Raw genomic sequence first — 57671 nt, 5'->3', positions numbered from 1 at the left:
TCGACACCTTCGCCGGGCGCCTGTCGTTCTTCTGGGCTGTCGGCATGAACTTCTACCTCGAGATTGCCAAGATGCGCGCGGCGCGTCTGTTGTGGTGGCGGATCATGAAGCAGTTCAATCCGAAGAACCCCAAGTCGATGATGCTGCGCACCCACAGCCAGACTTCGGGCTGGTCGCTCACCGAGCAGGATCCGTACAACAACGTGGTGCGCACGACCATCGAGGCCATGGCCGCCGTGTTCGGCGGAACCCAGTCGCTGCACACCAATGCGCTCGACGAAGCAATCGCGCTGCCGACCGAATTCTCGGCCCGCATCGCCCGTAACACCCAGATCATCATCCAGGAAGAGACGCATATCTGTAACGTCGTCGATCCCTGGGCGGGCTCCTACATGATGGAATCGCTCACCCAGGAGATGGCCGACAAGGCCTGGGCGCTGATCGAAGAGATCGAGGGCATGGGCGGCATGACCAAGGCGGTCGAGTCCGGCTGGGCCAAGATGAAGGTTGAGGAATGCGCTGCCGACAAGCAGGCGCGCATCGACTCGGGCAAGGACGTGATCGTCGGGGTGAACAAGTACAAGCTCGCAAAGGAAGACCCGATCGAGATCCTCGATATCGACAACCACGCGGTACGCGAGTCCCAGATCGCACGGCTCAAGCAGATTCGCGAGACTCGTGACGGTGCCGCGGTCCAGGCTGCACTCGATGCGCTGACCAAGTGTGCCGAGACCGGTGAAGGCAACCTGCTGGACCTGGCCGTCAAGGCCTGCCGCCTGCGCGCCACGGTCGGCGAGATCTCCGATGCACTCGAAAAAGTGTGGGGGCGCTATCGGGCCAATCCGCAGTCTGTCTCTGGAGTGTATGGTGCCGTGGTGGAAGAGATGGACGACTGGAAAGCCCTGAAGGCCGATATCGAAGCGTTCGTTGCCGAAGAAGGTCGCCGCCCGCGAATCATGGTCGCCAAGCTTGGGCAGGATGGGCACGATCGCGGTGCCAAGGTGGTCGCTTCGGCTTTTGCCGATCTCGGCTTCGATATCGATGTGGGCCCGTTGTTCCAGACGCCCGAGGAAGCTGCCCGCCACGCCGTCGAGAACGATGTGCACGCTGTCGGCTGTTCGAGCCTGGCTGCCGGCCATAAGACTCTGGTGCCTGCAATCATCAACAGCCTCAAGGCGCAAGGAGCCGATGATATCGTCGTCTTTGTCGGTGGCGTCATACCGGCTCAGGATTACGATGCGCTCTATGCCGCCGGCGCCAAAGGGATCTTCGGTCCCGGCACGCCGATCCAGACGTCGGCGCGCGAAGTGCTCAAGCAGATTCGCGCGGCGCGCGGCAAGTAATCAACCCATTCGTCAGCGGCGGCCTCCGGGGTCGCCGGCTCTTGTACGGTGATGAACGCATTGCACTTCCCTCTTTCCCCCGAAGATCAGGCCCTTGTCGACGGCGTGCTTGCCGGGCAGCTGCGCGCGCTTGCGAAGAGCATTACCCTGGTAGAGTCCCGCCGTGCCGAGCACAAGCAGCGGGCGGGCGCACTGTTGGAAGCCTTGCTGCCGCATTCGGGGCGGGCCATGCGGGTCGGAATCTCTGGGGTGCCCGGCGTAGGGAAGTCGACCTTCATCGAGGCCTTGGGCCTGTATCTGATCGACCAGGGATTGAAGGTTGCGGTGCTTGCGGTCGATCCAAGCTCTTCGTTAACGGGTGGATCCATCCTTGGCGACAAGACGCGCATGGAGCGCCTGTCGCAGTCGACCTCGGCCTTCATCCGGCCGAGCCCCTCTTCCGGAAGCCTCGGTGGGGTGGCCGAAAAAACGCGCGAAGCGATGCTGATCTGTGAGGCCTATGGCTTTGATGTCGTCATCGTCGAAACGGTGGGGGTTGGACAGTCCGAGACCGCCGTTGCGGGCATGACGGATATATTTTGCCTGCTGCAGTTGCCCAATGCGGGTGACGATCTTCAGGCGATCAAGAAGGGCATCATGGAGATTGCCGACCTGATCGTGGTGAACAAGGCGGATATTGATCCGCGCGCGGCGCAGATGGCCAAGGCGCAGATGAAGAGCGCCCTGCACATGCTGCGCCCTGCCAGTCCCAACTGGACGGTGCCGGTGCTGACCCTCTCGGCACTCAGGAATGACGGGGTCGCCGAATTCTGGGCCGAGATCGAGCGCTATCGCGCAACGATGCTGGCAAGCGGCGAGTTCGAGAGCAAGCGGCGTCACCAGGCGCTGGCGTGGATGTGGGAAATGATAGACAGCGGGTTGCGCGCACGATTTCGCGACCACCCCGAAGTGAAGAAGAGTTTGCCGACGCTTTGCATGGCAGTGGAGGAAGGGCAGAGTACGCCTTCCGCCGCAGCCAGGCGTTTGCTCGGCTACCTGGGCTGACAAAAGAAACCGGGGCCGGGAAGGCTTCCGAAATCGACATGAAGAGGACGATCATGCATGAAATCATTCGCCAGCTGGAGGAAAAGCGCCAGAAGGCTCATCTTGGTGGTGGGCAGAAGCGTATCGATTCACAGCACGCAAAGGGCAAGCTGACTGCGCGTGAGCGCATCGAACTGTTCCTCGACGATGGCAGCTTCGAAGAGTGGGACATGTTCAAGGAGCATCGTTGTACCGATTTCGGCATGGATGCCGAACATGTTCCGGGCGACGGTGTCGTGACCGGTTACGGTACCGTCAATGGGCGTCTCGTATTCGTCTTCTCGCAGGATTTCACGGTCTTTGGCGGCTCATTGTCGGAAACCCAGGCTGAGAAGATCTGCAAGGTCATGGACCATGCGATGAAGGTCGGTGCCCCGGTGATCGGTCTGAATGACTCCGGCGGCGCCCGGATTCAGGAGGGCGTGGCATCGCTGGGCGGGTATGCCGACGTGTTTCAGCGCAACGTGATGGCCTCCGGCGTGATCCCGCAGATCTCCCTGATCATGGGCCCTTGCGCGGGCGGTGCGGTGTACAGCCCGGCGATGACCGACTTCATCTTCATGGTCAAGGACTCCTCCTACATGTTCGTCACCGGCCCGGAAGTCGTGAAAACGGTGACCCATGAGGAAGTCACTGCCGAGCAGCTGGGTGGGGCGGTGACGCACAACACCAAATCGGGCGTCGCCGACCTCGCGTTCGAAAACGATGTCGAAGCCTTGATGATGACCCGGCGGCTGGTCGGTTTCCTGCCCGGCAGCAATCGCAGCGAGGTGCCGGTGGTGCCGTGCGACGACCCGGCCGACCGTGTCGATTACTCGCTCGATACGCTTGTCCCGAGTAGTGCCAACCAGTCGTACGACATGAAGGAGCTGATCTTCAAGATGGTCGACGATGGAGACTTCTTCGAACTTCAGCCTGACTACGCCAAGAACATCATCATCGGATTGGCGCGCATGGAAGGTTCCACGGTCGGAATCGTCGCCAACCAGCCCTTGGTGCTTGCGGGTTGTCTCGACATCAAGAGCTCGATCAAGGCCGCTCGGTTCGTGCGCTTCTGCGATGCGTTCAACATTCCGGTTGTCACGCTGGTCGATGTGCCCGGATTCATGCCGGGAACCAGCCAGGAATACGGCGGCATCATCAAACACGGTGCCAAGCTGCTCTATGCCTACGCCGAGTGCACCGTGCCGAAGGTCACCCTGATCACCCGCAAGGCCTATGGCGGTGCGTATGACGTGATGAGCTCCAAGCACCTGCGCGGCGATGTGAACTTTGCGTGGCCATCGGCCGAGATTGCCGTCATGGGGCCGAAGGGTGCGGTGGAGATCATCTTCCGCGAGGAAAAGGGGGACCCAGCAAAACTGGCCGAACGCGAAGCCGAGTACAAGGCCAAGTTCGCAAACCCGTTCGTGGCGGGTGCGCGCGGCTTCATCGACGATGTGGTCATGCCGCATGAAACGCGCAAGCGCATCTGCCGCTCGCTGGCGATGCTCAAGGACAAGCAGGTCGATAACCCGTGGCGCAAGCACGGCAACATCCCCCTCTGAGGGCTGGAGTGCTGCATACCTGCATGCTGGAATGGAACGAATGTGGATTTGACCGAGTAAGTACCGGGGCCATGGGCCAGAGAGCCCGCCTCGCTCTTCGCTCCTCACTGGGAACATGAGATGTTCAAGAAAATTCTGATTGCCAACCGCGGTGACCAGCCGCAACGCGGCGCAGCGACGAAGTCAAATGGCATTGCACGCGAAGCGTGTGCATGCGATTTCCCCGCGGAGACCCGATATGTTTAAGAAAATCCTGATTGCCAACCGCGGTGAAATCGCATGCCGCGTCATCAAGACTGCCCGCAAGATGGGCATCGCCACCGTGGCGGTCTACTCCGAGGCCGACAAGGATGCCCTGCACGTGGATCTCGCCGATGAAGGTGTATGCATCGGCCCGGCGCCTTCCAAGGATTCGTACCTGGTGATCGACAAGATCATTGCCGCCTGCAAGCAGACTGGTGCGGAAGCGGTGCACCCGGGCTATGGTTTCCTGTCGGAGAACGCGGAGTTCTCGCGCCGTCTTGAAGAGGAAGGCATCAAGTTCATCGGGCCGAAGCACTATTCGGTTGCAAAGATGGGCGACAAGATCGAATCCAAGAAGCTTGCGCTGGAAGCAAAGGTCAATACGATCCCTGGCTACAACGAAGCGATCTCGGGCCCGGAACAAGCTGTAGAGATTGCCAAGGGTATCGGCTATCCGGTGATGATCAAGGCTTCAGCAGGCGGTGGTGGCAAGGGCTTGCGCGTCGCCTTCAACGACAAGGAAGCGTACGACGGCTTTGCCTCCTGCGTGAATGAGGCGAAGAACGCCTTTGGCGATGACCGGGTCTTCATCGAAAAATACGTGCTTGAGCCGCGGCACATCGAGATCCAGGTGCTCGGCGACTCGCACGGCAACTATGTATATCTGAACGAGCGGGATTGCTCGATCCAGCGCCGTCACCAGAAGGTCATCGAAGAGGCACCCTCGCCGTTCGTCGATCCGGAGATGCGCAAGGCGATGGGCGAGCAGGCCGTGGCGCTCGCACGTGCGGTGCAATACGAGTCTGCCGGAACCGTTGAATTCGTCGTAGGCGCCGACAAGAGCTTCTATTTCCTAGAAATGAATACCCGGCTGCAGGTGGAGCATCCGGTTACCGAACTGATCACCGGCCTCGATCTGGTCGAACTCATGATCCGCGTGGCGGCCGGCGAAAAGCTGCCGATGACCCAGAACGATGTTCGTCTCGACGGTTGGTCGATGGAGTGCCGGATCAACGCGGAAGATCCGTTTCGCGGATTCCTGCCTTCGACCGGTCGTTTGGTCAAGTTCCAGCCACCGGAAGAGGGCAACGGGGTACGGGTTGATACCGGTGTGTTCGAAGGGGGCGAGATCTCGATGTTCTACGATTCGATGATCGCTAAGCTGATCGTTCATGGGAAGGACCGCGACGATGCGATTCGCCTGATGCGCGATGCGCTCAACGCCTTCCTGATCCGTGGTATCGGTTCGAACATTCCGTTCCAGGCTGCGCTGCTTCAGCACCCGCGCTTTTGTTCAGGCAACTTCAATACGGGCTTTATTGCCGAAGAGTATCCGCAAGGTTTCGACGCATCGATGGTGCCTCACGATGATCCGGAACTTCTTGCGGCGGTCGCTACGTTCGCGCGTCTGCGCTATATCGAGCGGGCGGTACAGACCACTGGCCAGCTTCAGGGGCATGGACGACGAGTGACCACGGACTGGGTCGCCTTGATGGGAGGAAAGAATTACCAGCTCCACGTAGAGCCGATCGAAGGCGGGAAGGCGATCACCTGTGGTGGAAAGCGCTACGAAATCGTGTCGAACTGGACTTTCCGGGACATGATTTTCGAGGCCTGCGTGAATGGGCTGCCGATCTGTCTGCAGATCGAGCGTCGTGGTCTGCGCTACCGAATTTCCCATTTCGGCCTGCAAGTGGAGCCGATGGTGATGACGCCCCGCGCTGCGCGCCTGCTTGCCTTGATGCCGGAAAAACTGCCGCCAGACATGTCGCGATTCCTGTTGTCCCCGATGCCCGGCCTGCTCCGTGAGATCGCGGTGCATGTAGGGCAGGAAGTCAAGGCCGGCGAGAAACTCGCGGTGATCGAGGCAATGAAGATGGAGAACGTGCTCAAGGCCGAGCAGGACGGAAAGGTCAAGAACATTCTGGCTGCGGCGGGCGCAAGTCTGGCCGTGGACGAGATGATCATCGAGTTCGAATAGAACCCGCGGGTCGGGCGCGTTACCGGAGTTTTCCAAGGGGCGCCCGTACCCGGCTGTTTTTTCGTTCGATGGGAGGGAGGCCGACTGCCCACGGTGGTCGGTGCCTGTCGAGGGAGTCGGGCCCGCGAAAGCGGGCCCTTTTTTTCGTGCCGGCGAACTTCTTCCGGCACGACACGGTCTTTCTACATAATTGATTTGCGCAAATATGTTTGGCGCAATATACTTCGCCATCACCGATGGCCTGCGTCGCCCTCAGGCGCGGCCATGACAGCAGCCATAAAGCGCGTTCTGCGCACAGTCTGACCTGCGCTGCTGCTTCCTAATAAAGAAAGCGCACAAACCATCTCCGGCAAGCGAATCGTGGCCGGCGAATCACGGCAAGCGCGGGGCACGTTAGCCCGATGTCAGCAAAGGAGAAGCAAGATGAGCCATCAATCTCAGGGTTTGAACAGGAAATGGACAGCCTTGCAACCGGTCGACGAAGACAGGAGATCAATGCCGTTCAAGGTCTACACGCAGCGAGATCTGGACAAAATCGAGCCGCTCGCGCGTCTGCCCGAGGCGATGCGCTTTGAAATGCGTGTGGTTTCGACCGTTCTGCCCTTCCGGGTGAATAAGTACGTGATTGACGAATTGATCGACTGGAACAATGTCCCTGCCGATCCGATCTTCCAGCTGACCTTCCCGCAACGGGGCATGTTGCTGACACGTCATTACGACCGAATCGCCGCACTGCTTTCGCAGGGTGCCGACAAGGCGGTGATCGAGGCCGCTGCAAACGAGGTCCGGAACGAACTGAATCCGCATCCGGCGGATCAGATGGAAATGAACATGCCGCGTGACGAAGCGGGCAATCGGCTTGACGGCATCCAGCACAAGTATCGGGAGACGGTACTGTTCTTTCCCAGTCAGGGGCAGACCTGCCACAGTTACTGCACGTTCTGTTTCCGTTGGGCTCAGTTCATTGGCGACAAGGATCTGAAGATCGCGAGTTCTGAGGCCGAAACCTTGCACCGATACCTGCGCAGCCATACCGAAGTGACGGATCTGCTATTTACTGGCGGCGATCCGATGGTGATGAAGAGCCGCCATCTTGCAGCGTATCTGGAACCATTGCTGCATCCTGATTTCGATCACGTGCAGACCATCCGGATCGGGACCAAAGCACTGAGCTTCTGGCCTTACCGGTTCCATAGCGCGGATGACTCCGACGACCTCATTCATCTGCTGGAACGCATGGTGATGGCCGGCAAGCACGTCGCAATCATGGCTCACTACAACCATTGGAAGGAACTCGATACGCCCGCTGCGCGGGCTGCCATTCGCCGGGTGCGCAGCACTGGCGCGGTCATTCGAGCGCAGGGCCCGCTGATCCGGCACATCAATGATGACGCGGATGTCTGGGCGAAGATGTGGAAGATGCAGGTGAAGCTCGGCATCATTCCGTACTACATGTTTGTCGAGCGGGACACCGGTGCACGGAACTATTTCGAGGTCCCGTTGGTAAAGGCGTGGGAAATCTATCGGGATGCCATGCAGCAGGTATCGGGACTTGCCCGTACCGCACGTGGCCCGTCAATGTCGGCCAGCCCGGGGAAGGTCGAGATTCAGGGTGTGACAGAGATCGGCGGGCAGAAGGTACTGGCTCTGCGTTTCATTCAGGGGCGCAACCCCGATTGGGTGCAGCGGCCGTTCTTCGCCCGTTACGATGACAAGGCAACGTGGCTGAACCATCTCGAGCCTGCTTTCGGAGAAAAATCGTTCTTCTACGAGGATGAGTACGGGCAGATTCGCGACGAGAAGCTCGCTGTCGTACCGGGATCGAAGTAATCGTTGTTTCCGGTTGAATCGCAAAAGCGAACGCCCGCATCGCGGGCGTTCGCTTTTGCGCTCCTTTTGAAACGTCAAATCATGCGTCATCCCGTCCGTTACGCCAAAGGATCTGCTTAGCCTGCACGCGGGCGTGTGCCAGAATGGACGAAAACGCCGAGGAGGGCAGGATGCGGTTCGATAACGGTCGTGAAAGCCAGAATGTCGAGGATCGTCGAGGATCGGGTGGCGGACGTGGGGTGCGTGTCGGCGGCAAGGGGATCGGGCTCGGTACCATCGTGCTGGCGTTGGTCGCCATGTATTTCGGTGTGGACCCGAGCATTGTTCTCAATCAGGCATCGGTGGGTTCAGAACCCTCTGCACATGTCTCGCCGGCCGAGCGGCCCGCGGCTGAAAACGAGCAGGCGCGATTCATTTCGATGGTCCTGGCCGATACCGAACAAACATGGGGTGAAATTTTCAGGGCCGGGGGCGAGCGTTATGTTGAGCCGAAGCTGGTGTTGTTTACCGGCGCAACACGGACGGCCTGTGGTGTGGGTCAGGCAGCCATGGGCCCCTTCTATTGTCCGGGCGATCAGAAGGTCTATATCGATCTTTCCTTCTACGACGAACTCCGCACTCGCTTTCACGCTCCCGGCGATTTTGCTCAGGCATACGTGATTGCCCACGAGATCGGCCATCATGTACAGAACCTTCTCGGTATTTCCGACAAGGTTCAGGCTGCGCGTCAGCGCGCAAGTGAAGCCGAGGGCAATCAGCTTTCGGTACGGCTCGAGTTACAGGCAGATTGTCTTGCGGGCGTGTGGGCAAACCACGCCGATCGCGCGCGCAATGTACTTGAGTCCGGTGATCTGGAAGAGGCGCTGAACGCTGCTTCTGCAATTGGTGACGATCAATTGCAGAAGCAGGCGCAGGGCTATGCCGTGCCGGACAGTTTCACTCATGGCACATCTGCCCAACGTGTCCGCTGGTTCAGGCAGGGGATGGAGAGCGGCAGTCTGAAGAGCTGCGACACCTTTTCTGCCCGGCAACTCTGAACGCCCCGGATCAAGGCGCCCGCGATGGCCGGGGGTACTGCTCAACCGCGATTTGCCGTCTTTAACCGGTCATGCGGGCAAACGCATCGATGACCTCCTGGGGCGCCTGTACCATCTCGATGAGGACACCTTCTCCCCCAATCGGGAACTCGTCGTTGCCCTTGGGGTGCATGAATGTGATGTCGTAGCCCGCCGCGCCCTTGCGGATACCTCCCGGGGCAAAGCGTACGCCGTTAGCCGAAAGCCATTCGACGGCCTTGGGCAGGTCATCGACCCAGAGGCCCACGTGATTCAGCGGCGTTGTGTGTACTGCCGGCTTCTTGTCTGCGTCGAGCGGTTGCATGAGATCGACCTCGACCTTGAACGGGCCGCTGCCGATCGCGCAGATGTCTTCATCGACGTTCTCCCGCTCGGAGACGAAGTTACCGGTCACATCGAGCCCCAGCATGTCTACCCAGAGCGTCTTGAGGCGATCCTTGCTCGGGCCACCGATGGCAATCTGCTGGATTCCTAGGATCTTGAAAGGGCGCTGTGACATGGTCGGCTCCGTATGCCTTGGATTAAGAATTCATAATTATAGGTGACTTGCGTCACGAGGTGGATACCTCACTCCCACGTCACCGAGGCTGTCAACATATAGCCCGCTCCGTAGATGGTCTTGATGATCCGCGGGCTCTGCGGATCCTCCTCGAGCTTTCGCCTGAGGCGAGAGATACGGACATCGATGCTGCGGTCGAAAGGGTCGACATCGCGATCGCCCAGCAGCTGCTCGCGATTCAGGATCTTGTTCGGGCTCTTCAGCAGACTTTGCAGCAGCGCGGCTTCGGCGGCTGAAAGATGGACCTCCCGTCCGTCCGGTGCGTTCAGCAACAGGCGTTGGACGTCCAGTTGCCAACCTGCAAACCGGGCCATCCGCGGGCCGTCGTTACGCAGGCCGTCGGTCGGCGCTTTCAGATAGCGACGCAGGATCGAGCGGACCCGGGCAACCAGTTCTCTTGGTTCGAAGGGCTTGACCAGGTAATCGTCGGCGCCGAGTTCGAGGCCCAGTACCCGATCGGTCACACCGTTCCGGCCTGTGAGGATCAGCACGGCACACGGAAGCTTCTCCTGCAGCTCGCGCACGACCTGCATGCCGTCCATGTCCGGAAGGCCGAGATCAATGATGCACAGGTCCGGATTCGTCAGGCGGCTGCGGGCAAGGAACTGTCGGCCGCTGCCGCTGAGCTCGCAGCGGAATCCGTACTCGGAAAGCGTGCTGCAGATCAGGCGACCGATCTCCGGTTCGTCCTCCAGCACCTGGATGAGCGCCGAGCCCTGATCCTGGGGTTTCATCATGTGTCGTTCTCCAACTTCGATTCGAGGTGCTCCAAGGCTGCACTCAGTGTCTGCCTGTCGAACGGCTTCCTCAGCACGGGGATGTCCAGCCGGGTCTTGTCGCCGGTGACCGTCGCGCTCGCGTAGCCGGTCATGAGCAGAACAGGCAGATCGGGTCGCAGCTGTGCCGCGATCTCGGCGAGTTCACTGCCGCCGATACCGCCAGGCATGACCATGTCGGAGATGAGCAGGGTGATATCCCCGACCTGTTCGAGCATCTGTCGCGCTTCGATGCCGCTTGCTACTTCGAGGACCGGATAGCCGAGTTCGGCCAGCTGGAGGCGGACCACACGTCGGACTTCTGGCTCGTCTTCGGCCAGCAAGACCAGTTTCCCCTTGCCCGAGCGTTCATCGCTGGCGGGGTGTCCCGACGTGGCCGCCGGTTTTGGGGCTTCACAACGAGGCAGCACGAAGCGCACGTTGGTTCCTTTCCCCTGCGTGCTGAGGATGCGGATGTTACCGCCCGACTGGCGGATGAATCCATAGACCATCGAAAGCCCCAGGCCGCTGCCCGCGCCGAAGGGCTTGGTCGTGAAGAAAGGCTCGAACACGCGCGGCAGCAAAGCGGGATCGATGCCGCTGCCCGTATCGGTCACATCGAACTGGACATAGGTTCCAGGAGGCACCTCGACAAGCCGCGCAATCGCCGGGCTGATCCTTCGCTCGGAGACTCGTATGCTCAGCGCGCCGCCTCCCGGCATCGCATCGCGTGCGTTGATCGCAAGATTGACCAGCGCGTTCTCGAGCTGATGGGGGTCCACCATCGCGTAAAGCGCCGTCTCGGGAAGCTCGGTCGTGACGCTGACCGACTCGGCGATCGAACGGGAAAGCAGTTGCACCATGTTGCCCACGACGGCGCCGACGTCCACCGCGCTCGGCTCAAGCGTCTGTCGTCGCGAGAAGGTGAGCAGACGGCGGATCAGTTCGGCACCCCGGCGGGCGGCGTGCAAGGCCGGATCAAGATACTCGTTAGCGCTGCCCGCTTGTTTTTCCTTGAGGGCGGCGAGGTTGCCGATGATGATGGTGAGCAGATTGTTGAAATCATGTGCGAGCCCGCCGGTCAATTGGCCGACGGCCTCCATCTTCTGGGCCTGAATCAGTGCCGCCTGGCTCGCCTTCTGTTCGGTGATGTCGACTGACAGCACGAAATAACCCTGGAAGCCGCCTTCCAGCGATACGTCGGGCACGACAACGCTGCGGGCGTGCACCGTGCGCCCCTCGGCGTTGCATCGTGCGTATTCGTAGCTTACCCGCTCGCCTTTCAATGCCTCGTGCAGGTGCGGGCGCACCACCGAATAGGCTTCCGGGCCGAATACTTCGGCAACGCTGCGACCGACGATTTCTTCCTTCGTGAGACCGAACCAGCTCGCGTATCCGCGATTGGCATAGCGATAGCGCTCGCCGGCGTCGACGTGGGCCACCAACGCGGGAATGGAATCGAGGATCAAGCGCAGGCGCTCTTCGCTCTTGCGCAGTGCGCCCGCGATCTGATCGATCTCGGCGTTGGCCTCGGCCAGGCTCGCGTTGCTTTGTTCGAGTTCGGCGGTACGCGCCCGCACGCGTGCTTCGAGGGCCGCGTTCTGTTCCTCGATCACCCGCTCGTAGTGGCGTTGTTCGGTGACATCGGTCCACAGCGAGACGAAGCCGAGATTGGGAATCGGCACGCCGCGGATCGAGAGGACCTTGCCGTTGGGGCGAGTACGTTCGGCATGGTGGGGCTCGAAAGCCCTGACCGAGGCCATCCGCTCGGCAACGAGTTTCTCCATGTCGCCGGTACCGTATTCGCCCCGTTCGGCGTTGAAGCGCACGAAGTCCTCGAAAGGCGCGCCGACCCGTACCAGCGATTCGGGAAAGTCGAGCAGTCGTAGCATCGCCTTGTTCCAGGCCACCAGCTTCGGTGCGGCATCGAAAACGGCAACTGCCTCGTTGAGCAGGTCCAGCCCGGCGACGAGCAGGTCGTAACGGCGCAACTCCTCCGAGGCGACGCCGTTCTGCGGGGCCATGGTCGGGCTGTTCTCGCGATTGGTCTTGCGCAGCATCCCTTCGCTTCGTCTCCTGATGCGCTCCGTCATCGTGCGGTGCGTCCAGTCGGCATTCTAGCCGGAGGATCGCGACCCGCGGTCGCCTGGCGTATTGGTGATCGTGGCGCCGGCCGGGCGCAGGCGCCGACGGAATTGTTCTGGCGAAAGGCCGGTCCAGCCCACGAAGGCGCGATAAAAGGCCGAGGTGTCGGCGTAGCCGAGGTCGCTTGCCAGGGTAGCGATCGGCTGATTCGTCTTGGTCAGGCGCGAGAGCGCAATATCGCGACGGATGGCGTCCTTGATCGCGCGAAATCCCGACCCTTCGTCCTCAAGGCGCCGATGAAGCGTTCGCGGCGACATGTGCAGGCGTTCGGCGATCTCTTCAAGCGAAAGGCTTTGCGGAAGCGCATCTCGCAGCAGATCGCGGACCCGGAACACGGCTTCGCGGTCGCGGCGATAGAGCATGCTGATCTTGCCAGGAGCCCCGTCCAGGAAGGCCGTCAGTGCGGTCTCGTCGCGGCGCAGCGGCAGATCGAGCAGATTTGCCCGGAACTGGGCGAATAGCACCTCACCACCGAACGCGGAATGCTCGGTATACACCAGCGCGTAATCGTCGGCGTGGGCGGGGCGCTCATAGGGGAAGCGCACCGCGTCGAGTGCAAGCCCGCGCCCGACCAGCCAGCAGGAAAGACCGTGAAGCAGGCGAAGCAGCCATTCAAAGGCAAAAACCCGCGCAGGGTCGTCGCGGCCGAGGCCGAGGGGGCGAGTCTCGAGGATGCGCAACTCCGCGCGTTGTTCGAATCTTGCGATCGTTACCGCAAGGTCGGGCAGGACCATTGCAAGGAAACGAACGGCGCGTTGCAAGGCCTCAGCGAGGTCCGCCGCTCCAAGCATTGCGCGGCAGAGAAACTCGAAGGCTCCCGGGCGCATCGGTTCGGAGAACAGGCCGAAGCCTTCGTCCTCAAGCGCCTTGATCACGAAGTTGTAGAGCAGCGCATAGCGATCCACCGGGACGCGCGTGGCAGAGTCTGCAAGCTCTATGCCGGCCGCCGTGAGCAGCGGCGTCGGATCACGGCCATGTCTCGCCATCCCCGAAAGCATGCCGGTCACGAATCCGGCCGCTACTGTCGCGGAATTCCGCCCGGTTTTGAGAGGCTTGCCGCGCTGGGCCGGATATCCGGAAGCGATATCGGGTTCAACTGTGTGCGGCACAAATGACCTCGCCCGTGTTTTTGGAAACTTGGCGGATTTTGCACGATTGACGTCTCGAAGGGCAATGGCGAATCATGGCGTGGCCTTCTACCATTGAGAAAAATCACCGTACATATCGGGGGAGACCGAAATGACCAACCTCAGCGACGCCAAGAAACTGGTGGCCTACAAACCGAAGCACAAGGTCAGATTCGTGACCGCGGCAGCCCTCTTCGACGGCCACGATGCCTCGATCAACATCATGCGCCGGATCATCCAGTCGACCGGCTGTGAGGTAATCCACCTTGGTCACAACCGCTCGGTCGGCGAAATCGTCAAGGCGGCGTTACAGGAGGACGTCCAGGGCATTGCCATCACCTCGTACCAGGGGGGGCATGTCGAGTTCTTCAAGTACATGATCGATCTGCTCAAGGCCAACGGCGGTGAGAACATCAAGGTATTCGGCGGCGGCGGCGGGGTGATCGTGCCGTCCGAGATCAAGGAACTCCACGATTACGGCGTCACGCGCCTGTATTCGCCCGAAGACGGCGCCACGCTCGGCCTGCAGGGCATGATCAACGATCTGGTTTCGCACTCTGACTTTGACCTCGGTAATGCCGCTCCGGCCAAGGCCGATGAGGTGCTCAAGCAGCTCGCCTCGGGGGACCGCCGCGCGCTGGCGCGCGTCATCACCGCACTCGAGAATGGCAACTACGGCGACGATGTCCGCGCCGCGATCAAGGAAGCCGCGGCAAAGGTCAAGACCCCGACGCTCGGCATCACCGGCACCGGCGGTGCCGGCAAGAGTTCGCTCACCGACGAAATCGTGCGCCGTTTCCGCCTCGACCAGGAAGACAGGCTCAGACTCGGCATCGTCTCCATCGATCCGTCGCGCAAGCGCACCGGCGGCGCGCTGCTGGGCGACCGCATCCGCATGAACGCGATCGAGCACGAGAACATCTTCATGCGCTCGCTGGCCACCCGCGACACCGGCTCGGAAGTCTCCGCCGCGCTGCCCGAGGTGATTGCCGCCTGCAAGCTCTCGGGTTTCGACCTGGTGATCGTCGAGACTTCGGGGATTGGCCAGGGCAACGCCGCGATCGTGCCCTATGTCGACAAGTCGCTCTACGTGATGACGCCGGAGTTCGGCGCGGCCAGCCAGCTCGAGAAGATCGACATGCTCGACTTCGCGGATTTCGTGGCGATCAACAAGTTCGATCGCAAGGGCGCCGACGATGCGCTGCGCGACGTGCGCAAGCAGTACCAGCGCAACCGCGAACTGTTCGGCACGCCGACCGAGGAAATGCCGGTGTTCGGCACCATGGCGGCGCGCTTCAACGACGATGGCGTGACCGCGCTCTACCAGGCGGTGTTCCCGGCGCTGCAGGCGCTCGGCCTCAAGGCCAGGCCGGGCAAGCTGCCGAAGGTGGCGGTCAAGGCCTCGTCGGCCGGTCGTGCGATCGTGCCGCCGGAGCGGATTCGCTACCTCGCCGAGATCGCCGACTCGGTTCGCGACTATCACAAGCACACCGCCCAGCAGGCGCGGGTTGCCCGCGAGCGCCAGTCGCTGCGTGTCGCCAAGTCCTTGTTCGAGGAATGCGGCAAGCCCGGCGATCACTTCGACGAGCTGATCAACTGGAAGGACGGCGAGCTCACCCCCGCGGCGAAAAAGCTGCTCGAGCAGTGGCCGACCACCAAGGCCCTGTATGCGGCCGACGAATACGTGGTCAAGATCCGCGACAAGGAGATCCGTACCAAGCTCACCAGTGAGTCGCTGTCCGGCAGCAAGATCCGCAAGGTGGCGCTGCCCGACTTCGAGGATGACGGAGAGAGCCTCAGGTTCCTGATGAAGGAGAACGTGCCCGGCTCCTTCCCCTTCACCGCCGGCGTGTTCGCCTTCAAGCGCGAGGGCGAGGATCCGACCCGCATGTTCGCCGGCGAGGGCGATGCCTTCCGTACCAACCGCCGCTTCAAGCGCGTCTCCGAGGGCATGCCCGCACACCGCCTGTCGACCGCCTTCGACTCGGTCACGCTGTATGGCTGTGACCCCGACCTGCGCCCCGACATCTACGGCAAGATCGGCAACTCGGGCGTCTCGATCGCGACGCTCGACGACATGAAGGTGCTCTACGACGGCTTCGACCTGTGCGCGCCGACCACCTCGGTGTCGATGACCATCAACGGCCCGGCGCCGATCATCCTGGCCTTTTTCTTCAACACCGCGATCGACCAGCAGGTGACCAAGTTCAAGGCCGACAACGGCCGCGAGCCGACCGAGGACGAATACCAGAAGATCAAGGAATGGACGCTGGCGAGCGTGCGCGGCACGGTGCAGGCCGACATCCTCAAGGAGGACCAGGGACAGAACACCTGCATCTTCTCGACCGAGTTCGCGCTCAAGATGATGGGCGATATCCAGGAATACTTCGTGCACCACAAGGTGCAGAACTTCTACTCGGTGTCGATCTCTGGCTATCACATCGCCGAGGCCGGCGCCAACCCGATCAGCCAGCTCGCCTTCACGCTCTCGAACGGTTTCACCTATGTCGAGAGCTATCTGGCGCGTGGCATGCACATCGATGACTTCGCGCCCAACCTATCCTTCTTCTTTAGCAACGGCATGGACCCGGAATACTCGGTGATCGGCCGCGTCGCCCGCCGCATCTGGGCGGTGGCGATGAAGAACAGGTACGGCGCCAACGAGCGCAGCCAGAAGCTCAAGTATCACGTACAGACCTCGGGCCGTTCGCTGCACGCGCAGGAGATGGATTTCAACGATATCCGCACCACCCTGCAGGCGCTGATCGCGATCTACGACAACTGCAACTCGCTGCACACCAACGCCTACGACGAGGCCATCACCACCCCGACCGAGGAGTCGGTGCGCCGCGCCATGGCGATCCAGCTGGTGATCAACCGCGAGTGGGGCCTGGCCAAGAACGAGAACCCCAACCAGGGCGCTTTCATCATCGACGAGCTCACCGACCTGGTCGAGGAGGCGGTGCTCAAGGAGTTCGAGGCGATTGCCAGCCGCGGCGGCGTGCTCGGCGCAATGGAAACCGGCTACCAGCGCGGCAAGATCCAGGAAGAGTCGATGTACTACGAGCACAAGAAGCACGACGGCTCCTACCCGATCATCGGCGTGAACACCTTCCTCAATCCCAAGGGCAGCGGCGTGCAGCAGGAGATCGAGCTGGCCCGCTCCACCGAGGAGGAGAAACAGTCGCAGCTCCAGCGCCTCGCGGACTTCCAGGGCCGCAACGCGGGCGAGTCGGCCAAGTGGCTGGCGAAGCTGCGCCAGGCCGTGATCGAGAACGGTAACGTCTTCGACGTGCTGGTCGACGCGGTGCGGTACTGTTCGCTGGGGCAGATCACCAACACGCTCTACGAAGTCGGCGGCCAGTACCGTCGCAGCATGTAAGACGGGTTCCCATACTTTCTTTCCCTCCCTCTCCCAAGAGGAATTCACGGCGCCTGCGGGCGCCGTCTTTTTTGTGCGGGTACGTCGGGTTGGTGCGGGGAGAAAATCGGTGCGAAGGGCTTGCCGCCCGCCTGCCCTGAGTGCCGAAGGCGGTGCGTCCGTGTGAGCTCATGCACCAGCAACGAGCCGGCGCTTCAATCCGGTGCGGGCTGTGCGCTCCAGGTCACTCAGAATTCCATCTCGAGCTCTTCGATGTCATCGGATTCGAGCCTCGCGGCGGCCACCCATTCCTGCATCGCCGGCATCGCCATGATGGTCTTGCAGTACTCGGTACAGGCTTCGTCCAGGGCGATGTCGTAGGTCAGGAAGCGGGTCACGACCGGTGCGTACATGGCATCAGCGAGGGTTGGTTCGCTCCCGAAGAGGTAGGGGCCGCCGTGGCGCGACAGGCAGTCCTGCCAGATTTCCAGGATGCGGTCGATGTCTCCCCGGGCGCGTGACCACACCGTGAAGTTTGGGAAACGTGCCTTGATATTCATCGGCAGGGCAGACCGAAGCGCACTGAAGCCGGAATGCATCTCGCCGCAGATCGAGCGGCAGTGCGCCCGTGCGGCCGGGTCGGCAGGCAGCAGGCCGGCCTTCGGCTTGATCTCGTTCAGGTACTCGCCGATCGCCAGGGTGTCCCAGACTTCGATCTTGCCGTGGCTGAGTCGGGGAACGCGGACCGAAGGCGCCAGCAGAAGAAGCTCCGCCCGCGTCCCCGGCGTATCGAGTTCGACGAGTTCTTCCTTGAAGTCCAGCCCGGCCATCCGGGTGATCAGCCAGCCGCGAAGCGACCAGGATGAATAGTTCTTGCTGCTGATGCTGAGCGTTGCGGATGGCATCGTTTCGGTCTCCACGCGGGATGGGCTGGTCGGCGCTTGTCCGATCTTGAAAAGCAATACATGTGCCAGACGTCGGCAAGCCATCGGCATGCAAGTTGCTTCGCTCAGGATCCCCGCGTACCGAGTCAGCCGACATGCTTCCCTTCAGTACCGCACTTCATTACCAGGCCTACCAGGCGGTGGCCGACCTGAATTCGCCCGCGCGCACCGTGGCGCGCCACCTCGCACCTTGGCTGCACTATGGCCTTTCCTGGTTTCCGGAGAGCCGCTCCCTGCGCCGTGCTGCGGCTGCATGCGAAGTGGTCGCGCTGTCGGGGCTGACCCACGAGCGGCCACCGTTCGGTATCGAACGGGTCGAGACCGACGAGGGGGGCTGCGCGGTGCTCGAAGAGCCGGTTTTTTCGACCCCGTTCTGCACATTGCAACGATTTCGCAAGAACCCCACGGTCGACGGGGAGCCGAAGGTTCTGCTCGTCGCTCCGGTTTCGGGGCATTTTGCGACCCTGCTGCGCGGTACGGTCCAGACCCTGCTGCGCGATCACGATGTCTACGTGACCGACTGGCACAACATTCGCGACGTGCCGGTGACCGCCGGGCGTTTCGATCTCGACAGCTTCATCGAGCACATCATCCACTTTGTCGACCATCTCGGTCCGCATACCCACCTGGTGGCGGTATGCCAGCCGACCGTACCGACCCTGGCGGCCGTCGCGGTCATGGCCGAGGAGCGACATCCCCATCAGCCGCGCAGCATGACCCTGATGGCCGGACCGATTGATTGTCGCGTCAATCCGACCGAGGTCAACCGTCTCGCCACCGGCAAGCCGATCGCGTGGTTCGAGAAGAACCTGATCGGTACCGTGCCGCTGCGCTACCGAGGGGCCATGCGGAGGGTCTATCCGGGCTTCCTGCAGATCTCGGCCTTCATGAGCATGAACAAGGAGCGCCACTCCGATGCATTCAGGAAGATGTACCGGCACTATTCCGACGGTGAGGCGCAGCGGGCCAACGAGATCAAGATCTTCTATGACGAATACCTCGCAATGATGGACCTGCCTGCCGAGTTCTATCTGCAGACGGTGCGCTCGGTCTTCCAGGACTACGATCTTCCGCTCGGCCGGCTGACCTATCGGGGGCGTCCAGTGCGTCCCGAGACAATCCGTCGCACCGCGCTGTTCACGGTTGAAGGCGAGCGCGACGATATCTGTTCGATCGGTCAGACGCTGGCCGCGCATGATCTCTGCAGCAAGCTGGCGCCGTATCGCAAGCAGCACCACCTCCAGTCCGCGGTTGGGCACTATGGGGTGTTCAACGGCAAGCGCTGGGAGCGGCAGATCTATCCACGCATCCGCGATTTCATCCACTCGTTCGACGAGTAGGCACCGGCCGGTTGTCAGGCGGCCGGCCTCGTGCGTCGTTTCATGGGCAGGGCTGCGCGCAGCGTGGCAGTGAGCTGGGTTTCATTGCGGCTCCACCAGATGCCGAGGTAGATGATTGTGAGCCCAATCGCTGACAGCGCGATCGGGAACAGCCATGAATCGCGGAAGTAGTGGTAGGAAAGATCACCGAGCACGAGTGCCACGCCGAGGGCGCCAAACACCGTGAAGCTGCGCCGTCCGATCAGCGCGCCGGCAAGGATCAGCCCGACGTTGATGAGCAGATAAACGAGTTTGCCGCTCAGCGAGCCCGAATCGAGGGCGGTGAGGCCGCCCCAGAAGGCCAGCAGGCCGAACAGGTACAGCCAGAAGGCGTAGTCGCGCGGCGAACGGCTGCGGATTTCCACGAGTGCCGCGAGCATGATCATCACCGCGCCGAAGCTCACCGAGAACCACTTGCGGAAGGTCCACGCCGCGTCGCTCCACTGAGCTGTCGTATCCGGCGCGATGACGAGCATGGCCAGATCCATGCTCATGTACCACAGCGTGACGGCGATCGGCATCACCAGGAAGGGCGCGCGCCAGCGCCACAGCATCAGGGCGCCGGCCACGAGGGTGACCAGCTCGAGCGTGGTCCAGCGCCAGTCGATGAAGCTGTGGTACTGACGATAATGTTCGGCATGCGGGACGTCGGCCCACAGGCCCAGACTGTGCTGCAGGCCCCATGCCGCGAGCGGCACGAGCACTAGCGCGAAGGTTGCCATGATGCCGCTGGGAAGGGGCTCGCCCTGTCGTTCGAAACGTGCGGCGAGCTTCCAGCCGATGGCGAAGTAGAGCAGGGCGATGAAGAACACACCGGCACCGCCGAATTGCTCCCAGCCAAGGGTCATGAAGATCGACATGGCGCCGATCGCAAGCATGCCGCCGAGGTAGTGGAGCGCGCTGGTGAGCGAGAAACCGCCCTGTGCAGCAGGCCTTGCCGCTGCGCGTTCGAGCAGGAAGGACCAGAGGGCGTGTGCCTGGTCGATGCTGATCAGACCGGTGCGGGCGGCTTCGTCCAGGTCGTGTCTTTGAATGAGCGGCATCGTCGTGCCCCTTGCAGGAATGCAGTGGGAGACATCCTCCGCCTGATCGGGCGCCGGGTCACGCGGCGCGCGCGCGGTACGACGGTATCGGCCGGCGGGTAGCCTCGCCCGATACCGTCAGCGACGAAGCAGGCGCCTGAGCCAGGTGGTGGAGCGGGAGGGGGCGCGTGAGGCCGGCTCGTCGGTGGCGCCGCCGGGAGGCGGCTGCAGCAGCGCCGGAGCGGTCGGGTCGATCGACTCGGTCGAGGCCGGGGCAGGTGCAGGCATCGGTCGAGCAGGGCGGGCGAGGACGCGCTCCAGCCGGTTGAGCTGGAAGGTGAGCTCGGCACCATAGAGCATGATCAGCGAGACGTAGTAGACCCAGATCAGGATCATCGCCAGCGAGCCCGCCGCGCCGTAGGTACTGGCGATACTACTGCGGCCCAGGTAGACGCCCAGCGCCCATTTGCCGAACTCGAACAACACCGCAGTGGTCACCGCGCCGAACATCAACGCCCGGCGGCTCAAGGGCGTTGGCACCAGAACCTTGTAGATGATCGCGATCATGCTGCTCTGCAGGAACAGCGTGATCCCGACCTGCAGCAGCGATGCCAGCCACAACAGGGCTTCCACACCGCGCGTGGCATATTGGCTGAAGGCGAGTATGGCTGCGCTGGCGACCAGCGAAATCATCAACAGGAAGCCCACGCCGATCACCACGGTGAGGCCGCGCAAGCGACCCACCAGCTGCGTCATCCAGGCGCTGCGCCCGCGGCTCGGGCGGCCGAAAATGGCCTCGAAGGCATGGCCCAGCTGCATGAACAGGCCGGTCGCGCCGAGCAGCATGGCAGCGGTGCCGACCAATGTCGCGACAACCCCTTCGCCCGACGCGTAGCTGGCCGAGATCATGCGTTCGATCAGGCTTGCGCCATCGTTGCCGATGAGCGCCGCGAGTTCACCGACGATACGGCCGTTGGCCGCTTCGCGACCAAAGATCAGGCCAGCTACCGAGACTGCGATGACCAGCACCGGGGCCAGCGAGAAGGCGGAGTAATAGGCCAGCGCCGCGGCGAAGGTGGTGCAGCGGTCGTCCGCCCATTTGCGGGCCGCACGGTAGGGAACGAGCAGGTAGCGGAGGACGGTCTTGAGTGAGGTCACGGCGTCTGCTTGTGGCGTGTGGTAGGAGTGTGATGCTCCGGTGCGACGGAGCAGGCCTTACTTTAACCGATGTGGCCTGCATGATTCGCCTGCAGTCCCATCACCATTGCAACAATTGGGTACATTTGGAAAACAGTTGCGCAAACATGCACTGCGACACTCGCTACCCTAGAACAAGCGGCCGCTGCGCCCGGCGCCGGACCCACAGGGTAAGCCCGGGATGACCTGCCGGCCGGCGTCCGGCGCATGCCGGATGGCCGGAAAAGAAACAGACAGGATCAAACGAGGAGGAATCGGTAATGGCTGACTCACGTGCGCCGGCTGCGTCCGGCGCAGGGCTCGACACCTTTCCGAGATTGCTGATGCAGCATGCCCGGGTTCGCCCGACGCGGCCGGCAATGCGCGAGAAGGAGTACGGAATCTGGCAGACGTACTCCTGGGCAGAGGTTGCCGGCAACGTCCGGGCGATCGCCTGCGGCCTCGCCGAACTCGGCTTCAAGCGTGGCGATCGTCTCGCCATCATCGGTGACAACCGTCCCCGGCTGTACTGGTCGGTGGCTGCCTGTCAGTGCCTCGGTGGCATCCCCGTGATGCTTTACCAGGACGCGGTCGCGCAGGAGATGGCCTACGTCCTGCAGGATGCCGAGATCCGCTTCGCGGTGGTCGAAGACCAGGAGCAGGTCGACAAGATGATCGAGATCCGGGGCGAGGTGCCCTTTCTCGAGCATGTGATCTACGACGATGCACGCGGCATGCGGCACTACACCGAGACCTTCATCAAGGGCCTCGACGAGGTGCAGGAGATGGGGCGCATCCACGATCGCAACCACGGCGACTTCCTTGACGCCGAGATCGCCAAGGGCGCCGGCGACGACATCTCGGTGATGTTGTATACCTCTGGTACTACCGGCAAACCCAAGGGCGTGTGCCAGACGCACACTGCCTTCATCTCAGCCGCGCGCGGCGGCGTGGAGTTCGACCGCCTGACCGATCAGGAAGACATCCTTTCCTACCTGCCGATGGCGTGGGTGGGCGATCACCTGTTTTCGTTCGCGCAGGCGATGGTCGCGGGTTTCACGATCAATTGCCCGGAGTCGGGCGAGACGGTGATGAACGATTTGCGGGAGATCGGCCCGACCTATTACTTCGCGCCTCCGCGAGTGTTCGAGAACCTGCTCACCCAGGTGATGATCCGCATGGAGGACGCGGGCTGGCTCAAGCGCACCCTCTTTCACAAGTACCTCGAAGTGGCGCGGCGCTGCGGCGCGGACATTCTCGACGGCAAGTCCGTGTCGGCTGGCGATCGCCTGCAGTACTGGCTTGGCAACCTGCTGGTGTACGGGCCGCTCAAGAACGTGCTCGGCATGAGCCGCATCCGTGTGGCCTATACCGCGGGTGCCGCGATCGGTCCGGACCTCTTCAAGTTCTATCGCTCGATCGGGGTGAACCTCAAGCAGCTCTATGGCCAGACCGAGACCTGCGCCTATGTGTGCCTGCAGCCGGATGGCCAGATCAAGCTCGATTCGGTCGGCGTGCCGGCCCCCTACGTCGAGGTCAAGCTAGCAGACAACGGCGAGATCCTAGTCAAGGGCCCGATGTTGCTCAAGGCCTATTACAAGCGTCCCGACGCCACCGCCGAGTCGCTCAACGCCGACGGCTACTTCATGACCGGCGACGCGGGGTTCTTCGACGACGACGGCCATCTGCTGATCATCGATCGTGCCAAGGACGTGGGCAAGCTCACCGACGAGTCAATGTTCGCGCCCAACTATATCGAGAACAAGATCAAGTTCTTCCAGCACATCAAGGAAGCGGTGGTGTTCGGCAATGGTAGGGATTTCGTCACCGCCTTCATCAACATCGACCTCGAGGCCGTCGGCAACTGGGCCGAGCGCAAGGGCATGTCGTATTCGGGCTATACCGATCTCGCCTGCCAGGATGCGGTGTATGAGCTGATTCGGGAGTGTCTCGAGAAGGTCAATGCGGATCTCGCCGCCGATGCCCGCATGAGCGGTTCGCAGATCAAGCGCTTCCTCGTCCTGCACAAGGAACTCGACGCCGACGACGGTGAGCTGACCCGTACCCGCAAGGTGCGGCGCAATTTCATCGCCGAACGTTATGGCGTGCTGATCGACGCGATGTACGCGGGCAAGTCGAACTGCCACATCGAAACCCAGGTGAAGTATGAGGACGGGCGGGAAGGCCGGATCGCCGCCGATCTGCGCATCGCGGACGTCAAGACCTTTGCGCCGCAAGCCGCGCAAAAGGCGGCCTGAGGAGAATGGAAATGATCGTGAATGAATTGGCCGTGGGGGCGCAAGGGCAGAGCCCCGCAGGGGGCCGCCCGATCGGGGAGGTGATCCTCGACCTGCAGAACATCTCGCTGTCATTCGGCGGGGTGAAGGCGCTCACCGACATCAGCTTCAACGTTCGCAAGGGCGAGATCCGCTCCATCATCGGCCCGAACGGAGCGGGCAAGAGTTCGATGCTGAACGTGATCAACGGTGTCTACCATCCGCAGCAGGGCTCCGTGATCTTCCACGGCGAGAAGCGCCGCGACATGGACCCCCACAAGGCGGCAGCCCAGGGCATCGCCCGCACCTTCCAGAACATCGCTTTGTTCAAGGGGATGAGCGTGCTCGACAACATCATGACCGGGCGCATCCTCAAGATGAAGACCAACCTGCTGCAGCACGCGCTGTTCTGGGGGGCCGCGCAGCGCGAGGAGATCGAGCACCGCAAGAAGGTGGAGGAAGTGATCGACTTCCTCGAGATCCAGAGCATCCGCAAGACCCCGGTCGGGCGTCTTCCGTATGGCTTGCAGAAGCGCGTGGAACTCGGACGGGCACTGGCCGCGGAGCCGTCCATGCTGCTGCTCGACGAGCCGATGGCCGGCATGAACGTCGAGGAAAAGCAGGATATGAGCCGCTTCATCCTCGACGTCAATGACCAGTTCGGCACCACCATCGTGCTCATCGAGCACGACATGGGCGTGGTGATGGACATCTCGGACCGCGTGGTGGTGCTCGACTACGGCAAGAAGATCGGTGACGGCACGCCCGAAGAAGTCATGGCCAACCCAGACGTGATTGCCGCCTATCTCGGCACCAGCCACTGAGCCGGTCGACAAGGACAAGAGGAGACAACAATGCATTTCTTTCTCGAAGTGCTGATCGGCGGGCTGCTCTCCGGGGTGCTGTATGCCCTGGTTGCGCTGGGTTTCGTGCTGATCTTCAAGGCATCGGGTGTGTTCAACTTTGCGCAGGGGGCGATGGTGTTCTTCGCCGCGCTGACCTTCGTTGGTTTCCAGGAAGTGCTGCCCGGCTGGACCGGTCTGGAAGAGGGCGGTAGCGCAGTGTTCTGGCTGGCTTTCGCGCTGGCGCTGATATCGATGATCGTGCTCGGCGTTCTCACCGAAAAGATCGTGCTGCGTCCGCTGGTGAACCAGCCGCATATCACCCTGTTCATGGCCACCATCGGCCTGTCCTACCTCATCGAGGGCATTGCCCAGGGGGTCTGGGGGGCAAACGTTCGCGGCCTCGATCTGGGTATCGAGGACGTACCGGTCGAGTGGTTGATGGAAAGCAGCAACATCCTGGTGTCGAAGTTCGACGTAGTCGCTGCCGGAATCGCCGGGGTGTTGGTGGCGTCGCTGGCCCTGCTGTTCCAGTACACCAAGATCGGGCGGGCGCTGCGCGCAGTGGCGGACGATCACCAGGCGGCCCTCTCGATCGGCATTCCGCTGCGGCACATCTGGGTCATCGTGTGGGGTGTGGCGGGTTTCGTCGCGCTGATCGCCGGCATGATCTGGGGCGCGCGCAATGGCGTGCAGTTCGCGCTGACCTATACCGCGCTCAAGGCCTTGCCCGTGCTGATCCTCGGCGGCTTCACCTCGGTACCCGGGGCGATCGTCGGCGGCCTGATCATCGGCGCCTCCGAAAAGCTTGCGGAGGTCTATATCGGCCCCTTCGTCGGCGGCGGCATCGAGTCGTGGTTCCCGTATGTGCTCGCGCTGGTCTTCCTGCTGGTGCGCCCGGAAGGGCTCTTCGGAGAGAAGCACATTGACCGCGTGTAACGCAGTCACCCCATCCCTTACCCCTCACGCCTCATCGGGCGACGAAGGAGCGACTGATGTTTTATCGTGAAGCCGGCCAGTTCAAGGCCAGTTACCAGGCGGACCAGCAGATCTTCCCGATCCGCCAGGACAAGATCGCGGTCTGGGCCCTGGTCCTGTTCTTTGCCGCCGTGGTCCCGGTCATCGCAGACCAGTACTGGCTCAAGGCCATCCTCATCCCGGTCCTGATCTTCTCGCTGGCGGCGCTGGGCCTCAACATCCTCACCGGTTATGCCGGCCAGCTGTCCCTGGGGTCCGCGGCCTTCATGGCGGTGGGAGCCTTCGGTGCGTACAACTTCATGCTTCGCATCGACGGCATGCCCTTCCTTGTCGCGATCGTCCTGGGCGGGCTGTGTGCGGCTGCGGTGGGGGTCCTGTTCGGGCTGCCAAGCCTGCGAATAAAGGGCTTCTACCTGGCGGTTGCGACGCTGGCCGCACAGTTCTTCATCGTCTGGGCGCTGGTCAAGTTTCCGTGGTTCTCGAACTATTCGTCCTCGGGCGTGATTTCGACCCAGGAGATCAACATCCTCGGTTTCGCGTTCGATGGCCCGACCTCGAAATACATGCTCACGCTGGCGGTGGTGGTGATCCTTGCCCTCGCCGCGAAGAACATGGTGCGCAGCAGTACCGGCCGCGCCTGGATGGCGGTGCGCGATATGGACGTGGCCGCCGAAGTGATCGGCATTCGTCCGATGCGTACCAAGCTGATCGCCTTCGCGGTGTCGTCGTTCTATTGCGGTGTGGCCGGCGCGCTCTACGCCTATACCTACCTCGGGACGGTCGAGCCGGAGGGCTTCAACCTCGATCTGTCGTTCAAGATCCTGTTCATGATCATCATCGGCGGCACCGGGTCGATCATGGGCTCCTTTCTCGGCGCGGCCTTCATCGTGCTGTTGCCGATCCTGCTCGACAACTTCGTGCCGTCGCTGCTCGGCGACCTGGTGTCGGCGAGCTTCGTTTCGAACTTCCAGCTCATCGTCTTCGGCGCAATGATCATCTTCTTCCTGATCGTCGAGCCACACGGTCTGGCACGGCTGTGGCAGATCGGCAAGGAAAAGCTGCGTCTGTGGCCTTTCCCGCACTAGCATGAAGTCCGCTGCCCCCTGCCGCAGGGCCGGTCGGGCAGCGAGCGACATAAGAAGCAGCACCACACACAAGAGGAGGCTTTACATGAAACTCAAGAAAACCGTTCTTCTGGGCGCCACCATCGCAGGGCTGCTGGCAGGCAGCTACGCGAGCGCCGCCGAGCAGTTCATCGGCCTGCCGAGCTATCGCGTCGGCCCCTACGCCGCGGGCGGTTCCGCCCTGTTCGGCGCGTGGATCGACTACATGCAGATGATCAACGAGCGTGACGGCGGCGTAGGCGGCGTGAAGCTCGTGTGGGAAGAATGCGAGACCGAGTACAACAATGCCCGAGGCGTGGAATGCTACGAGCGCCTCAAGAACAAGGGCGAGACCGGTAACTCGGTGTTCCAGCCGATCTCCACCGGCATCACCTATTCGGTGCTCGAGAAGGTCGCGCAGGACAAGATCCCGATGGTCACCATCGGCTATGGCCGCACCGATGCGGCCGACGGCCGGGTCTTCCCGTGGGTCTTCCCGATGGTCACCACCTACTGGTCGCAGGCGTCCGGCATCGTGAACTACATCGGCATGAAAGAAGGCGGGATGGACAAGCTCAAGGGCAAGAAGATCGGCTTGCTCTATCACGATTCGGCCTACGGCAAGGAGTCGCACGCGATCATGGACAAGCTGGCTGCGAAGCACGGCTTCGAAGTGATCAAGATCCCGGTCGCCCACCCGGGTAACGAGCAGCAGTCGCAGTGGCTGCAGATCCGCCAGGCCAGGCCCGACTACGTGATCCTGTGGGGCTGGGGCGTGATGAACCCGACCGCGCTCAAGTCCGCAGCGAAGACCGGATATCCGCGCGAGAAGATGATCGGTGTGTGGTGGTCCGGCGCGGAGGAGGACACCATTCCCGCCGGCAGCGCCGCCAAGGGCTTCACCGCCGCTGGCTTCAACGTCGCCGGCACCAACTACCCGCTGATCAAGGACATCGAGAAGTACGTGTATGCCAAGGGCAAGGGCAACATGGAGGACAAGTCGCGCGTCGGTGGTGTGTACTACAACCGTGGCGTGGTGAGCGGCATCATCACCGTCGAGGCGATCCGCAAGGCCCAGGAGAAGTTCGGCAAGGGCAAGGCGCTGACCGGCGAGCAGATGCGCTGGGGCTTCGAGCATCTCGACATGGATGCCAAGCATCTGGCCTCGATCGGTGCCACCGGCTTCATGCCCGAGATGAAGATCTCCTGTCTCGACCACGAGGGTTCCGGCAAGGTCAAGTTCCAGCAGTGGGATGGCAGCAAGTGGAAGGTGCTGACCGACTGGGTCGATTCCGACAAACCGCTGGTGCGCGACATGATCGAGGAGTCGGCCGCCGCGTATGCCAAGGAAAAAGGCATCACGCCGCGCGACTGCAGCAAGGAAATGTAAGCAGCTTCAGGCAGGCGGGACGCCTTCGGGCGTGCTCGCCGGGCCTTCCCCGCCGGCGGGGAAGGTCGGTGCAGGGCGGCGCGCCCGTCTTGCACCGACCCTCTCTCGATGCGCCCGGGGAGGTGAGAGGCAAGACACTCGGTGGAAGACACAAATGAATACGACCCCCACTTCCGCGGCAACGACCGCGAGCTCAGCAGCGCCTTATCTGAGCGTCAACAACGTCGAGGTGATTTACGATCACGTCATCCTGGTGCTCAAGGGCGTGTCCCTGCAGGTACCGAAAGGCGGCATCGTGGCGCTGCTCGGTGCCAATGGCGCGGGCAAGTCGACGACGCTCAAGTCGATATCGAACCTGCTTCGTGCCGAGCGTGGTGACGTCACCAAGGGCAGTATCGAGTTCAAGGGCGCACGCATCGACCAGATGACCCCCAACGACCTGGTCAAGCGCGGCGTCATCCAGGTGATGGAGGGGCGGCACTGCTTCGGCCATCTCACCATCGAAGAAAACCTGCTGACCGGCGCCTATACGCGTACCAGCTCGCGTGCCGAGATCAAGCGCTCGCTCGACATGGTGTACACCTATTTCTCCCGGTTGAAGACCCGCCGCACCTCGCAGGCCGGCTATACCTCGGGTGGCGAACAGCAGATGTGTGCAATTGGTCGGGCCATCATGGCCAACCCCGAAATGGTGCTGCTCGACGAGCCGTCGATGGGTCTCGCCCCGCAGATCGTCGAGGAGATCTTCGAGATCGTGAAGGACCTCAACAGCAAGGAGCAGGTGAGTTTCCTGCTGGCCGAGCAGAACACCATGGTGGCGCTGCGTTATGCCGATTTCGGTTACATCCTCGAAAACGGCCGCATCGTCATGGAGGGCGAGGCCAGCGAGCTTGCCACCAACGAGGACGTCAAGGAGTTCTACCTCGGGCTGGGTGGCGAGGGTCGCAAGAGTTTCCGCGAAGTGAAGCATTACCGCCGCCGCAAGCGGTGGCTGTCCTGATCAATCGAGCCGCGTGCGCTTGTCACGCTTTCAGCCAAGTCAACCGACCGGACTGCTTCGACCATGAATTTCTACGACGCGCGAGAAACACGTGACCCGATGGAGCGGGAGCAGGATCTGCTCGCCCGCCTGCCGGCCCAGATCGCCCATGCCAAGGCCCGTGCGTCGGCTTTTGCCGAGCGTTTCAAGGACGTGGATCCGGCCAGCATCACGAGCCGCGAGGCGCTTGCCACGCTGCCGGTGACCCGCAAGTCCGAGCTCCTGGAGTTGCAGAAGGCGGCTCGACCGTTCGGCGGCTTTGCGACGGTGAATTGGGGGACCGGTTGCGCGCGGGTGTTTGCCTCGCCGGGCCCCCTGTACGAACCCGAAGGGGCTCGTCGCGACTACTGGCGTATGGCGCGTGCGCTCTTTGCCGCCGGCTTTCGACAGGGCGATCTGGTGCACAACACCTTCTCGTATCACTTCACGCCGGCTGGCTCGATGATGGAAACCGCGGCCCATGCGCTGGGTTGTACAGTGTTCCCTGCGGGCGTGGGACAGACCGAGCAGCAGGTCGAGGCGATCGCCGATCTGCGGCCCAGTGCCTACACCGGCACGCCTTCTTTCCTGCGCATCATTCTCGACAAGGCCGAGGAGATGGGCGTGAAGGTGAGCTTCTCCAAAGCCTTTGTTTCGGGTGAAGCCTTCCCGGCCAGCCAGCGCGACGCCCTCGCCGCTCGGGGTATCCAGGCCTTCCAGGCCTACGCGACCGCCGACCTCGGCCTGGTGGCCTACGAGACCGGTGCGCGCGAAGGGCTGATCGTCGACGAGGGCGTGCTGGTCGAGATCGTGCGGCCGGGAACCGGCGATCCGGTTCCGGTCGGCGAAGTCGGTGAAGTCGTTGTCACCAGCCTTAATCCGGACTACCCGTTGATCCGCTTCGGGACAGGAGATCTGTCGGCCGTCCTGCAGGGCATGTCGCCTTGCGGGCGTACCAACACGCGCATCAAGGGCTGGATGGGGCGCGCCGACCAGACCACCAAGGTGAAGGGGATGTTCGTCCATCCCGGCCAGGTGGCGAGTGTGATCCGCCGTCATCCTGAACTCTTGCGCGGCCGGCTGGTAGTGGACAATCCCGGGCTTGCCGATCGCATGACGCTGCATTGTGAGGTCGAGGACGGAAGCGATCTCCTGGCGGACGCCGTGGCTGCTTCGATAAGGGAATTGACCAAGCTGCGCGGCGACGTGAGGTTCTGCCCGAAAGGCAGCCTCGCCAACGACGGCAAGATCATCGACGATATCCGCAAGTACGATTGACCGTGTGTGTGCTTGCCCGCGGGTAACCGGCGCTTTCCTGCCGGCCCCGCTTTTTTTTGTGCCGCCGGCTTCCGGTCCGGTTGGCATGGCCCGGCAACGGGCGTTCCGAGTGGTGGTGGATTCGCCAGAAAACAGGCCTGAACGGATCGAACACGTAGGCGCCGGGCGAAAGCCGCGGTAGCCTTGCCGGATCATGCAGACCGTTCTCCTGCTCCTTCCGGATTTCACGCTCATTCTGATCGGCGCCGCGCTACGCCGCCACGGCGGCTTTGGCGATGCATTCTGGGCCGGGCTCGAGAGGCTGGTGTACTTCGTACTGTTTCCGGCCCTGCTGTTCAGCGCCCTGGCGCGTGCGCAACTGGATTTCGGCGAGACCGGGCCATTGGTTGCGGCGGGCCTGCTGTCGATGTTTGCCGGCTTCGTGCTGGTGTTCCTGGCGAGGCCGTGGATGGGGTTGAGCCCGCTCGCTTTTGCGTCACGCCTGCAGTGCGCCTATCGCTTCAACACCTACATCGGGATCGCGGTCGCGGGCAAGGTGCACGGCGTGCTTGGCGTGGCGACGATGGGGACGCTTTGCGGCGCAATGGTTCCGTTCGCAAACATCGCCGCGGTCGCGATGATTGCGCGCCATGGCCAGGGCCGGCTGTGGCGCGAGCTGTCCCGCAATCCGCTGCTTCTGGCAACACTTGCGGGGTTGCTCTTCAATCTCGCTGGCCTTGCGCTGCCGGTACCGGTCGGCGACCTTCTCAAGCGTCTTTCCGACGCCTCGATTGCGCTCGGCCTGCTGGCAGTCGGGGCTGCCTTGAGAGCGGGGTCTGCGGGCGGCCACCCGCTCGGTTCGGTGTGGATCGTCGCGGTCAAGCTGCTGCTGCTTCCCGCGGTGGCATGGCTGCTCGCCGACCGTTTCGGCATCGCCGGCGTGCCGCGCGATGTGTTGGTGATCTTTGCCGCCCTGCCCAGCGCGTCGTCGGCCTACATCCTGGCGATCCGCATGGGCGGTGATGGTCGCGGTGTGGCGTGGCTGATCTCGGCAACCACGTTGCTGGCGCTCTTTACCCTCACCACGTGGGTATGGTTGCTGGGCGCTGCGTGAACACCGCCCGTCAGCTCACTTGGCCTGGGTGTTCGCCCGACCGGACTGGGCGGCGCCGCCGGCGGAAGCCGCTGCGGCAGCGACGTTTGCCTGTCCCTGCTGCATCAGATTCCAGGGCCACATCGAGCTCGCAAACGGGTTGGCACCACCTTCCGCCGTGTCGCCCTTGGCAACCTGACTCATCGCCTGTACCGCGGCAATCGTGGCGCGCTGCATCTCGAGACCCTGGGTCGTCATCTGCAACATGTTGAGGTTCATCTTCAACCAGCCCTCGACTGCCTTCATGTCGGCGATGCGCTTGTCGAGTTCGTCGACGTCGACCGTCGGGGTGACCATGCCGGGCAGCGAGAACCCCATGTTGCTCCACATCCCGCGCATGAATTCGAGAGGGTCCTGCGGGCTGTTTTCCTGACTCATGTCTTTCTCCTCGGGATGATCGTTCTAATACTTCGCGATGGTAACCGATCGGTATCGTTCGTGGGAGCGACAGCGGTATTTGTCGGTCATTCGACATCTTCCGGCGCGTTGATCTGTCGTTGCAGCAGGGCGCGCAGCTTGGCCGGACGGACCGGTTTGTGGAGCAGCGCGATCTTGTGGGCCTGCGCCAGCTGCAGCGTTGCCGCACCGGTGTCGCCGGTAATCAGGATTGCCGGAAGGTCCTCGCCGAAGCGACGGCGCATCGCGTGAATCACCTCGATCCCGTTGTAGCTTCCGCGGAGGCGGAAATCCGAGACCAGCGCACGGGGCGTCACGCTGTCGAGTGCAAGATCCATCTGCAGGCGTTCGAGGCTTTCGGCTGCCACCACGTTGCAGCCCCAGGAGCTCAGCAGGCTGTTGAGGCTGGACAGTGCAAGCTGGTCATCGTCGACGGCGGCAATCGTGAGCCCTGCGAGACTTCCCGGGATCCGCGGCGACTCTTCGGTCGCCCGCTCCTCCTGCGGTTCGCTGCGGGGCAACTCGACCGTGAACATCGAACCGCGGCCGTGCGCGGAGCGCAGCGATAGCGGGTGCCCGAGCAATTCCGTCAGGCGCCGCACGATGGCCAGCCCCAGTCCGAGGCCTTTGTGGCGGGCGCGTTCCGGATTGTCGAGCTGGACGAACTCCTGAAAGATGATCTCCTGGGCATCGCGGGGAATCCCCATGCCGCTGTCCCTTACCTCGATACGCAGATGGTCTCCGCTTCGTCTGCACGCCAGCATCACGGTACCGCGGGCGGTATATCGAAGCGCATTGCTGAGAAGGTTGAGCAGGATCCTTTCGAGCAGGGTCGGGTCACTGAGCGCCCACGCCGTGGTCGGCCGGATGCGCAAACGCAAACCCCGGTCGTCCGCCACCGGCCTGAAGTCGGCGGCGAGCCGGTCGAAGACGCCCTGAACCGCGAAAGGCCGGATTTCCGGCTGCAATACACCGGCGTCGAGTTTGGAGATGTCCAGCAGACTGTCGAGGAGATTTTCCATCGCTTCGGCCGAGGCTGCGATCTGTCGGACCAGACGGCGGGTTTCAGGCGGGTGGTTCCGGCTGGACAGTTCGGATATGAACAGCACCAGTGCATGCATCGGCTGACGCAGATCGTGACTTGCCGCAGCAAGGAAGCGCGATTTCGCGAGGTTGGCCCGTTCCGCATCTTCCTTGCGGGTACGCAACTCGGCCGTCGCCTGGGTAACCCTCTGCTCCATCGTGTGGTAGGCCGCCTCAAGCCGCGAGGCCATCTCGTTCACCCCGTCCGCGAGTGCCTGCAGACTGCCACCCCCGGTGTTCTGTACCCGCTCGCTGAATTCGCCGTGGCCGATCCGGGTGACTGCGTCGGCCACTTCGCGGATCGGTCCGCTGACGCTGTGACTCATCTTTCTGGCGAGCAGGATGGCACCTGCGAGGACGACGACGAGTCCGAGAATGCCGTTGCTGAGAAGTTCGGTGCGGCGCTCGGCAAGACGCTCGAGAGAAAAGTCGATGGTGACCCGACCGAGGTCCTTGTCGGCCATTCGCGTCTCCGGCGCAAGGATCTCGGAGAGTTCGTCGTTTACAACCAGCCGGCTGGCGCGGACCGGCTCGCCGATCAGCAGTCTGTTGTCGATCTCGAGCAGATCTGCGCTGCCCGGCTTGTCCAGATGCGCTGCCGAAACCTCACCGCTTGCCGCCAGGAGGTTGCCTTGGCGGTCGGTGATGGTGACACCCCGCACGTCCGCCTCCTGCAGGGCGGCATTGGTGAGCAATTGCAGGATTTCCCGATTCGCCGAGAAGACACCGAATTCGCTGGCCACCGCGAGTTGCCTTGCAAACGCTCGACCCCGTTCGATATGTACCTGCTCTATCTCGCTCAGCCGGGCGCTCGTGAAATAGCCGAGCATGAGGATGGCGAGCACGCACGCGGGCAGGAGCGCGACCAGCATCACACGGGCACCGATCCCCCAGTTTTTCACTGGTGCGCTCCTTCGCCGTCGGCGAGACTGTCCCGGATCCGGTCGGCGTCGTCGAGGTCGATGCCAAGTGATCTTGCAACATGGGGATTCGCGGCGACTTCGAAATAGTGGCATGACTCCGGTGGCGGGAGACGCGAACCTGACAATTGCGCGCTGAGAATCTCCGCCGCCTGAGTGCCGATCTGCCGGGGGGTCGAGTAGACCGCGAGGATCGCGCCGGCCCGGACGTAGGCGGGCGAGAATCCGATGACGGGCGAGCGCTGTCGATACGCGGTGAGCAGGATGTTCTGGATGGTGTAGCTGTTGAAGACCGAGGGATCCGGTGTGGCGATGAGGACTGCGGGCTCGATGAGGAGCTTTTGCAGGGCAGCGTAAAGACCGTCGTCCGACCCCGCTGTTTCGATTGTCGGCAGGAGGCGCTGTTCGAGCGCGGTGGCAGCGAGCTGCCGGGTCAATTCGGAAGAGTTCGGTCCGCTCAGCAAGGCGATCTTGCGCCAGCGCGGCAAGGCCCGACGGATCAGTGCGATTTGCCGGTCGGCCGGTTGGTCGATGAAGATCGCCGAAACCTGGCCGCGTGCCCCGATATCGAGATCGGCGAATGCACTTCGCGGAATGAGCGTGTGAAGCACGGGGCCGCGAAAGCCGCTTCGGGCGACCGCTCCGGCCGCCTGGCTGCCGATGGTGACGACCGCCTGATTGCGCCCGAGCGCAGTCAGATCGCGCCAGTCGAGGGTCGTCGGCTGCAGGCCGGGGACAAGGCGTTGCAGGTTTTTCCGCAAGGCTCGCATGGCTTCGTCATAAGCAGGGGCCGGGTCGCTCAGCACCACCACGGGTGAAATCGCCGCTGGCATCTGTGTGCCCGCGGCCAGGGTCGTACCGACGAAGGCTGTGCAGAGAGCCGCGATCGAGGCGAGGATCCTGCTATGGCTGCGGAGCACCCGCTCAGAGCTCCAGACTCAGGCTGAGAAAGCTGCGACGCCCGATGGCCTGTTCCGGCGAGAAATCGGCATTCCCGCTGCCGGCGTTCTGCAGTGTGAGGGCAGCTTCGGCACGGGTCCGCCCGAGCGCGAACCGTCGGGCGAAGCGCACATCGGTGCGGTGATATGCGGGCACGATCAGGCGGGTGCGGGTCGCGTACCAGTTCATGGAGCCGGTGAACGTGTGGATCACGCTGGCCGACCAACCCTCGCCGAAGGTCCAGTGTGCGAAAAGGGCGGCACTCTCCGTCGGGACGGTGGTGGTGGCGAGCACCTCATGAATCTGCAGCGGGTCTGCGAGCGTGCCGGTCACACCCTTGGCGTTGATGTCGAGGTTGGCGTAATTGAGGCCGATCCAGCGGTTCAGCGCGGGCCGATATACCAGGCTGAGTTCGGCGCCACGGATTTGTGCTTCACCTGTGTTGCGGTACTGGGGGGCTACGTTTCCGCTCAGCAAGGAGGTGCCTCCCGCGGGGGCGGGGGCATCCTTGTCGCGTTCGATCAAATCGTCGATCCGCTCTTCGAAAACCCGCAGGTCGACGGTCACGCGCTTGTTCAGGAAGTTGCCCAGATAGCCCAGTTCCGTTGCAGTGAGGCGTTCCGGGTCAAGCCCGTTCGATGGCTGCAGGGTGTAGCGGATCAGCCTGCCACTGATCGCCTCGCGAAACTGGACATCTCCGCGGGCTTCGAAAGGCGTCGGTATCCTGTAGGCACGGCTTACCGAAAACTTCAATGTCTGACCCGGCGTGAGGTGATAGTTGGCCGAAAAACGCGGCGAAGTATGCATTTTGCCGGAATTCGATTTTTCCGCCGTAGCGCCAAAGTTCAGCAGCCATCTCGATCCGGCCCGCCATTCGAGGTGTCCGAACAGCCGGGACGTCCGGTTGACGATGTCATCGTCGGTGTTGAATATCGCAGGCGACCACAGCCTGTCTTCGCGATGGCCTGCCCCCCACACCAGCCGGCTGTCATGACGAAGACGTTGCACGTGCTCGAGTTCGATGTCATCGCGAATCACGCGGTTGGCGAAGTCGACCGGGACATTTGCGTCTGGAGTGAGACCGTAGCCTGCCAGCACCGCATCTATGACCGCCGGGGGAAGGCGAGGGTCGAGTGTTTCGCGCAGAAGCAGGCGGTAAGCGTCCCTGCTCCGTTCCTCCTGGTGGAAATAGGTGACCTGGAGCTCTTCCTCGGCCGATCGTGTGAGGCGCCAGCGAATCTGACCGAAGGCCGCGTCATCTCCACGATTGCGCAGCGGATCCGACGGGTCGTCGAAGGTGCCCATCTCGAGCTTGCTGTTCACCAGGCCGGCGTGAATCTCTATCTGCTGGTCGGGCGCATTGCGCCAGTCCAGGCGCATATCGGCGCGATCGACACGTCGGTTGTCGGCGAGATCGGGCTGCCCCTCATCCTGTTGGCGCCCGGCGCTCAGGCGCAGGGCCGCACTGCCGAGATCTAGCCGCAATGCGGCGCGTGTGTCGCGGATGCCATCGTCGCCGAGATTGCTGGTCACGCGCGCCCGGGGGGTATCGGCGGCGGGTCGGGTAACGATATTGACCACCCCGAGAAATGCATTGGTGCCGTAGGCCGCGGCATTCGAGCCGCGAAATACTTCGATCCGGTCGATGTCCTCAATGTCGACCGAAATCTTGCCCCATTCGATGCCACTGACGAAGTAGGGCGAATACGCGGAGCGTCCATCCACCCTTACGAGCATTCTGCGGGGCGCGTCATCCGACAGGCCATGGTAGGTCGTCAGTGGAGTGTGCCCCGAACGGCTGGCGACCTGAAAACCTGGCACGAGGCGCAGCAATTCGGCGAGGTCGCGCGCTCCGGACGCGCGGATCATCGCTCGATCGATTATGGTGGTTGCGCCCGGCGCCTCATCCTGCGGCTGCATCAACCGCGACGCGGACAATACGACGGGAAGGTCGCCGAAGAAGGTGTCCTCGGCAGCCTGGCTGGGGGGGGCGAGCTTGCCGCCTATCGCAAGGCAGAGCACAATCCGCGTCCATCGGCGGCATTTCCTTGGTTGGGAAAACGTTTGCACGGGCTCCGCGATTTTGTGTGGAACTGCTTTCGGTTCGGTCATTCGGTCTCTCGTCCAGTCGATCCCGGAAGCTTGAGTATGCGCCGCATGTTATGCTCGTGGCATTGTTGCGTCGACTCGGCGCGGTAAAGGCTCCCTGCTATGGCTAGAATTCTAATCGTTGAAGACCATGCGCTGGTGCGCGAAGCGATGGCGCAGACCTTATTGCACCTCGAAGCCGGCGTGGAGTGTGCCGAAGCCTCGAACGCCGACGATGCGATTGCCCTGCTCTCCGAAAGCAGTGACTGGGACCTCGCCGTGATTGATCTGATGCTCCCGGAGATGAACGGTTTTTCGCTGCTGGCGGTCATGGCCAAGCGGTTTCCCGATGTGCCTGCGATAGTCGTATCGGCGCTGGACGACGCTGCGTCGATCCAGCGTGCGATGAAGGCCGGTGCGTCGGGTTTCGTCCCCAAAGCGAGTTCGAGTTCCGACCTGCTCGAGGCGATCCGGATCGTGCTCGACGGCGGGGTCTACACGCCGACCGGTCCCGGAAGTGACGGCGATCGGCGTCGCTCGGGCATTTCTCTGGCCGAGCGCTTCGGGCTGACTACTGGGCAGATGCGTGTCTGCGACCTTCTCACCCAGGGCAAGACCAACCGCGAAATCGCCGATCTGCTCGGCTTATCCGAAGGGACCGTCAAGGTCCATGTTTCGGCGATCTTCAAGGCGCTCAAGGTAACGAGCAGAGCCCAGGCGCTGGTGCTGATCAATCGGCACGGCATTCGCCTCTAGGCGGCACGCTCAGGCGGGCTCCGCAGCGGGGTGTTCAGTGATGATGGGCAAACGCAGGGCGGGGGGTGTCGCTGGTACTGCGGCCTACAGGTTCGCCGACCACCAGTGGATCATCATTCCGGTCGCGATATTCCAGCTCGAGGATGTCGAGGACCTGCGCGGCGAAAGCGCGGCAAGCGTTTGCCAGCGGCGTCGGTAGCGCATCGGGCACTTGGCGCTGGAGTAGCAGCTTGGAGGCGGAAAGTGCGTTGACCGGCCGCAGAATGCGGTGGCGATAATCCGACATGAGTTGCCCCACGTTCTTGTCGGCAGCTTCGCGTTGCCAGGGGTTGGTGGGCCACTGGGAGGGTACCGCGTAGGCTCGCGGAAACATCTCGAGGTCCTTGACCACGGTGCGGATGTCTTCGTGCGATTCGCGGAAGGGCAGCAACACGATGCCTGCGATCCCGTATAGCCGGCGATCCACTTCGGTGCGGTTGCCGCCACCGTCGATGACACCGAGCCAGCCGTCGAGGCTGCGCAGCTTGTCCGATACCTTGCCGAGCGCTTCGCGGGTCCGTGCATCGGCGGTCACGTAGCGCCGCCCTTCGGGTTGAAGTGGCTCCCGGGATGTATCGGTCAGCACACAGGCAGAGCGTTGGCCAAGCAGCCCGAGCCCTTGGCACAGCATGTGCGAGAGCGTGGTCTTGCCGGTGCCCCCCTTGTTGCCGATGATACAGATGATCTCAGCCATGAAACGAACTCCTTCGCGCAGGAAACGCGCCACCCTGGCATTCTTGCCGCGGGCAGTAGCCGGGCAGGGTTGAAACAGAAGAAGTTTTATCGGCCTTTTCGTTTCTTTCTTGAGGGGATGGTGTAGCAGTAGAGGTGGGTGCGCCTGCTGTCGGCTACCTCGACGACGTGGTCCGGTACTGTCTCGGGTAGCGGAAAGCTATTGCTTATCAAGACGCTTCCGGCGCGCATCTCGAGCAGGGCCTTCTCGCGGACCCGCTGCATCGGTACCGGTGACAGGAAGGCGTAGATCACCGCGTAGTCGCCCCAGTCCTGCGCGAAGAAGTCGCCCCGCCGCAGTTGAACGTTGGCCTGCTTGCGGGCAAGCAGGCAGGCCAGCAGGTGCGGGAGCGGGGCACTCTCGATGCCCAGGAATCGCCAGCCCGGAAAACGTCGTGCAAGTGGCCTGAGCACGCTCGCCGTGCCGCTGCCGATGTCCAGTAACCGCGCTTCGGGCCGCCCGGCGAGCAAGGCGGCAACTGCTTCGACGGTCGCGTGGTTCGACAGGAACAGCGGCACGCGGGTCCGGAAGGTGCTCCAGTACACAAGACTCAGCAGCACGAAGAGGCCGAGATACCAGCCTGGCGGAATGCCAAGTTGGCCGACGGCCAGCAGAAGCGGTGAGAAGCACAGGTGTATCACCCACCACCAGCGCTCGCTGCCCAGCGCTACCGCGGCTGCACAGGCGCCGACAGCCTGGATTGCGATCAGCGCCCAGGGCGGAACAGCGCCGAGCAGGCCGGAGCGCAGCAGGAAAAATACCAGCGCCACGCCTGCCAATTGGGCAGCGAGTGCTTTCAGCAGCGGCACGATTTCGATCTGGTGGTGGACATGGGCCGCCGATGATAGCGCCTTGGCGCGGGCCGATCTCAGGCAACCCGCACCAGCCGTGCCGCAGCCGGTGTGTGCTCACGCCAGCGGACGAGCAGCGCCTCGCGCTTCCTCGCCGCCTTGTCGATGGCGGCGAGCTTCACATGGCCGTAGCCGCGAATCGATTCGGGCAGGCTGGCAATCCGCACGGCCAGATCCATCCGGTCGTAGGCGAGGTGTCCGATCAGTTCTTCCACGTCCTGTTCGTACTGCACGATGAGGGCACGCTCGGCCCGGCGCTCCTCGGTGCGGCCGAAGACATCCCAGCGGGTGCCGCGTAGCCCCTTGAGCCTGGCCAGAACGCCGAAAACCCTGCGCATGCCCGGGCCGAATCTGCGTTTTGCGATGCGGCCAGTATTCGGATCCGGGTGTGCGAGCAAGGGGGCCGCGAGATGGAAATGCACGCTGAAATCGCCCTCGAAGGTGCTCTCCAGCTTTTTCCAGAATTCCGGGTCGCCGTAAAGGCGCGCGACTTCGTATTCATCCTTGTAGGCGAGCAGCTTGAAATAGTTGCGTGCCACCGCTTCGCCCAATCGTGTGCTGCCGAGCGGCGATTCTGCGCTCCTGACTCGCTCGACCAGCCGCCGATAGCGGCTCGCATAGGCCGCGTCCTGGTAGTCGGTGAGGAAGGTTTCGCGGCGACGGATTACCTCGTCGATGGTCTCCGCGCGGATCGGGACCACCGCCGCGGGTCGCGCAAAACGCTTGACCGCGGCCAGATCGTGAGCCGCGCGGCGTCCCCAGAGGAAGGCCTTGCGGTTCATTTCGACCGCCGTTGCGTTGAGCTCGATCGCCTTTTGCAGTGCCTCGTGCGAGACCGGCACCATCGCGTGCTGCCAGGCATAGCCGAGCAGGAACAGATTGGTGGCGATCGAGTCACCCATGAGGTCGGTGGCGAGTTGCTGGGCATCGAGGAAATCGACGCTGTCCTTGCCCACCGCCTCGGTGATGCCCTGCTGCATCTTTGCGAGCGGGAACTGCCAGTCGGGGTTGTGGGTGAACTCGGAAGTCGGCGTTTCCGCGCAGTTGACCACCATCCGTGTCTTGCCGGCTGCGACCTTGGCCAATGCCTCGACGCTGGCACAGACCACGATGTCGCCGCCGATCACGGCATCGGCTTCGCCTGCAGCGATACGCACCGCGTGAAGGTCATCCGGGTGGTCGGCAACCCGGATGTGGCTGAATACGGAGCCGCCCTTCTGGGCGAGGCCGGTCATGTCGAGCACGGTGACGCCCTTGCCATCGAGATGTGCTGCCATGCCGATGAGGGCCCCGATGGTTACCACCCCGGTGCCGCCCACGCCTGTCACCATCACGCCGTAAGGCCTTGCCGTGGCCGGCGGAGTCGGCATCGGCAGTGCCGCGAAGTGGGACTCGTCGGCGGCGAGCGCCTTGCCCTTGCGCAGTGTGCCGCCCTCGACGGTGATGAAGCTCGGGCAGAAGCCGTTCAGGCAGGAGTAATCCTTGTTGCAGGATGATTGATCGATCGCGCGCTTGCGCCCGAATTCGGTCTCTACCGGGACGATCGACATGCAGTTGGACTTGTCGCCGCAGTCTCCGCACCCTTCGCACACCATTTCGTTGATGAATACGCGGCGTGCCGGATCGGGATAGAGGCCGCGCTTGCGGCGGCGCCGCTTCTCGGCGGCGCAGGTCTGGTCGTAGATCAGCGCGGATACGCCGGCCGTCTGGCGAAGGTCCTGCTGGATGCTGTCGAGTTCGTCGCGATGGCGAATCGGCACGCCGTGCAGCAGGTCCGCTGGCCCATAGGCACGCTCGGTGCCGTCGGTGACCACGACGATGTTGTGCACCCCCTCGGCCTCGAGTTGCCGGACGATCTTCGGGACCGACAGCTCGCCGTCATGCGGTTGGCCGCCGGTCATCGCGACCGCATCGTTGTAGAGGATCTTGTAGGTGATGTTCACCTTTGCCGCGACAGCCTGGCGGATCGCCAACAGGCCGGAGTGGAAATAGGTGCCGTCGCCGAGGTTCGCAAAGACGTGTTCCTCGGTGGTGAAAGGCGCCTGGCCGACCCAGGGCACCCCTTCGCCACCCATCTGGGTGAAAGTGCCGGTGTGGCGTTCCGGCATCCAGGTGACCATGTAATGGCAGCCGATTCCCGCCAGCGCGCGGCTGCCTTCCGGCACGTTGGTGGAAGTGTTGTGGGGGCAACCCGAACAGAAGGTCGGGACTCGGTCGATCGAGAAGGCACGGCGTGAAAGCGCCTGCTCCTTGGCCTCGAGAAAGCTCAGCCGTGCCTTGATGCGGTCGGAGGTGAAGAACCGGCCGATGCGAGCCGCGATCGCCCGCGCGATCATCGCGGGGGTCAGCTCACCCGCCGCGGGCAGCAGCCATTCGCCGTGATCGACCTTGCCCTCGGCGTTCGCAATCATTGCCCATTCGCCCTTTTCGTCGAACTTCCCGACCACCCGTGGGCGTACGTCTTCACGCCAGTTGTAAAGCTCTTCCTTCAGCTGGTACTCGAGCAACTGGCGCTTTTCCTCGACCACCAGGATTTCCTCCAGCCCTTCCGCGAAATGCCTGACGCCCTCGGCCTCGAGCGGCCATACCATGCCGATCTTGTAGAGCCTGATGCCAATCTCCGCGGCCAGGGCTTCGTCGATACCGAGATCTTCGAGCGCCTGACGCACGTCGAGGTAGCTCTTGCCCGAGGTGATGATCCCGAGGCGTGGCTGGGGCGCGTCGATGAGCACGCGGTTGAGATGATTCGCCCTGCAGTAGGCCAGTGCGGCGTAGAGCTTGAAATGAAGCAGGCGGCGCTCCTGGATCAGCGGCGGGTCGGGCCAGCGGATATTCAGCCCGTCGGGCGGTAGCGCGAAGTCGGTTGGCAGCGAAACCTGGACGCGGAAGGGATCCACGTCGACCGATGCGGAGGTCTCCACGGTGTCGGCCAATGCCTTGAAGGCGACCCAGCAGCCTGAATAGCGCGATAGCGCCCAGCCGTGCACTCCGAAATCGACGTACTCCTGTACGCCCGCCGGGGCCAGCACCGGCATCATCATCGACTTGAAGAAGTGATCGGTCTGGTGGGGCAGGGTGGACGACTTTGCGGCATGGTCGTCGCCGGCGATCACCAGGACGCCGCCGTGCCTCGATGAACCCGCGGCGTTGCCGTGCCTGAACACGTCACCACTGCGATCCACACCGGGGCCCTTGCCGTACCACATCGCGAAGACACCGTCGTAACGGGCCTTTGGCGAAAGACTGACCTGTTGCGAGCCCCACACCGCGGTGGCCGCAAGATCCTCGTTCACGCCCGGCTGAAATACGATCTGATGCGTAGCCAGGTGATCCTTTGCCTTCCACAGTGTCTGGTCGAGGCCGCCGAGCGGTGAGCCGCGATAGCCGGAAACGAAACCCGCCGTGTCGAGACCTGCTGCAAGATCGCGCTCTCGCTGGATCATGAGGAGGCGGACCAGCGCCTGGTAGCCGGTCAGGTAGACGCGTCCCTGGTGTTTCGTATATTTGTCGTCCAGGGACGCCGCTTGCAGCGAATCCGTCGCCGATGGGGTGGTTATGCCGGACATGTGAATCCTCCACTAGAATCGAACGGCCCGATCCGGGGAGGAAGAAGGGCTGATTCGAGTTCGCGAGACCCGTTTCGCGGCGACCTTCGGGGCGCCTGCCGATACAAGTGCTGTGTCTTGGATATCCTGACTGCCGGAATGTTGCACCCAATCCCGCTTCGCGACCATCCCTGCATTGCGAGTGCGTGATGGCATGGCACGATGCGGCGGGGGCGGCTGGATGCGCCAAGCTCACCGGTAGCGGCCGTTGCATCATGGTTGGCGAAATGAGGCTTGTCCTCTTCACTGGGCGGGCGCCGGTCGCGAACGGTTTGACATGCCATGACGGATGTGCTGTCAGGCCGGGCGATGTTGCACACCTTGAACCGGGGCTCATTCTGAAGGTCGTCGGGGAAAACGTCGCGATTCCACAGGCGGTTATTCGGCTTCGCCAAAAAAGATTTGACAAGGGCGTAAAGTGTGTCTAAAGTTCGCCGCTCTTCGCTGGAGGGGTTCCCGAGCGGTCAAAGGGATCAGACTGTAAATCTGACGGCACTGCCTTCGAAGGTTCGAATCCTTCCCCCTCCACCAGCAGATTGGATTTTGTCACGTAGCAGGTTCATTTGTTACGGGGCTGCGCAGTGAAGGGAAGCGTGTGCGGGTGTAGCTCAATGGTAGAGCAGAAGCCTTCCAAGCTTATGACGAGGGTTCGATTCCCTTCACCCGCTCCAGTGTTGAGCAAACGAGGGCCCATGTAGCTCAGTGGCAGAGCACTCCCTTGGTAAGGGAGAGGTCGGCAGTTCAATCCTGCCCATGGGCACCACGGTCTTGTTCGGTGCAGCAGCTTTGATTTGAGATTCCGTACTTCCTTTTCGATTTGAGGTGGTGGCATGGCTAAGGGTAAGTTCGAGCGGACGAAGCCGCACGTAAACGTCGGTACGATTGGTCACGTTGACCACGGCAAGACCACGCTGACGGCGGCGATCACGACGATCCTGTCGAAGAAATATGGTGGCGAGGCAAAGGATTACGCTTCGATCGACAGCGCGCCGGAAGAGAAGGCACGTGGTATCACGATCAACACCGCGCACGTCGAATACGAAACCGAAGGCCGTCACTACGCTCACGTGGATTGCCCGGGTCACGCCGACTACGTGAAGAACATGATTACCGGTGCGGCGCAGATGGACGGCGCGATTCTGGTGTGCTCGGCCGCTGACGGCCCGATGCCGCAGACCCGCGAACACATTCTGCTTGCTCGCCAGGTTGGTGTGCCGTACATCATCGTCTTCCTGAACAAGTGCGACATGGTTGACGACGAAGAGCTGCTCGAGCTGGTCGAGATGGAAGTGCGCGAACTGCTCTCGAAGTACGACTTCCCGGGCGACGACATTCCCATCGTCAAGGGCTCGGCGCTGAAGGCGCTCGAAGGCGACCAATCGCCGATCGGCGAGCCGGCGATCTTCGAACTGGCTGCTGCGCTGGATTCGTACATCCCGACGCCCGAGCGTGCGATCGACAAGCCCTTCCTGCTGCCGATCGAAGACGTGTTCTCGATCTCGGGTCGCGGTACCGTGGTGACGGGTCGTGTTGAGCGCGGCATCGTCAAGGTTGGCGAGGAAATCGAGATTGTCGGTATCAAGCCGACCGTCAAGACCACCTGTACCGGTGTCGAGATGTTCCGCAAGCTGCTTGACCAGGGTCAGGCTGGTGACAACGTCGGCGTGCTGCTGCGCGGCACCAAGCGTGAAGACGTCGAGCGTGGCCAGGTGCTGGCCAAGCCGGGTTCGATCACCCCGCACACCCACTTCACGGGTGAAGTGTACGTGCTGTCGAAGGAAGAGGGCGGTCGTCATACCCCGTTCTTCAACAACTACCGTCCGCAGTTCTACTTCCGGACGACCGACGTGACCGGTTCGATCGAGCTGCCGGAAGGCACCGAGATGGTCATGCCGGGCGACAACGTGTCGATCACCGTCAAGCTGATCGCGCCGATCGCCATGGAAGAGGGTCTGCGTTTCGCGATTCGCGAAGGTGGTCGTACCGTCGGCGCCGGTGTGGTTGCCAAGGTCATCGAATAAGTTTTAGTTGTGTGCGGCGTCCCGCTTGCGGGGCGCCGGGTTGTCTCTGTCGCAGGGGTATAGCTCAACTGGCAGAGCGTCGGTCTCCAAAACCGAAGGTTGGGGGTTCGATTCCCTCTGCCCCTGCCATTAATTCTCCGGACACGTTTCTTCATGGCCGACAAACTCAAGATTGCGCTGGCGCTGCTGTTGGTAGTGGCCGGTGTGATCGGCTTTTACCTGCTCTCTGAGCAGGCGTTGGTGCTGCGCGTGCTCTCCGTGCTGGCCGGCTTGATTGCAGGCGGGGTTGTTGCATGGTTTTCGGCTCCCGGGCAGCAATTCGCCGGGTTTATCCGTGAAACGATCGTCGAGACCAAGAAGGTCGTGTGGCCAAGCCGCAAGGAAACCCTGCAGACCACCGGTATCGTGTTCGTCTTCATGGTGTGTATGGCCGTCTTTCTGTGGCTCACCGACAAGTCCCTCGAGTGGGTGCTTTACGACCTGATTCTGGGGTGGAAGTGATATGACCAAGCGCTGGTATGTAGTGCACGCCTATTCGGGCTTCGAAAAATCGGTTCAGCGTGCCTTGGTCGAGCGGGTTGCCCGCGCCGGCATGGAAGACATGTTCGGCCAGATTCTGGTGCCGGTCGAGGAAGTGGTCGAGATGAAATCCGGCCAGAAAAGCATTTCCGAGCGGAAATTCTTCCCCGGCTATGTGCTGGTCGAGATGGAAATGAACGACGAGACCTGGCACCTCGTCAAGTCGACGCCCAAGGTCACCGGTTTCATCGGCGGTCGCGCGAACAATCCGACGCCGATCACCGAGAAGGAAGTCGAGAAGATCATGCAGCAGATGCAGGAGGGGGTCGAGAAGCCCCGTCCCAAGGTGCTGTTCGAGATCGGCGAGGTGGTGCGCGTCAAGGAAGGTCCGTTCACCGACTTCCACGGTGCCGTGGAAGAGGTCAATTACGACAAGAGCAGGATCCGTGTCTCGGTGACCATCTTCGGTCGCGCGACGCCGGTCGAGCTTGAATTCGGTCAGGTCGAGAAGGCCTGATCAACGCCCGCAAGGGTTTGGTGGCGGCACCTGCGTGCCGCCTTCGAGGAGCGTCCCTTCGGGGGTGCGTTTGAACTCAACACAGGAGTAGCCTCATGGCGAAGAAAATCATCGGCTATATCAAGCTGCAGGTGCCAGCTGGTAAGGCCAACCCGTCTCCCCCGATCGGTCCGGCGCTGGGTCAGCGCGGTCTGAACATCATGGAATTCTGCAAGGCTTTCAACGCCAAGACCCAGGGTCTTGAGCCGGGCCTGCCGATTCCGGTGGTGATTACCGCTTTTGCGGACAAGAGCTTCACCTTCATCATGAAGACGCCGCCGGCGTCGATCCTGATCAAGAAAGCTGCCGGCATCCAGAAGGGTTCGCCGAAGCCGCATACCGACAAGGTCGGCTCGATCACCCGCGCCCAGTGCGAAGAAATTGCCAAGACCAAGACGCCCGATCTGACCGCGGCCGATCTTGAAGCAGCCGTGCGCACCATCGCCGGTTCCGCCCGCAGCATGGGCATCACTGTGGAGGGCCTCTGAGATGGCCAAGCTGTCCAAGCGCGTCCAGGCCCTGCGTGCCAAGGTCGACCGTAACCAGGTCTTTGCTGTCGCTGATGCGCTGGCATTGGTAAAAGATTGCGCCACCGCCAAGTTCGATGAGTCGATCGACGTTTCGATCAACCTCGGCGTGGATGCGCGTAAATCTGACCAGGTCGTACGTGGTTCGGTGGTTCTCCCGGCTGGTACGGGCAAGAGCGTGCGCGTCGCCGTGTTCGCCCAGGGCGAGAAGGCCGAAGCCGCTCGCGCAGCGGGGGCCGATGTGGTCGGTTTTGACGACCTCGCAGAACAGGTGAAAGGCGGCAATATCGACTTCGATCTGTGTATCGCCACGCCCGACGCAATGCGCGTGGTCGGTGCCCTCGGCCAGATCCTTGGTCCGCGTGGCCTGATGCCGAACCCGAAGGTCGGCACCGTGACCATGGATGTGACCACTGCGGTCAAGAACGCCAAGGCCGGTCAGGTCCAGTACCGTACCGACAAGGGCGGCATCGTGCATGCCACGATCGGCCGTGCGAGCTTTGCGACCGACGCGCTGCAGCAGAACCTGGCAGCGCTCCTCGATGCGCTGGTCAAGGCAAAGCCGGCTGCCTCCAAGGGTGTCTATGTGCGTCGCGTGGCTGTCTCCAGCACCATGGGTGCGGGGGTTCGCGTCGAGCCGTCGAGCATCTCGGCCGCGTAATTGATTTGGCGGGACGCGTTGTGTCGCCCCGCATTGAACTTTGGGCCGGCCGCCTGCCTGTAGCGAGGTGGCCGGATCGTCAAAGACCGCAGGTGTCCCGACTGGCTTGTCGAGCATTCGGGGCTTAAGCATTGAGTTGGCCTGCGCAGATGGTGAGCCCAGAACAGGATTAGGGCGCAGCGATGCGTCAAGCTCCTGATCCAGGTCGCCGTGGGTGCAAACCGGACTCCCGGTTTGTGAGTGGACTTGATAGGAGGAAAGACCTGTGGGTCTCAATCTTGATGACAAGAAAGCCGTCGTGGCAGAGGTTTCGGCTCAGGTAGCCAACGCCCAGACCATTGCGGTGGCCGAGTATCGCGGCATTGCGGTGGGAGATCTCACCGTGCTGCGTGCCAAGGCCCGCGAGGCCGGTGTTTACCTGCGCGTTCTGAAGAACACGCTGGTGCGTCGTGCCATCGCCGATACGCCGTTCGCCGGTCTGTCGGATCAACTCGTCGGACCGCTGATCTACAGTGTGTCGGAAGATCCGGTCGCCGCAGCAAGGGTGCTCAACGATTTCGCCAAGGGTAACGACAAGCTGGTGCTCAAGGCCGGTTCCTATGCGGGCAATGTGCTCGACGTGGAAGCGGTCAAGGCGCTCGCCTCGATCCCGAGCCGCGATGAGTTGCTCGCCAAGTTGCTGGGCGTCATGCAGGCCCCGGTCACCGGCTTTGCCTGCACGCTGGCTGCTCTCGCGAAGCAACGCGAAGAAGAAGCCGCTGCCTGAACGATTTCTTGAAAGTATTGAATTAGGGGTAATTTGAAATGGCAATCTCCAAAGAAGACATCCTCGAAGCCGTTGGCGCGATGACCGTCATGGACCTGAACGACCTGGTCAAGGCGTTCGAAGAGAAGTTCGGTGTTTCCGCTGCCTCGATGGCCGTGGCCGCTCCGGGTGCAGGCGGCGCCGCTGCCGCTGTCGAAGAGAAGACCGAATTCGACGTCGTGCTGGTTGCGACCGGCGACAAGAAGGTCGAGGTCATCAAGGTTGTGCGTGCAGCCACCGGCCTGGGCCTGAAGGAAGCCAAGGACGTGGTTGACGGCGCTCCGAAGACCGTCAAGGAAGGCCTGCCGAAGGCCGACGCCGAAGCGCTCAAGAAGCAGCTTGAAGACGCTGGCGCGAAGGTCGAGGTCAAGTAATCCGCGATCTCAACGCGGGGCTGACGCCTTTTTGGCGTCGGCCCTTTTGTGCTTTGTATTACGGTCGCGCAGCGGACAGAACAGAGCGTCCAGCCCTGCCGGCGCCTGACGAAATGCGGGGCGCTGTGTTCTGTCACACCGACGTCTGACCTCTCACCCGGAGCATCTATGGCGTACTCATACACCGAGAAGAAACGTATCCGCAAAAGCTTCGCCAAGCGCGATGCCGTGCTGAACGTTCCCTATCTGCTCGCCACCCAAATCCAGTCCTATGCTGCGTTCCTGCAGGCGGAGACCCCGCCGGCATCGCGCATCAACAACGGTCTCGAAGCAGCCTTCAATTCGATCTTCCCGATCTCCAGCCACAGCGGAAACGCGCGGCTCGAGTTCGTGCATTTCAATCTGGGCGAACCGGCCTTCGACGTGAAGGAATGCCAGCAGCGCGGCCTTACCTTCGCATCTCCGCTGCGTGCCCGCGTGCGACTCGTGATCATGGATCGCGATGCGCCCAAGGAAACCATCAAGGAGGTGAAGGAGCAGGAAGTGTACATGGGCGAGATTCCGCTCATGACCACTACCGGGTCCTTTGTCATCAATGGTACCGAGCGGGTCATTGTTTCCCAGCTTCATCGTTCCCCGGGCGTCTTTTTCGAGCATGACCGTGGCAAGACGCACAGTTCGGGCAAGCTTCTCTTCTCGGCGCGCATCATTCCCTACCGCGGCTCGTGGCTGGACTTCGAGTTTGACCCGAAGGACTACCTGTACTTCCGCGTGGACCGTCGCCGTAAGATGCCGGTGACCACGCTGATGAAGGCCATCGGCATGAACAACCAGGAGATTCTGGCGGCCTTCCACGATACCGATGCCTTCCATCTCGGCGCAGAGGACATCCAGTTCGCAGTGGTGCCCGAGCGCCTGCGCGGCGAGGTTGCGAAGTTCGACATCGTCACCCCCGACGGAAAGGTGATCGTCGCGCGTGACAAGCGGATCACCGCCAAACACATCCGCGAACTGGCCGAAGCCGGCGTCAAGACATTCTCGGTCAATGAGGAGTTCATCCTCGGCCGCGTTCTGGCCCAGGACGTGATCGACGAATCGACTGGCGAAGTCGTCGCGCGAGCCAATGACGAGATCACCGAAGAGTTGCTCGGCAAGCTTCGCGACGCCTCTGTGACCGATCTGCAGACCCTGTACCTGAACGATCTGGACCGCGGTGCCTACATCTCCCAGACGCTGCGCATCGATGATGCGGCCGATCAGTGGGCTGCCCGCGTTGCCATCTACCGCATGATGCGTCCGGGCGAGCCGCCCACCGAGGATGCCGTCGAGGCCTTGTTCCAGGGGTTGTTCTACGCCGAAGAGCGTTACGACCTGTCGGCCGTCGGCCGCATGAAGTTCAACCGGCGTGCCTATCCGGCAAAGCTCGACGACAAGGCCCCGGAGTGGGTCAAGCGTTTCCATGAGCGCGTCGGCGAGCAGGACGAGCTCGGTGCCGGAACGCTGTCGAATGACGACATCCTCGCGGTGATCGGCATTCTGGTCGAACTGCGCAACGGTCGTGGCGAGATCGACGATATCGATCACCTCGGCAACCGTCGCGTGCGTTCCGTTGGCGAACTTGCCGAGAACCAGTTCCGCGCCGGTCTTGTGCGCGTCGAGCGTGCGGTCAAGGAGCGTCTGAGCCAGGCAGAGTCCGATAACCTGATGCCCCATGACCTGATCAACGCCAAGCCGATTTCGGCGGCAATCAAGGAGTTCTTCGGCTCGAGCCAGCTCTCCCAGTTCATGGACCAGACCAACCCGCTCTCCGAGATCACCCACAAGCGCCGCGTATCGGCCCTTGGCCCCGGCGGTCTGACGCGCGAGCGTGCGGGCTTCGAAGTTCGCGACGTGCATCCGACCCACTATGGACGGGTGTGCCCGATCGAGACGCCGGAAGGTCCGAACATCGGCCTGATCAACTCGCTCGCGGTTTACGCCACCACCAACCGCTACGGCTTCCTCGAGACGCCGTATCGCAAGGTGGAGGATGGTCGGGTTACCGACCAGATCGATTACCTGTCGGCGATCGAGGAAGGTCAGTACGTGATCGCCCAGGCGAATGCCGAGATCGCTGCCGACGGCTCGCTCGACGGCGACCTGGTGTCATGCCGCCACAAGGGCGAATTCATGCTCGCCACGGCCGACACCGTCCAGTACATGGACGTGGCGCCGGGTCAGATCGTTTCGGTCGCCGCATCGCTGATCCCATTCCTCGAGCACGACGATGCGAACCGTGCGCTGATGGGTGCGAACATGCAACGTCAGGCGGTGCCCTGCCTGCGGCCCGAAAAGCCGCTGGTCGGTACCGGCATCGAGCGCACCGTTGCGGTCGACTCGGGTACCGCGGTGCAGGCGCTGCGTGGTGGCGTGGTCGATTACATCGATGCCAACCGTATCGTGGTGCGCGTGCACGACGAGGAAACCCAGGCGGGCGAGGTCGGCGTCGACATCTACAACCTCATCAAGTACACCCGTTCCAACCAGAACACCAACATCAACCAGCGCCCGATCGTCAAGGTCGGCGACATCCTGGCCAAGGGTGATGTGGTGGCCGACGGCGCCTCCACCGATCTCGGCGAGCTGGCGCTCGGGCAGAATATGCTGGTCGCGTTCATGCCCTGGAACGGCTACAACTTCGAGGATTCGATCCTCATCTCCGAGCGCGTCGTGGCCGACGACCGGTTTACCTCGATTCACATCGAGGAGCTGACCGTGGTCGCACGCGACACCAAACTCGGACCCGAGGAGATCACCCGCGACATCGCCTCGCTGGGCGAATCGCAGCTCGGTCGCCTGGATGAGTCCGGCATCGTCTATATCGGCGCCGAAGTCGAGGCCGGCGACGTGCTGGTCGGTAAGGTCACCCCGAAGGGTGAAACCCAGCTGACCCCGGAAGAGAAGCTGCTGCGCGCGATCTTCGGCGAAAAGGCCTCCGACGTTAAGGACACTTCGCTGCGCGTGCCTTCGGGCATGAACGGCACGGTCATCGACGTGCAGGTGTTCACCCGCGAAGGTATCGAGCGCGACAAGCGCGCCCAGTCGATCATCGACGAGATGCTGCGCAGCTTCAAGACCGACCTCGCCGACCAGATGCGGATCGTTGAGCGCGACGCTTTCGCCCGTATCGAGCGCATGATCGTCGGTCAGCCGGCCAACGGCGGTCCGAAGAAGCTTGCCAAGGGCACGGCCATTGCCAAGGATTACCTGGACTCGCTCGAGCCTTACCACTGGTTCGACATCCGCATGGCGGACGAGGAAATCGCCGGGCAGATGGAAGCGGTGCGCGAGTCGCTCGAGAAGACCCGCAAGGACTTCGAGCTGGCTTTCGAGGTCAAGAAGAAGAAGCTCACCCAGGGCGATGAACTGCCCCCGGGTGTGCAGAAGATGGTCAAGGTCCACCTCGCGGTGAAGCGCCGCCTGCAGCCGGGCGACAAGATGGCCGGTCGCCACGGCAACAAGGGTGTGGTGTCGAAGATCGTTCCGGTCGAGGACATGCCGTACATGGAAGACGGCACTTCGGTCGACATCGTGCTCAACCCGCTGGGCGTGCCCTCGCGGATGAACATCGGTCAGATTCTCGAAACCCACCTTGGCTGGGCCGCCAAGGGTCTGGGCAACAAGATCGACCGCATGCTGCGCGCGAATGCTGCCGCTTCGGAAGTCCGCGGCCTGATTGGCGAGATCTACAACGGTTGCGGCAAGTCTGAAGCGATCGATAGCTTCTCCGACGGTGAGATCCGCGAGCTTGCCACCAATCTGACCAAGGGCGTGCCTTTCGCGACGCCGGTGTTCGACGGCGCCAAGGAAGAAGAGATCGAGAAGATGCTTGCACTTGCCGATCTGCCGCTGCGTGGTCAGGTGACCCTGTTCGATGGTCGCACCGGCGAAGAATTCGAGCGCAAGGTGACGGTGGGCTACAAGCACGTGCTCAAGCTGCATCACCTGGTCGATGACAAGATGCACGCCCGCTCCACCGGCCCCTATTCGCTCGTTACCCAGCAACCGCTTGGCGGTAAGGCGCAGTTCGGCGGACAGCGTTTCGGCGAGATGGAAGTGTGGGCGCTGGAGGCTTACGGTGCGTCCTACACGCTGCAGGAAATGCTCACGGTCAAGTCCGATGACGTGACCGGGCGGACCAAAGTGTATGAAAACATCGTCAAGGGCGAGCACAAGATCGATGCCGGCATGCCGGAATCGTTCAATGTGCTGGTGAAGGAGATCCGCTCCCTCGCCATCGATATCGATCTTGAACGTTTGTGAGCCGAACGGCCTCTGAAGGTTGCTCTCTCACCAGTGACACTGGAGTGATTAATGAAAAGCTTGCTCGCTGATCTGTTCAAGCAGACTTTGCCGAACGAAGACGAGTTCGACGCCATCACCATCGGCCTGGCGTCGCCGGAGAAGATCCGCTCGTGGTCGTACGGTGAAGTGAAGAAACCGGAAACCATCAACTACCGTACGTTCAAACCCGAGCGCGACGGCCTTTTCTGCGCCAAGATCTTTGGCCCGGTCAAGGACTACGAGTGCCTTTGCGGTAAATACAAGCGTCTCAAGCACCGTGGCGTGATCTGCGAGAAATGTGGCGTCGAGGTGACCCTCTCCAAGGTGCGCCGCGAGCGCATGGCGCACATCGAGCTGGCTTCGCCGGTCGCTCACATCTGGTTCCTGAAGAGCTTGCCGAGCCGTCTCGGCATGGTCCTCGACATGACCCTGCGCGACATCGAGCGGGTGCTCTATTTCGAAGGTTTCGTGGTCGTCGAGCCGGGCATGACGCCGCTTACCCGCGGCCAATTGCTGACCGAAGACGACTATCTCGCAAAGGTCGAGGAATACGGCGACGAATTCGATGCCGCGATGGGTGCCGAGGGTGTGCGCGAACTGCTGCGTACGCTGGACGTCCGCCAGGAAACCGAAAAGCTTCGATCCGAGCTGGAAGTGACCAACTCGGAAGCCAAGATCAAGAAGTTCGCCAAGCGCCTCAAGGTGCTCGAGGCCTTCCTTCAGTCGGGTATCAAGCCCGAATGGATGATTCTCGAAGTGCTGCCGGTGCTGCCGCCCGACCTGCGTCCGCTGGTGCCGCTGGACGGTGGCCGCTTCGCGACTTCCGACCTGAACGACCTGTACCGCCGCGTCATCAACCGTAACAACCGTCTCAAGCGTCTGCTCGAGCTCAAGGCGCCGGAAATCATCGTCCGCAACGAAAAGCGGATGCTTCAGGAGTCGGTCGACTCCCTGCTCGACAACGGTCGCCGCGGCAAGGCCATGACCGGTGCCAACAAGCGACCGCTCAAGTCGCTGGCTGACATGATCAAGGGCAAGGGTGGTCGCTTCCGCCAGAACCTGCTCGGCAAGCGCGTCGACTATTCGGGTCGTTCGGTGATTACCGTGGGTCCGCAGCTCAAGCTGCACCAGTGCGGTCTGCCCAAGCTGATGGCGCTCGAGCTGTTCAAGCCCTTCATCTTCAACAAGCTCGAGCTGATGGGTCTGGCGACGACGATCAAGCAGGCCAAGAAGATGGTCGAGAGCCAGGAGCCGGTGGTGTGGGACATCCTCGAAGAGGTGATCCGCGAACATCCGGTGATGCTCAACCGCGCGCCGACCCTGCACCGCCTTGGCATCCAGTCGTTTGAACCGGTGCTGATCGAAGGCAAGGCGATCCAGCTCCATCCACTGGTCTGCGTGGCCTTCAACGCCGACTTCGACGGTGACCAGATGGCGGTCCACGTGCCGCTTTCGCTGGAAGCACAAATGGAAGCCCGCACGTTGATGCTGGCGTCCAACAACGTGCTGTCACCGGCCAACGGCGAGCCGATCATCGTGCCGTCGCAGGACATCGTGCTGGGTCTCTACTACGCGACCCGCGAAGGTGTGAACGTCAAGGGTGAAGGCATGCACTTCACCGACGTCTCCGAGGTGAAACGTGCCTACGAATCGGGTCAGGCTTCGCTGCATGCCAAAGTGAACGTCCGCATCAAGGAGTACGTGTGGGGCGAGAGCGGGGAGAAGGTCGAGAAGGTCACCCGTTACGAGACCACGATCGGGCGCGCAATCCTTTCCGAGATTCTGCCGGTGGGCCTGCCGTTCAGCGTTCTCGACAAGCCGCTCAAGAAGAAGGAAATCTCCAAGCTGATCAACGGCTGTTTCCGTCGCTGCGGGCTCAAGGCGACGGTCGTGTTCGCCGACCAGCTGATGCAGTCGGGCTTCCGCCTTGCAACGCGTGCGGGCATCTCGATCGCGGTCAAGGACATGCTGGTGCCGGGCCAGAAGGACACACTGATCCACGCCGCCGAACAGGAGGTGAAGGAGATCGCACGCCAGTACACGTCGGGTCTGGTGACCGATGGCGAGCGCTACAACAAGGTCGTCGATATCTGGGGCCGCGCCGGCGATCAGGTTGCCAAGGCGATGATGGAGCAGCTCGGTCAGGAAGACGTGGTCAACCGCGCAGGTCAAGGTGTCAAGCAGGAGTCGTTCAACTCCATCTACATGATGGCCGACTCCGGTGCCCGCGGTTCCGCTGCGCAGATTCGCCAGCTGGCGGGGATGCGGGGCCTGATGGCAAAGCCGGACGGCTCGATCATCGAGACGCCGATCACCACCAACTTCCGCGAAGGCCTCAACGTTCTGCAGTACTTCATCTCGACCCACGGCGCCCGGAAGGGTCTTGCCGATACGGCCCTGAAGACCGCGAACTCGGGCTACCTGACCCGTCGTCTTGTCGATGTGACCCAGGACTTGGTCGTCACGGTCGATGACTGCGGCACCCGTAACGGATTCAACATGAAGGCGTTGATCGAGGGTGGCGAGGTCATCGAACCGCTGCGCGACCGGATTCTCGGTCGCGTCTGTGTCGATGACGTGGTGAACCCCGAAACCCAGGAAACCGCCATCGAGGCCGGATCCCTGCTCGACGAGGATGCAGTGGAACTCATCGAGAGCCTGGGCGTGGACGAAGTGCGCGTGCGCACGCCGCTTACCTGCGAGACCCGACATGGCCTCTGTGCCAAGTGCTACGGCCGGGATCTCGGCCGTGGTACGCCGGTGAACGTCGGTGAGGCGGTCGGTGTGATTGCCGCCCAGTCGATCGGGGAGCCGGGCACCCAGCTGACCATGCGGACCTTCCACGTCGGTGGTGCGGCGTCCCGGGCTGCCGCGGCAAGCGGCGTCGAGGCGAAGGCCGCAGGTACCGTGCGCTTCAACCAGAACATGCGCTACGTCGCCAACGCCAAGGGCGAGAAAGTGGTGATTTCGCGTTCTGCGGAGGTCGTGGTTGCCGATGACATGGGACGCGAGCGCGAGCGTCACAAGCTTCCCTACGGCGCTATGCTGCTGGTGGATGACGGTCTCGCGATCAAGGCCGGGACCCAGCTTGCCACGTGGGATCCGCATACCCGCCCGATCGTGACCGAATACGCCGGTACGGTGAAATTCGAGAACGTCGAGGAAGGCGCGACCGTGGCCAAGCAGATCGACGATGTGACCGGCCTGTCCACCCTGGTGGTCATCGACGGCAAGCGTCGTGGTGGCGGCGGCTCGACGAAGAACTCGCGGCCGCAGGTCAAGCTGCTCACCGAAACCGGTGAAGAGGTGCGGATCGCGGGTACCGATCACGCGGTGACCATCACCTTCCAGGTTGGCTCGCTGATCACCGTAAAGGACGGCCAGCAGGTTTCGGTGGGTGACGTGCTGGCACGTATCCCGCAGGAGTCCGCAAAGACCCGCGACATCACCGGGGGTCTGCCGCGCGTTGCCGAGCTGTTCGAAGCGCGCTCGCCGAAGGATTCAGGCCTGCTGGCCGAATACACCGGTACCGTTTCGTTCGGCAAGGACACCAAGGGCAAGCAGCGTCTCGTCATCACCGAGCCGGATGGCACGGTGCACGAGTTCCTGATTCCGAAGGACAAGCACGTGACGGTCCACGACGGTCAGGTGGTGAACAAGGGCGAAACCATTGTCGACGGCGCGCCGGAGCCCCACGATATTCTGCGTCTGCAGGGTATCGAGGCGCTGGCCCGCTTCATCATCGACGAGGTCCAGGATGTTTACCGGTTGCAGGGCGTGAAGATCAACGACAAGCACATCGAGGTCATCGTCCGTCAGATGCTGCGCCGCGTGGTCATCACCGATGCCGGCGACAGCCGCTTCATTCGCGAAGAGCAGGTCGAGCGTTCCGATGTTCTGGACGAGAACGACCGGTTGGCGGCGGAGGGCAAGTTGCTTGCCCAGTACGACAACGTTCTGCTCGGTATCACCAAGGCGTCCCTGTCTACCGATTCGTTCATCTCGGCCGCTTCCTTCCAGGAAACCACCCGGGTGCTGACCGAGGCGGCGATCATGGGCAAACGGGACGAACTGCGCGGTCTGAAGGAGAACGTTATCGTCGGTCGCCTCATCCCCGCTGGTACCGGCCTTGCCTACCATCGCAATCGCAAGGCGCAATCCGTCGGCGACGATCTCGGTGGCGAGCATGCCTGGGCCCCGGCGGAAGAGGCCATCGAGACCCAGGATGTGCAGGCCGGTTGACTGGGACTTGCAATCTGCAATAAAATCCGGCCTCTTTTTGTGGACTGACCAATCGTAGTCGGTCGCCGGAAACAACCGCTCGGGCGGCTCGTGATCGAGCTGCCCGGGTTATTTGGGAAATTCGGAGTTATGCCAACAATCAATCAGCTCGTCCGCAAGTCGCGGGAAACGCCGATCACCAAGAGCAAGGTGCCGGCCCTGGATGCGTGCCCGCAGAAGCGTGGTGTCTGCACCCGTGTTTACACCACCACCCCGAAAAAACCGAACTCCGCGTTGAGGAAGGTTGCCAAGGTCCGTCTGACCAATGGCTTCGAGGTCATCTCCTACATCGGCGGTGAAGGTCACAACCTGCAGGAGCACTCGGTGGTGCTCATCCGCGGTGGCCGCGTGAAGGATTTGCCGGGTGTGCGTTACCACATCGTTCGTGGTTCGCTCGATCTGCAGGGCGTCAAGGATCGGAAGCAGTCGCGCTCCAAGTATGGTGCGAAGCGTCCGAAGAAGGCCTGATTGTTGTTGGCTTACTGATTTAAAGAGGTAGTTATGCCGCGTCGTCGCGAAGTTCCCAAGCGTGATGTCCTGCCGGACCCGAAGTTCGGCAATCAGGATGTCTCTAAATTCATCAACGTAATCATGCAGTCCGGCAAG

42 protein-coding genes and 4 tRNA genes (2 of these 46 cut by a window edge) are annotated in these 57671 nt (G+C 62.4%); 32 read left to right on the top strand and 14 right to left on the bottom strand.

Annotated features, from left to right (window positions below; translation table 11 throughout):
* From scpA to ypfJ, 6 genes are all read left to right on the top strand, one after another.
* Window positions 1-1343 carry the 3' portion of a methylmalonyl-CoA mutase gene (scpA, locus tag GQB03_RS02645; protein ID WP_159683794.1) on the top strand. The gene continues 820 nt to the left of window position 1, outside the view, so the window shows 1343 of its 2163 coding nt (coding positions 821-2163); its start codon lies off the left edge, out of view; its stop codon occupies window positions 1341-1343.
* 51 nt (window positions 1344-1394) lie between these two features.
* Window positions 1395-2387, top strand: a complete 993-nt coding sequence (gene meaB, locus GQB03_RS02640) for a methylmalonyl Co-A mutase-associated GTPase MeaB (protein ID WP_159683791.1) — start codon at window positions 1395-1397, stop codon at window positions 2385-2387.
* A 53-nt stretch (window positions 2388-2440) separates the two neighbouring features.
* Window positions 2441-3973: an acyl-CoA carboxylase subunit beta gene (locus GQB03_RS02635; protein ID WP_159683789.1), complete on the top strand. Its 1533-nt coding sequence runs from the start codon at window positions 2441-2443 to the stop codon at window positions 3971-3973.
* 238 nt (window positions 3974-4211) lie between these two features.
* Window positions 4212-6197, top strand: coding sequence for an acetyl-CoA carboxylase biotin carboxylase subunit (gene accC / locus GQB03_RS02630; RefSeq protein WP_159683786.1), 1986 nt, complete (start codon window positions 4212-4214; stop codon window positions 6195-6197).
* Between the two features lie 423 nt (window positions 6198-6620).
* A complete protein-coding gene (locus GQB03_RS02625; protein ID WP_159683783.1) occupies window positions 6621-8027 on the top strand; it encodes a KamA family radical SAM protein in 1407 nt (468 codons plus the stop codon).
* Window positions 8028-8197: 170 nt separating this feature from the next.
* Entirely contained in the window at window positions 8198-9064 is an 867-nt protein-coding gene (ypfJ, locus tag GQB03_RS02620) for a KPN_02809 family neutral zinc metallopeptidase (protein WP_159684129.1), read from the top strand.
* Window positions 9065-9125: 61 nt separating this feature from the next.
* On the opposite strand, the gene GQB03_RS02615 is transcribed toward ypfJ, so the two are convergent.
* The 4 genes from GQB03_RS02615 to GQB03_RS02600 form a co-directional block, all read right to left on the bottom strand.
* The gene (locus GQB03_RS02615) at window positions 9126-9602 is read right to left on the bottom strand and encodes a VOC family protein (protein ID WP_159683781.1); all 477 of its coding nucleotides are present in this window, start codon (window positions 9600-9602) and stop codon (window positions 9126-9128) included.
* A 68-nt stretch (window positions 9603-9670) separates the two neighbouring features.
* Window positions 9671-10396, bottom strand: coding sequence for a response regulator transcription factor (locus GQB03_RS02610; protein WP_159684126.1), 726 nt, complete (start codon window positions 10394-10396; stop codon window positions 9671-9673).
* Window positions 10396-12477 carry a PAS-domain containing protein gene (locus GQB03_RS02605; protein WP_407644527.1) on the bottom strand — a complete coding sequence of 694 codons (2082 nt, stop codon included), beginning with the start codon at window positions 12475-12477 and terminating at the stop codon, window positions 10396-10398. Before GQB03_RS02605 ends, GQB03_RS02610 begins: the two co-directional genes overlap by 1 nt.
* Window positions 12478-12534: 57 nt before the next feature.
* Window positions 12535-13560: an AraC family transcriptional regulator gene (locus GQB03_RS02600; RefSeq protein ID WP_159684119.1), complete on the bottom strand. Its 1026-nt coding sequence runs from the start codon at window positions 13558-13560 to the stop codon at window positions 12535-12537.
* A 241-nt stretch (window positions 13561-13801) separates the two neighbouring features.
* On the opposite strand from GQB03_RS02600, the gene icmF reads away from it, so the two are divergent.
* Window positions 13802-17071: a fused isobutyryl-CoA mutase/GTPase IcmF gene (gene icmF, locus GQB03_RS02595; protein ID WP_159683778.1), complete on the top strand. Its 3270-nt coding sequence runs from the start codon at window positions 13802-13804 to the stop codon at window positions 17069-17071.
* Window positions 17072-17298: 227 nt separating this feature from the next.
* On the opposite strand, the gene GQB03_RS02590 is transcribed toward icmF, so the two are convergent.
* A complete protein-coding gene (locus GQB03_RS02590) occupies window positions 17299-17955 on the bottom strand; it encodes a glutathione S-transferase family protein (protein ID WP_159683776.1) in 657 nt (218 codons plus the stop codon).
* A 134-nt stretch (window positions 17956-18089) separates the two neighbouring features.
* Here GQB03_RS02590 and GQB03_RS02585 point away from each other — a divergent pair, with 134 nt between their 5' ends.
* On the top strand, window positions 18090-19334 hold the full coding sequence (locus GQB03_RS02585; protein WP_159683773.1) for a polyhydroxyalkanoate depolymerase: 1245 nt from the start codon (window positions 18090-18092) through the stop codon (window positions 19332-19334).
* Window positions 19335-19348: 14 nt separating this feature from the next.
* Here the strand turns inward: GQB03_RS02585 and GQB03_RS02580 are convergent, their stop codons facing one another.
* Window positions 19349-20416, bottom strand: coding sequence for a DUF2157 domain-containing protein (locus tag GQB03_RS02580; protein WP_159683770.1), 1068 nt, complete (start codon window positions 20414-20416; stop codon window positions 19349-19351).
* 117 nt (window positions 20417-20533) lie between these two features.
* The gene (locus GQB03_RS02575; RefSeq protein WP_159683767.1) at window positions 20534-21553 is read right to left on the bottom strand and encodes a YihY/virulence factor BrkB family protein; all 1020 of its coding nucleotides are present in this window, start codon (window positions 21551-21553) and stop codon (window positions 20534-20536) included.
* Between the two features lie 299 nt (window positions 21554-21852).
* Between GQB03_RS02575 and GQB03_RS02570 the strand changes: the two genes are divergently transcribed.
* The 8 genes from GQB03_RS02570 to GQB03_RS02535 all read left to right on the top strand — a co-directional run bounded on the left by GQB03_RS02570 (window position 21853) and on the right by GQB03_RS02535 (window position 31549).
* Window positions 21853-23829 carry an AMP-dependent synthetase/ligase gene (locus GQB03_RS02570; protein WP_159683764.1) on the top strand — a complete coding sequence of 659 codons (1977 nt, stop codon included), beginning with the start codon at window positions 21853-21855 and terminating at the stop codon, window positions 23827-23829.
* An 11-nt stretch (window positions 23830-23840) separates the two neighbouring features.
* Window positions 23841-24671 (top strand): ABC transporter ATP-binding protein, encoded by an 831-nt coding sequence (locus tag GQB03_RS02565; RefSeq protein WP_159683762.1) that lies wholly within the window; start codon window positions 23841-23843, stop codon window positions 24669-24671.
* A 30-nt stretch (window positions 24672-24701) separates the two neighbouring features.
* The gene (locus GQB03_RS02560) at window positions 24702-25628 is read left to right on the top strand and encodes a branched-chain amino acid ABC transporter permease (protein WP_159683759.1); all 927 of its coding nucleotides are present in this window, start codon (window positions 24702-24704) and stop codon (window positions 25626-25628) included.
* 56 nt (window positions 25629-25684) lie between these two features.
* Complete coding sequence (locus GQB03_RS02555; RefSeq protein ID WP_159683756.1) at window positions 25685-26752, top strand: branched-chain amino acid ABC transporter permease; 1068 nt, start codon at window positions 25685-25687, stop codon at window positions 26750-26752.
* Window positions 26753-26837: 85 nt separating this feature from the next.
* Window positions 26838-28160 (top strand): ABC transporter substrate-binding protein, encoded by a 1323-nt coding sequence (locus tag GQB03_RS02550; protein WP_159683753.1) that lies wholly within the window; start codon window positions 26838-26840, stop codon window positions 28158-28160.
* Between the two features lie 154 nt (window positions 28161-28314).
* Window positions 28315-29160: an ABC transporter ATP-binding protein gene (locus GQB03_RS02545; protein ID WP_159683750.1), complete on the top strand. Its 846-nt coding sequence runs from the start codon at window positions 28315-28317 to the stop codon at window positions 29158-29160.
* Between the two features lie 63 nt (window positions 29161-29223).
* The gene (locus GQB03_RS02540) at window positions 29224-30456 is read left to right on the top strand and encodes a phenylacetate--CoA ligase family protein (RefSeq protein ID WP_159683747.1); all 1233 of its coding nucleotides are present in this window, start codon (window positions 29224-29226) and stop codon (window positions 30454-30456) included.
* 193 nt (window positions 30457-30649) lie between these two features.
* Complete coding sequence (locus tag GQB03_RS02535; RefSeq protein WP_159683744.1) at window positions 30650-31549, top strand: AEC family transporter; 900 nt, start codon at window positions 30650-30652, stop codon at window positions 31547-31549.
* A gap of 15 nt (window positions 31550-31564) precedes the next feature.
* Here GQB03_RS02535 and GQB03_RS02530 read toward each other — a convergent pair whose 3' ends face one another.
* The 4 genes from GQB03_RS02530 to GQB03_RS02515 form a co-directional block, all read right to left on the bottom strand.
* Window positions 31565-31966: a PhaM family polyhydroxyalkanoate granule multifunctional regulatory protein gene (locus tag GQB03_RS02530; protein ID WP_159683741.1), complete on the bottom strand. Its 402-nt coding sequence runs from the start codon at window positions 31964-31966 to the stop codon at window positions 31565-31567.
* A gap of 86 nt (window positions 31967-32052) precedes the next feature.
* Window positions 32053-33969: an ATP-binding protein gene (locus GQB03_RS02525; RefSeq protein WP_327515970.1), complete on the bottom strand. Its 1917-nt coding sequence runs from the start codon at window positions 33967-33969 to the stop codon at window positions 32053-32055.
* Window positions 33966-34907, bottom strand: a complete 942-nt coding sequence (locus GQB03_RS02520) for an ABC transporter substrate-binding protein (protein ID WP_235026906.1) — start codon at window positions 34905-34907, stop codon at window positions 33966-33968. Before GQB03_RS02520 ends, GQB03_RS02525 begins: the two co-directional genes overlap by 4 nt.
* Window positions 34908-34911: 4 nt before the next feature.
* Window positions 34912-36948 (bottom strand): TonB-dependent receptor plug domain-containing protein, encoded by a 2037-nt coding sequence (locus GQB03_RS02515; RefSeq protein ID WP_159683738.1) that lies wholly within the window; start codon window positions 36946-36948, stop codon window positions 34912-34914.
* A gap of 189 nt (window positions 36949-37137) precedes the next feature.
* Between GQB03_RS02515 and GQB03_RS02510 the strand changes: the two genes are divergently transcribed.
* Window positions 37138-37770 (top strand): response regulator transcription factor, encoded by a 633-nt coding sequence (locus GQB03_RS02510; protein ID WP_159683735.1) that lies wholly within the window; start codon window positions 37138-37140, stop codon window positions 37768-37770.
* A 34-nt stretch (window positions 37771-37804) separates the two neighbouring features.
* On the opposite strand, the gene GQB03_RS02505 is transcribed toward GQB03_RS02510, so the two are convergent.
* The 3 genes from GQB03_RS02505 to GQB03_RS02495 form a co-directional block, all read right to left on the bottom strand.
* A complete protein-coding gene (locus GQB03_RS02505; RefSeq protein ID WP_159683732.1) occupies window positions 37805-38503 on the bottom strand; it encodes a P-loop NTPase family protein in 699 nt (232 codons plus the stop codon).
* 86 nt (window positions 38504-38589) lie between these two features.
* Window positions 38590-39351, bottom strand: coding sequence for a class I SAM-dependent methyltransferase (locus GQB03_RS02500; protein WP_327515966.1), 762 nt, complete (start codon window positions 39349-39351; stop codon window positions 38590-38592).
* Between the two features lie 59 nt (window positions 39352-39410).
* Entirely contained in the window at window positions 39411-42959 is a 3549-nt protein-coding gene (locus tag GQB03_RS02495; protein WP_159683729.1) for an indolepyruvate ferredoxin oxidoreductase family protein, read from the bottom strand.
* A gap of 485 nt (window positions 42960-43444) precedes the next feature.
* Here GQB03_RS02495 and GQB03_RS02490 point away from each other — a divergent pair.
* The 15 genes from GQB03_RS02490 to rpsG all read left to right on the top strand — a co-directional run.
* Window positions 43445-43529, top strand: a tRNA-Tyr gene (locus GQB03_RS02490).
* Window positions 43530-43595: 66 nt separating this feature from the next.
* A tRNA-Gly gene (locus GQB03_RS02485) sits at window positions 43596-43669 on the top strand.
* 17 nt (window positions 43670-43686) lie between these two features.
* A tRNA-Thr gene (locus GQB03_RS02480) sits at window positions 43687-43761 on the top strand.
* A 67-nt stretch (window positions 43762-43828) separates the two neighbouring features.
* Window positions 43829-45019 (top strand): elongation factor Tu, encoded by a 1191-nt coding sequence (gene tuf, locus GQB03_RS02475; protein WP_159683694.1) that lies wholly within the window; start codon window positions 43829-43831, stop codon window positions 45017-45019.
* Window positions 45020-45072: 53 nt separating this feature from the next.
* A tRNA-Trp gene (locus tag GQB03_RS02470) sits at window positions 45073-45148 on the top strand.
* A gap of 24 nt (window positions 45149-45172) precedes the next feature.
* On the top strand, window positions 45173-45520 hold the full coding sequence (gene secE, locus GQB03_RS02465) for a preprotein translocase subunit SecE (protein ID WP_159683726.1): 348 nt from the start codon (window positions 45173-45175) through the stop codon (window positions 45518-45520).
* 1 nt (window position 45521) lies between these two features.
* The gene (nusG, locus tag GQB03_RS02460) at window positions 45522-46055 is read left to right on the top strand and encodes a transcription termination/antitermination protein NusG (RefSeq protein WP_159683723.1); all 534 of its coding nucleotides are present in this window, start codon (window positions 45522-45524) and stop codon (window positions 46053-46055) included.
* A gap of 95 nt (window positions 46056-46150) precedes the next feature.
* Window positions 46151-46582, top strand: coding sequence for a 50S ribosomal protein L11 (rplK, locus tag GQB03_RS02455; protein ID WP_159683720.1), 432 nt, complete (start codon window positions 46151-46153; stop codon window positions 46580-46582).
* Window position 46583: 1 nt separating this feature from the next.
* A complete protein-coding gene (gene rplA, locus GQB03_RS02450) occupies window positions 46584-47282 on the top strand; it encodes a 50S ribosomal protein L1 (RefSeq protein WP_159683717.1) in 699 nt (232 codons plus the stop codon).
* A 265-nt stretch (window positions 47283-47547) separates the two neighbouring features.
* Window positions 47548-48048 carry a 50S ribosomal protein L10 gene (rplJ, locus tag GQB03_RS02445; RefSeq protein ID WP_159683714.1) on the top strand — a complete coding sequence of 167 codons (501 nt, stop codon included), beginning with the start codon at window positions 47548-47550 and terminating at the stop codon, window positions 48046-48048.
* 38 nt (window positions 48049-48086) lie between these two features.
* A complete protein-coding gene (rplL, locus tag GQB03_RS02440; protein ID WP_159683711.1) occupies window positions 48087-48461 on the top strand; it encodes a 50S ribosomal protein L7/L12 in 375 nt (124 codons plus the stop codon).
* A gap of 168 nt (window positions 48462-48629) precedes the next feature.
* The gene (gene rpoB, locus GQB03_RS02435; protein WP_159683708.1) at window positions 48630-52763 is read left to right on the top strand and encodes a DNA-directed RNA polymerase subunit beta; all 4134 of its coding nucleotides are present in this window, start codon (window positions 48630-48632) and stop codon (window positions 52761-52763) included.
* 51 nt (window positions 52764-52814) lie between these two features.
* Complete coding sequence (rpoC, locus tag GQB03_RS02430) at window positions 52815-57026, top strand: DNA-directed RNA polymerase subunit beta' (RefSeq protein ID WP_159683705.1); 4212 nt, start codon at window positions 52815-52817, stop codon at window positions 57024-57026.
* A 129-nt stretch (window positions 57027-57155) separates the two neighbouring features.
* The gene (gene rpsL, locus GQB03_RS02425) at window positions 57156-57533 is read left to right on the top strand and encodes a 30S ribosomal protein S12 (RefSeq protein WP_159683702.1); all 378 of its coding nucleotides are present in this window, start codon (window positions 57156-57158) and stop codon (window positions 57531-57533) included.
* Window positions 57534-57566: 33 nt separating this feature from the next.
* A protein-coding gene (rpsG, locus tag GQB03_RS02420) for a 30S ribosomal protein S7 (protein WP_159683699.1) crosses the window boundary here: on the top strand, window positions 57567-57671 show its beginning. 366 nt of this gene lie beyond the right edge of the window; the window shows 105 of its 471 coding nt (coding positions 1-105); it begins with the start codon at window positions 57567-57569; the stop codon falls past the right edge of the window.

The organism is Cognatazoarcus halotolerans, assembly GCF_009800965.1.
GTDB lineage: Bacteria > Pseudomonadota > Gammaproteobacteria > Burkholderiales > Rhodocyclaceae > Cognatazoarcus > Cognatazoarcus halotolerans.
This window is presented reverse-complemented; position numbering and strand designations above follow the sequence as displayed.

Coding starts and splice junctions, on each gene's coding strand:
- GQB03_RS02565 (WP_159683762.1), top strand. CDS start 23,841: ATGATCGTGAATGAATTGGCCGTGGGGGCGCAAGGGCAGAGCCCCGCA.
- GQB03_RS02545 (WP_159683750.1), top strand. CDS start 28,315: ATGAATACGACCCCCACTTCCGCGGCAACGACCGCGAGCTCAGCAGCG.
- GQB03_RS02590 (WP_159683776.1), bottom strand. CDS start 17,955: ATGCCATCCGCAACGCTCAGCATCAGCAGCAAGAACTATTCATCCTGG.
- GQB03_RS02610 (WP_159684126.1), bottom strand. CDS start 10,396: ATGAAACCCCAGGATCAGGGCTCGGCGCTCATCCAGGTGCTGGAGGAC.
- GQB03_RS02560 (WP_159683759.1), top strand. CDS start 24,702: ATGCATTTCTTTCTCGAAGTGCTGATCGGCGGGCTGCTCTCCGGGGTG.
- rpoC (WP_159683705.1), top strand. CDS start 52,815: ATGAAAAGCTTGCTCGCTGATCTGTTCAAGCAGACTTTGCCGAACGAA.
- accC (WP_159683786.1), top strand. CDS start 4,212: ATGTTTAAGAAAATCCTGATTGCCAACCGCGGTGAAATCGCATGCCGC.
- tuf (WP_159683694.1), top strand. CDS start 43,829: ATGGCTAAGGGTAAGTTCGAGCGGACGAAGCCGCACGTAAACGTCGGT.
- GQB03_RS02605 (WP_407644527.1), bottom strand. CDS start 12,477: ATGCTGCGCAAGACCAATCGCGAGAACAGCCCGACCATGGCCCCGCAG.
- rpsL (WP_159683702.1), top strand. CDS start 57,156: ATGCCAACAATCAATCAGCTCGTCCGCAAGTCGCGGGAAACGCCGATC.
- icmF (WP_159683778.1), top strand. CDS start 13,802: ATGACCAACCTCAGCGACGCCAAGAAACTGGTGGCCTACAAACCGAAG.
- rplK (WP_159683720.1), top strand. CDS start 46,151: ATGGCGAAGAAAATCATCGGCTATATCAAGCTGCAGGTGCCAGCTGGT.
- GQB03_RS02535 (WP_159683744.1), top strand. CDS start 30,650: ATGCAGACCGTTCTCCTGCTCCTTCCGGATTTCACGCTCATTCTGATC.
- GQB03_RS02510 (WP_159683735.1), top strand. CDS start 37,138: ATGGCTAGAATTCTAATCGTTGAAGACCATGCGCTGGTGCGCGAAGCG.
- GQB03_RS02495 (WP_159683729.1), bottom strand. CDS start 42,959: ATGTCCGGCATAACCACCCCATCGGCGACGGATTCGCTGCAAGCGGCG.
- meaB (WP_159683791.1), top strand. CDS start 1,395: ATGAACGCATTGCACTTCCCTCTTTCCCCCGAAGATCAGGCCCTTGTC.
- GQB03_RS02635 (WP_159683789.1), top strand. CDS start 2,441: ATGCATGAAATCATTCGCCAGCTGGAGGAAAAGCGCCAGAAGGCTCAT.
- rplL (WP_159683711.1), top strand. CDS start 48,087: ATGGCAATCTCCAAAGAAGACATCCTCGAAGCCGTTGGCGCGATGACC.
- GQB03_RS02540 (WP_159683747.1), top strand. CDS start 29,224: ATGAATTTCTACGACGCGCGAGAAACACGTGACCCGATGGAGCGGGAG.
- rpoB (WP_159683708.1), top strand. CDS start 48,630: ATGGCGTACTCATACACCGAGAAGAAACGTATCCGCAAAAGCTTCGCC.
- GQB03_RS02625 (WP_159683783.1), top strand. CDS start 6,621: ATGAGCCATCAATCTCAGGGTTTGAACAGGAAATGGACAGCCTTGCAA.
- GQB03_RS02600 (WP_159684119.1), bottom strand. CDS start 13,560: ATGCTTTCGGGGATGGCGAGACATGGCCGTGATCCGACGCCGCTGCTC.
- GQB03_RS02530 (WP_159683741.1), bottom strand. CDS start 31,966: ATGAGTCAGGAAAACAGCCCGCAGGACCCTCTCGAATTCATGCGCGGG.
- GQB03_RS02570 (WP_159683764.1), top strand. CDS start 21,853: ATGGCTGACTCACGTGCGCCGGCTGCGTCCGGCGCAGGGCTCGACACC.
- GQB03_RS02555 (WP_159683756.1), top strand. CDS start 25,685: ATGTTTTATCGTGAAGCCGGCCAGTTCAAGGCCAGTTACCAGGCGGAC.
- nusG (WP_159683723.1), top strand. CDS start 45,522: ATGACCAAGCGCTGGTATGTAGTGCACGCCTATTCGGGCTTCGAAAAA.
- rplA (WP_159683717.1), top strand. CDS start 46,584: ATGGCCAAGCTGTCCAAGCGCGTCCAGGCCCTGCGTGCCAAGGTCGAC.
- GQB03_RS02550 (WP_159683753.1), top strand. CDS start 26,838: ATGAAACTCAAGAAAACCGTTCTTCTGGGCGCCACCATCGCAGGGCTG.
- ypfJ (WP_159684129.1), top strand. CDS start 8,198: ATGCGGTTCGATAACGGTCGTGAAAGCCAGAATGTCGAGGATCGTCGA.
- GQB03_RS02580 (WP_159683770.1), bottom strand. CDS start 20,416: ATGCCGCTCATTCAAAGACACGACCTGGACGAAGCCGCCCGCACCGGT.
- secE (WP_159683726.1), top strand. CDS start 45,173: ATGGCCGACAAACTCAAGATTGCGCTGGCGCTGCTGTTGGTAGTGGCC.
- GQB03_RS02585 (WP_159683773.1), top strand. CDS start 18,090: ATGCTTCCCTTCAGTACCGCACTTCATTACCAGGCCTACCAGGCGGTG.
- GQB03_RS02505 (WP_159683732.1), bottom strand. CDS start 38,503: ATGGCTGAGATCATCTGTATCATCGGCAACAAGGGGGGCACCGGCAAG.
- GQB03_RS02615 (WP_159683781.1), bottom strand. CDS start 9,602: ATGTCACAGCGCCCTTTCAAGATCCTAGGAATCCAGCAGATTGCCATC.